Raw genomic sequence first — 57,671 nt, forward strand, 5'->3', positions numbered from 1 at the left:
TGCCACTTACATTCAAGCGAAAGGAGATCCTATCGCAGATTTATACGAGGATATTGCAGCTGAAGAAAAAGCACGAGCGACTTATCAATGGCTAATTGATTTATCAGACGATCCCGATATAAATGATAGCTTACGCTTTTTACGCGAACGAGAAATTGTCCATTCTCAACGTTTCCGAGAGGCTGTAGAAATTTTAAAAGAAGAACGTGATAGGCAAATTTATTTTTAATACACATATCCTAGCGATATGTGTTTTTTTACGTTATAAGTGAAATTCTTCCTGCATTAACATATAAATAGTATATTTATTCAATTTTACGCATTATTTTAAAATATTTTTAAAATTCCCTCTTGCTTTCTAGTCATCAGACCTTTAAAATAATAACAGTTACTCGACAAATTATTTGAATTTTCGACAAAAACACTCATTAGGAGGATTTTCTTTATATGCGTACAACTTTAAAACCAGCGCAAATACTTTCGATTAGTTTACTACTATTCGCAGTTTTCTTCGGTGCTGGTAATATGATTTTCCCGCCCCTTCTTGGTCTTTCTTCCGGAGAAAATATGTGGGTTTCCATTACAGGATTTATTATTACGGACGTCGGTTTATCTTTACTAGCTATCGTGGCTGTTGCCCTTGCTGGTGGTAGTTTTAATACTTTAGCAAGCCGTGTTCATCCAAAATTCGCAGCAGTATTCGCTATCATTATTTATCTTTCAATCGGCCCACTATTTGTTATTCCACGAACTGGAACTGTATCTTACGAAATTGGAATCGCACCACTCTTCCCGGATCAATGGTACTCTATGTTAGTCTTTAGTGCGATTTTCTTTACAGTCGTCTACTTCTTATCATTAAATCCATCCAAACTAGTAGATCATATCGGAAAAATATTAACGCCAATTTTACTTGGAATTATTGCAATTATGGCAACAAAGGCGATTCTTTCACCAGGATCGTTCGCAGAACCTGTTGGTGACTATAAAGAAATCCCATTTTTCAAAGGATTTCTCGAAGGCTTTTTAACATTAGATGCAATCGGAGCTCTCGTATTATCAACAATTGTTGTAAATGCAATTCGCCAAAACGGTATACAAGATAAGAAATCGATTGCGAAATATACAATTATTTGCGGAAGCATTGCTGCCCTTTTCTTAACAATTGTTTATTTCTTACTCGGTTATATTGGCGCTTCAAACGGAAACTTAGGACAATTTGAAAACGGCGGTCAGCTATTAGCTACTGTTATGTATCAATTCTTTGGGACAAGCGGGAATGTTTTATTAAGTATCGCAATTATCTTTGCTTGTTTAACGACTGCAATCGGTGTTGTAAGTGCATTCGCAAACTATTTCGCAACAGTGTTAACGAATGTTTCATACAAGAAACTGGTACTATACGTTTGTATCTTTAGCTTCATCATTTCAAACTTAGGCTTAAGCTTATTAATTAAAATTACATTACCTGTATTAATTATTTTATATCCAATTACCATCATTTTAATTTTCGTATCATTTATTGATAAATATACGAAACGTAAACCTTCTGTCTATATCGGAGCGATGATCGCGGCATTCATTATTAGCTGTATTCATGCACTTGATAATGTGGGAATGATTCCAAACTTTATCGCTAATATCGTACACACTATTCCTTTTTATAACTTAGGAATCGGCTGGATCGTTCCGGCAATAATCGGTGGTATAATCGGATACTTTATTCCGCAAACAGAAGCTGAAGGTGAAGTTTCTGCAAAATAGAAAGAAGCAAGCATTGATTATGCTTGCTTCTTTTTTATTTTCACATCGTATGTTTAAACGTAAATAGCTCTTCTTTTGACTGCACAGCAGGTTGTTCCTTTTCTACATCTGTCTTCTTTATCTCACCGCCTAACCTTACTTTCATCATCGCTTCTTCTATGCTTTTCACAATCATATTTCCTGAAAAGATAGTAAGTCCAAAAAATGTAATTGGAACGAGAGGAATCCACGGATGCACTGTTAATGATCTAAAATAAACTCCAATTAAACCTGACCATTCATGTGTGTAAGAGTCTATTTCTTCTACCGGTCCTAAAAACTTAACAGTTCCGCCAAAGAATACTTCCAGTAACCCTAAGTGCAGTAAAATAGTAAGAGTCTGCGTAAACTGCTGAAGAAATACAAGTATAAACGTCATATATAGGTGCGGAAAAAGATGCTTTATAACAATATGTCTTCTTGATCCACCTAATATGCGCGCGGCATCAATAAATTCTTCCGTTTGTAATTTACGAACTTCCTTCGCAACATACAGTGCAATAACTGGCATCACAAGCATTACAAGTAATACAACTTGAAACGAAGCCCTTTCAAAAAAAGTTGTTGTTTCCTCTCCACTTCCAAATCTATTCACAGATTGAAGAAAGAAATACGCAATCATAACCGTCGGAATAACTGTGAAACTATCAAAAAAAGCCTCAATCTTTGAAAAGCCTCTTTTTATATATGTTCCGAGTACAACACCGAAAAACACACCTATTACCATTCTAAGTGCCGCAATTAAAATAGATATACCAATCGTCCACTTCGCGCCTTCAATGACTAAATGTAAAAGGTCATATCCTTTCCGGTCTGTCCCGAGTAAAAATTGTAATGAAGGTGAAAATGGTGGCACTTCTGGGTTTCCTGACGCATCATATTGCAGTGTAACTTTTTTAATCTGTCCATCATTCCATATCATATTTCCGATGCTCAAAAGAACTAATATGAGAAGAAACCCAATGCTTATCCAAAACCTTTTATCGCGTTTTATATACGTCCACATATTATAATCTCTCCTTCATCGCAGCTGGAATGAGATAATGAAACAATTTGAATAAAATAAAAATCGGAATATAAATAAGCAGCACACTAACGATGAAAACCTCAACCCTAATACCCTCATACGATTTCAAAAACATAAAAATACCACCCGTATTAAAAATCCATTCTATAATATATAAATTAGATAACATAAAAAAAACATTCGTTTTCGCAAAGAAAAGTGTACTAAGCAACACATTTCGTAAAATATGACGATTTAAAATATGAAAACGATCCAGCCCTTTCGCCTTAGCAAATAGTACATAATCTTTTTCCAGCTCATTTTCAAAACGAAGCACTAACATTTTTACAAACATAATCGTAGTCGGTATACTCAAACAAAATATTGGCAATCCTCTAATCGACTCGCCTCCGATTGACGCAATTTGAAAAGGTAAAAAACCTGTTTGTTTAAAAAACCATATAACTAAAATTTGTGATCCTAAAATAAGAAGAATGTCTGGAATGGATTCTAGGAAGATGAGAAATGATTTAATTCGGTGTTGTATACGCGGTGAACTACTCATAATCATATAAACGATACAAAATGCTACAAATAACGAAATGCAAAATGCAGCTAAAAAAATAACAATCGTTTCTTTATAATGGACAAACAACTGTGGAAATAAAAATTTATCTCTCACATATTGCAAATTGGAGATATCCATTAAGTTCGCAAATACTTCTTTTAAACTCTTTATGTACTTTGATACATGCAGCTCAAATCCATAAAATAATTTCGGCAGTGCCCCTAAACAAATAATACCCAAAATCGAAATAATAAATTGAATCGTCACTTCCATCCCATTCAGAAAAACTTTTTTGACCACATTTTCCCTTCTCTCTATATATAATTTACCCTCTAATTTTATTCTTAATTTTCTGAATTGTAAATATTTTAAACGTAAAAAAATCGCTAGGTTATGATCCTAGCGATTCTTTATGCACATGCTCTTCTCTTTTCGCAAACGGCATATACAAAATGAAACATCCAATAAGCGCTGCAATTTCTAATGAAATAATATAATAAGGATACGGCCCTAGCATATCGAGTAATGAAGCAGTTTCTGGCTTATGAGCTAAAAACATATAATTACCGCCCGTTTTATAATTCACGAATGAAACGATTGGAATTACTATGTTTAAAAATATCATCGTACGCTTAATCGATTGCAAGGTCGGTCTATATCCTTCTACCCACGTCATAAAGAGCGGTGCCCAAATGAGTAATACATGTGCAATGAAGAATTCTATAAAGCGAAAATGTGGAAAAGCGTATTGCAAGTTTGGCGTTAAAATAGCTTGTGATGCACCGATAATTCCTGTAAAAAACACAATCTCATATATTCTATAACTTTTCGTTACAATCATAATCGATGCTAACAATAAACTTATCGTACATAACTCAAATGGTAATGAAGTGCCTAGCTCAAAAATACCCGCTTTCCATTCCCACATATGAAGTCCAATCTCACTTCCTACAAATAGAAATGCAATCGCATATCGAACCGTTATATTCCACTCACTTTGACGTAATACATCTTGGTATTGATACAGAAAAATTATCCCCACCAACACAATAAATAATATAATGGCATGTTGTCTTGAGTATGGAATAAATGGTTTTAATGGATACGCACTAAAATAAGCTTCCATCTTCCTTCCTCCTCTCCTTCATACAATATTATTGTAAGAAAGAAACAACGAGTCAATTCATCTGCTTAAAGCATAAGTTTCACTAGGACAACCTCTACCTTACATTTGCATATCCATACCTTACAAAACTGTAAGGTTATTGTAAGCTAAAACGATTTGTCAGATTCTTCACCTCTTCTATACTTAATGTAGATACTAAAACGAACGAAAAGGTGATAAATAGATGAAGAAGAAAAATAAAGTGTTAATTACTAGTGTAGTAGCAATCGGAATTGCAGCTGGATCATATTTTGCTTTAGCTGGCGGTAGTTCAGAAGTAGCAATGGCATATGGCGGTTATAAAGTTACGGAAAAACAAATTGAAAATGCACAAAAATTTGGCGGCGAAGTTATTCCAAATGGAATTGAAACAATTTCATTCGATCCAACAAAAGGTACGTATGAATTAGCTGTTAAAAAAGGTGATGAAGTAAAAAAAGGTCAGCTTCTGTTTAAATATAATGACCCTACCGCTAAACAAGGTGTAACGGAAGCAGAAATGCAAAAGAAACTTGCTAACAAAGAAGTTGACTTACTAAACAAACAACTAAATGCAGCAAAACAAAAATTACAAAAAGATAAAAATGCAGGCCTTCCTCAGGAAGCATTAAAAGCATCGGAAATCGAAGTGCAACAATTAGAATCACAACTTGAAATGAAGAAGTTTGAAGTAGAAAAAGCTGATGAAATGATTAAAGTAGCAAAAGAGAAAGTAAACACACTTTCTGTAACGAGCCCTGTTGATGGCGTAATTGATGATATCGTGAAAACTGCTGATGAAAAAACAGGTATGAGTGGCATTACTCTTCGTCACGCTGGTCCATTTAAAGTAAAAGGTCAACTTTCTGAATACGAGCTTGCTAGTATGAAAGTTGGGCAAGAAGTAACTGTTTCATCAAAAACGGTCGCTGGTAAGACTTGGACAGGAAAAGTAACGGAAATCGGTTCTACACCATTAAAGAGCATGGACGAAAATAAAACTGTTTCTAACTATCAATTCACTGTCACATTAGATAATAGTGAAGAATTACAAAACGGCTTCCACGTTTACGTAACAAGTAAATCTGGCGAAGCAACTGGTACGATTGTTCCGAAAAGCAGTATTGTGAAAAAAGGTGACAAAAATGTTGTCTTCGTTGTAAAAGATGGTAAAGCGAAAGAACAAGCGGTTACTGTTGAATTCGAGACAGATAGCGAAGCAAAAGTTTCTGGAGTGAAAAAAGGAGAGCAAATTATCTCTAAACCTGAAAAAGACTTAAAAGATGGTATGGAGGTTGTCGTTGAATGATTAACTTAAAAAGCATCACGAAATCCTTCCAAAACGGTGCAGAATCAGTTCAAATATTACATGGAATTGATGTAACACTGAACCAAGGAGAATTCACTTCTATTATGGGACCATCTGGTTCTGGTAAATCAACATTAATGAACATTATCGGTTGCTTAGATAAACCAACGACAGGTACGTACGAACTAGCTGGTCAAAACATTTCAAACATGTCTGAGACAGAACTTGCACACGTTCGTAATAAAGAGATCGGATTCATATTCCAAAACTTTATGTTACTACCAAGACTTACAGCACTACAAAATGTTGAATTACCTCTTATTTATGCAGGTGTTGATAAAAAAGAGCGACGTGAACGTTCACTAGCAGCTTTAACAAAAGTAGGTTTAGCTGATCGTGCTACTCACTTACCAAATGAATTGTCAGGTGGACAAAAGCAGCGTGTCGCAGTCGCACGTGCAATCGTAAATAACCCGAAATTTCTCTTAGCAGATGAACCGACGGGTGCACTTGATACGAAAACAAGCACACAAATTATGGACCTCTTTTACGAACTAAACGAACAAGGCTCAACAATCATTATGATTACCCATGACCGTGAAATCGGGGAAGCAGCAGCGCGCCAAATTGTAATTCGTGACGGAAATATCGTCCAAGATTGGAGAGGTTAATTTTGAACACGAGTGAAAATATACGCATGGCCCTTTCCTCTATCTTTGCTCATAAAATGCGTTCTATCTTAACGATGTTAGGTATTATTATTGGTATTAGTGCCATTATTACTATCATTTCAATGGGTGATGGTACAAACGCAAAGTTTAAAAAAGAGTTAGGCCAAGGAAAAGATACTGAAGTAACGATTTACTACAACAACCCTGATTATGGAACTGATAGTGCCAAAATCACACCTGATATGCTAAAACGTCTTCAAACTGTACCAGGCGTTAAAGATGTTTATCCAGATGTAAGTATGAAAGTAAAAGCATCTTCTGGTTCAAAGGATGTCTCTCTTGATTTAAAAGGTGGAACAGGCGCCTTCATGACAGATGCGAAAATAAAATTAGTTCACGGTCGTGAATTAAATGATAGTGAATTAAAGCAAGCAATCCCTGCTGTTATTTTAAATGAAGAAGCTTTCAATAAATTATTTAACGGCTGGGAATCAAATTTATACACTGACATAAAAGGAAAGCCATATAAAGTAGTCGGTGTGTATGAAACGAAAAATGATTTCGGAATGGCGATGTCAGAAGGCTATACATCACTTGAAAACGCTCCTGTAATCTCAGGAGTAACTGAGTATGACTCTGTAAGATTAATATTAACTTCGCCAGCAGAACGTAAAAGTGTAGAAAAACAAGCCGCTTCTGTTCTAAACGAAATGAAAGCTCCTAAATTTGAGCATAAATTCGAAGCTCAAGATATGGGTGAATTTACGAAGCAACTAGATGAATCAATCGGTATGATGAAAATGGTATTCGGTGGTATCGCTGCTATCTCCTTACTTGTTGGTGGTATCGGTGTAATGAATATCATGCTTGTATCTGTAACAGAACGTACACGTGAGATTGGTATTCGTAAAGCACTTGGTGCAACGCGCGGTAAAGTATTAACGCAATTCTTAATTGAATCTTGTATTTTAACAGGACTCGGTGGTTTCATCGGATTCATGCTTGGTATTTTCTTCGCTTGGATCGTCTCAATCTTTGCCGGATGGCCACTCGTTATCTCAAAAGAACTTGGACTTCTTTCAGTAGGTATCTCAATGCTAATCGGTATTGCATTCGGTTTACTACCAGCAAACAAAGCTGCTAAACTTGATCCAATTGAATGTTTACGATATGAGTAAATAAAAACGTAGGAGTTTACACTCCTACGTTTTTTATTTGATTGAAGGCAAATGTAATTTTATCGACGTTTTGACACAAATAAGAACCTCTAGCTTCTATTATATAATTCTACTGCAATTCGTGAACCAATTCATAACGATATCGTCCCTTTAAATCATGTTTCTTCTATTATATATGTTTCATGTTACGAATATCTTTTTATCATTTAAACTTTCATTTCTTGCGAAAGCCATCAAGCAATCCTATTATTGCAAAAATAATATGTAAAAGAACAAATTCAAGGCGTAATTTTTTCCATACTACAACTTATTTTGTAACAATTATATCTCTATTTCATTAAAATTAACCCTATATATATGACTTCACACACAAAAAAATTATATTTTTATAACTAAATTGCAATTTAAACAGTTAAATACCCCTATTTCGTAACGTTACAGAAATACCAGCGTAATTCTACTGAAACATTATTAATCTATTAGTAATTAAAATAGTATTGATTTTATGAATACTATGTTCTAATCCCCTAAAAAACGAGAAGAAAACGCTATCAGGATATTAATGGAATTATTACAGAATATTAATGCCTCGTTACGAATGCTTTGTAGTTTTGTGTTTTCCGCAAATAAGAAAATAATGGTTGCTATAATGAGGTCAACGAAAACAAATGCAATGGAGGCTATTATGAAAAAATTTATGGGTATAGCAACAGCAGCGGTTTTTGGTCTTGGGATTTTCACAACATCTGCTAAAGCAGAAACAATCGTAACGACTGATGTACTAAATGTACGAGAAAACCCAACTACTGAATCACAAGTTGTCGGAAAGTTATTAGATGGATATAAAGTTAACGTTTTACATACAGAAAACGGATGGTCAAAAGTTAAATTAAATAGTGGTAAAGAGGCTTTCATAAGCGCTGACTACACAAAAGATACTTACTACGTAACAGCAAACGTATTAAACGTACGTGCTGGTGCAAACACAGACTCAGAAATTCTTGGTAAGTTGAAACAAGATGATGTAATCGAAACAACACACGAAGTGCAAAATGACTGGATTCAATTTGAATATAACGGAAAAACAGCTTATGTTCATGTTCCTTACTTAACAGGTAAAGCACCAGTTAAAGTTCAACCAGCAGTTAAAGTTGAAAAAGCAATTAAAGTTCAAGACACAGCTAAAGTTCGTGAAGCAGTTAAAGCTGGAGAAGTAGCTGAAACTCAAGCAAAAGCTAAAGCTCAAGAAGCAACTAAAGCTCGTGAAGCAGCTGAAGCTCAAGCAGAAGTTAAAGCTCAGGAAGCAGCTAAAGCTCGTGAAGCAGCTAAGGCTCAAGCAGAAACTAAAGCTCAGGCAGATGCTGAAGCTCAGGCAGAAGCTAAAGCTCAAGAAGCAGCTAAAGCTCGTGAAGCAGCTAAAGCTCAGGAAGCAGCTGAAGCTCAAGCAGCGGCTAAAGCTCAAGAAGCAGCTAAAGCTCGTGAAGCGGCTAAAGCTCAGGCAGATGCTGAAGCTCGTGAAGCAGCTAAGGCTCAAGAGGCAGCAGCTGAAGCTCGTAAAGAAGCTAAAGCTCAAGAGGCAGCTAAAGCTCGTGAAGCGGCTAAAGCTCAAAAACCAGCTACACAACAACCTGTTGCGAAAGAAACTGAAACAAGTGCACCATCTTCTTCTCGTGAATTAAGAGTTGAAGCAACAGCTTACACAGCAGATCCACTTGAAAATGGTTATAAAGCAGGCGACCAAGTAAAATCAGCTTTAGGCCATAACTTAACAGCTAATCCAAACATGAAACTTATTGCAGTTGATCCAAGTGTCATTCCATTAGGTTCAAAAGTATGGGTTGAAGGTTACGGAGTAGCAATCGCTGGTGATACTGGTGGAGCTATTAAAGGAAATAAAATTGACGTTTTAATGCCAGATAAAGGTACATCAAGTAACTGGGGACGTAAAACAGTTACAGTAAAAGTTTTAAACTAATTACTATATAAAAAAGAGTCAGTCTCAACGTTGAGGCTGACTCTTTTTTATGACTCTTACATTCTTTCTCCTTCTCTCCCGTCCAAGTTAAATCTATCCCTTTGAATTCTATATACGATAGACTACTATTTCAACAGAAAAAAGAGGATGCCATAGCATCCCCCTCCTTGTCTTCCCTATTCCACACAAGTAAACTGCGTCCAAGCCCCTACATAATCTAGTAAAAACAGTTCTTCTTCAGCAATTGTACCGACAATATTTTTCCGTTCATCTATCGGCATTTCTTTTAGAATGATTTGCAGTTCACCTTTATACTTTCCGAATGAGTTATTACCAATTACAACTTGGCCTCTTTCCTGCGGTACACTTTCTCGCATTGGGAAATCATCGTCTTTATACTTTTTACGTACTTCTGTAGAACGTACCATATATTCTGTTATGTCGCCGCGTCTTACGTGTAATTCTTGCAGTGTCGCTCTCTTCTCTACTTCAGTCGATTCGTCTACAAATTGTACTTTCAGCTGTAACATGTAACGATTTAAGTTTCCTAGTTTCTCTAATTCTTCTTCGCTCGCATAAGCATTTCCGATAATAACATCATCAATAAGCCCTGTTGCCCATAAATGTTTCGCTTGTACTTCAATTGGTAAATTACGATGTTGTTCTAATGTACATAATCCATCATTAATATCCCATGGACCGATGTCAGCTGCATGCGATGTAATAAAGGCTGCACTGCGAATACCATGCTTTTTGAAGCGTTCACTACAGCGAATGAAATAATCATACGGAAGACCAGTGAATTTTTGCGGATAAAAATTGTGACAACCAATTAAAGCTGATTTATTCGCTTGATGCGAAAGGATATTTTCTAAATAGGCAATATCATTACTTACATTCAGCTCAATTTTTAAGCCATATGGATTATTCGTCATTTTCGCTTCTGTTAACCCGTCAAACCCTACATCTAAACGAATTCCATCTGCACCTAACTCTGCAAAGAATGATAGATCACTATAACTAATACTAAGTTGATCGAATACAGCCGGAGCTACATCTAAAATAACTTCCATATTGTACTCTTTTGCATGCGCAATAATTTCTTTAAATTCAGCTACAATTTCCTCTTTCGGACGATTAACAGATAGTAAACAAGTGAATATTCTTGAAAAACCGTGACGTGCCGCTGCTGAAATGTATGCCATATCTTTTTCTTTCGTTGAATGCTCTGGATAAAGTGAAATTCCTAATTTACGCTCCATGCTTTTGCATCTCCTTCACACGTTGTATTAATGCCATACTCGTAAATCTATATTTTGCAGATAAACATGTTGCACATAAAATCGTTGGTACGATGATAAAGAATGGTGATTGTAAGCTAAATGCTACATAAGCTCCCATTGAACATCCGATAAACAATATCGACACAAGTAGTAAAACTAATAACGATTTACTTTGTACCCACTTTGAATAATGCGCAATGCACTGCCCCGCTACGAATGTAATTAAGATGATAATTGCTCCGAGCATTCTGATTTCTCCTCTCCTGCTAATTGTTGTTTCTCATACATTTTGAAGAATGGGTAGTAAATAACGAATGAGATAACAAAGTTAACAAGTACAAGTACACCAGCCATAATTGTCCAGTCCGTACTAATAATAGCTGCAATTGGCGCTAACATCGTAAATGGCAGCTTCGCCATCATGAGCGGAATCATACCTGAAACAACTGCGAAATATGATACTGTCGTTGTAACTAACGGTGTAATAACGAATGGAATAATTAAGATCGGGTTCATTACAATTGGTGCCCCGAAAATAATTGGTTCGTTAATATTGAATAAACCTGGTACAAATGATAATCTACCTAACTCTTTTAGGAACTTAGATTTAGAGAACATAAACATAATTACTAAAGCTAAAGTTGAGCCTGATCCACCAATCCATACGAACCATTGAATAAATTGCTCTGTAAATAAGTTTGGTAATTGATGTGCATTTCCTGTAGCCGTGAAAACTTCCATATTTTCAAGAATTGCTGAATCCCACATCGGACGAATGATTGGTCCTAAAATCGCTGGGCCATGTATACCGAATGACCAGAAGAACACGATTAAGAATACTGTTAATAAACCGCCGAATAAATTATTTCCTACTAATACTGATTTTAGTGGTGCGATTAAATATGTAATTGTTGTATTCACATCAAATTTCAAACCGTAACGAATGCCCCAGAATAAAAGAATAACTACTAAAGTTGGAATTAATGCTGCAAATGAATTTGCAACTGCTGGTGGTACACTATCTGGTAATTTAATCGAGATATTATGCTTAATCATGAAATGATAAATTTCAACTGCAATTAATGCTGTCACAATAGCTCCAAATAAAGACGTAGCACTTAATGTCCCTACTGAAATATATCTTCCTGCATCAATAACACCTGGTACAGCTTTTGTTATTTGAATTGGTTCAACTGATGCTAGTAAAAAGGCGAGTACAGATAATAATCCTGCACTTAACTGATTGAGCTGATAAAAGTTCGCGAGTGAGGCCCCTACCCCAAATGCTGCGTATAAAGCCATTAAACCTACTGTAAATCGGAATGGAATATCTAAAATATGGCGAAACGGTGCAATCCACTCCATATATGCATCAATTGGTAAATTTAAAAAGATAACGAAAAATGACCCGACAATCGTTAACGGTAATGTAGAAATAACTCCATTCCGAATTGCTAATAAATGTCGTTGCCCCGCAATCTTTTGCGTTGTCGGCATAATCTTCTGTTCCATAAAACTCATAAAACCATTCATCGATAACCCTCCCTATGTTCAATCTGTCGAAAACAAAAGTTATAACATTATAATGTTTATATTTAAAAAAATATAATTACGCTAAAACTAACTGTTCAGCTTGCTTAAGTACTTTCAAACCATCACACATGCCATAATCTCGTTGTTCTATAATTGCAACTGGTATATCATATGACTTCGCAAGAAACTCTACCGCTGGAAACAAATACTTCACCTGTGGTCCAATTAAAACAACATCAGCATTTTTTATTTCCAGTTTCACAAGTTCCGAATCGACTGCTTTAATTTTATAATCCTTCCCTTGTTTCTTTGCCTCTTCTTGCATTTTTCTTACAACCATACTCGTTGACATGCCTGCTGCACAACATAATAAAATGTACATATTATACTGTCACTTTCTCTTCCACTCGTTTATGAAGAGTAATAAATTCCTCAGCAAGTTCTTTCACTGTAATGGCATTCATTAAATGATCTTGTGCATGCACTAATAATAAACTTATTTCTGCATGGTTTCCTCTTGCTTCCTCTTGAATTAAATCCGTTTGAATACGATGAGCGGATGATATTTCCTCACTAGCAAGTTCCATCTTTTCACTCGCATTCTCAAAATCTCCTTGTCTTGCAAAAGCGATCGCTTCAAGTGCCGCGCTTCTAGCGTTGCCACCATGTAAAATTAATGCAAATGGAGTTTGCATATCAGTCATTTAAAATTCCTCCAAGCTATGTTTTTTCTATATTCTTATCTTATTATGAAAACGCATACAATTAAACATAAAAAACTTCCGTTATGTAACGGAAGTTTTTATATACTTTTCTTATAAAGATAATAATATCTCTTGGAAATCTTCAATTACTTCAGCCTGAGTTAATTTCTCTATCGTATTCTGGCTAGACATAATATCATATAAAAAATCATAAAGCTTTTGTAAATCTTCATTATTATTGCGCTTCACACTAAATAAAATAATGACTTGTACTTTCTTATCTCCCCAGTCAACAGCCTTTTCAAGTGTACAAAACATCAAAAATGTTTGCTCACTTAATAACTGCATCGGGTGTGGAATCGCAACTAAATTCCCAACCGCTGTAGGAGATGTGTTCTCTCTCTCCATAACAGAAGCATAAAAGTTTGCGGGTACATAATTTTTCGCAGCAGCTTTCTCACATAAAAACTGGATAACCTCTTCTTTCGTAGAAGCACTACGATTTAAGAAGATCAAATCTTCCTTAATATATTGCTTCACACTATTATCCACATGCGTAAATAACTGCTGACCAATCGATTTAATCTCTTTATCATCAAATATTGAGTTCACTTTTATAACTGGCACAGGCAAACCACTCGGTATATGAATCGTACTAATAATACAATCTATTTTATCTTTATAAAGGTCTTCTACCTTCAATTGATAATAGCCTGTAATACCTACAATCTCTAATTTATCTCGGAACTGTGATAGAATTTTATATTTCAGTAGCTGTGCACTCCCTTGGCCAGTCGCACAAACTAATAAACATCTTTTCTTTTGATTATTTTCTTGTAAACGGCTCATCGCCCCTCCAAAGTGAATGGCAATATAACCAATTTCACTCTCTGGAATGGATTCACCCGTATATTCACCAATTATATCTCCAACGAGAACTGCAATTTCAAAAGCATATGGATAATTTTTTTTCACTTCTGCCAAAAGAGGATTTCTCGTATTTAATTTATATTTCAAACGATTTAATAACGTTTTTAAATGAACACCAAACCCAAATAATAATTCTTCATCATAATAAAAAGTAAGATTCCGTTCTTCCGCCACTTTGAAAAGAATATGCTGCATGAATGCATATACGTCTTTCCCTAATAGCTCTTCCACATTTTCATAGCGATCTCTTGCTGTAACAGCAGTACTTAATAAATGCATCGTCACATATAAAATTTCTTCTTCTGGAAATTGAAGTTTTAGCTCTTCCCCTAAATTCCCTAAAATCTGTTTCGCAATTTTATATTCTTTCTTTATTATAAGTTCAGATTCCTCTACATGCAGTACTTGAATGTAATGATCATCCCTGCATCTCTTTAAAGCAATCGCAATATGAATTGATAAATTATCAATTTCTATATCTGATAAATATATCGTTCCTCCCTCGATATACTTTAGTATAACTGAGCGGATGAGAGAAATATGGGGTAACGATAAATACGTGTCCGTCTGCTCATAGTTCTCATGAAACGGAGTATGGTCATACCGCGGTAAACCATATTGTGATAAACAAGAACGAATATTAAATTCTTCTCCCACAATACGTATACCATAATATGGTCTTTTTTCAATTTGTAACTCATAGCGACTACAAATATCCGTAACATCTTTCATAATTAAGTTTACAGTAGATTTGCTCACATAAATCTCTTCCGCTAGCTGTGAAAGCTTCATATACCCATCTGTCGTTAAAATACGTTGTAAAATATAAGCTACTCTTTCTTCATAAGAAGTTGGAATCTTTTCCGTCTGTTTTTGAAATACATTTAAGCAAAAATCTTCAAACTTCTTAGTTTGTATAATTTCTAGTTCGTACCCATTTCCCCTTTGTGATTCAATTTTCGCTCCGTGTTCTTCCAATATATCATTTAATAATTTTATATCCTTTTGAATCGTCTTCGTTGATACATGTAAACGGCTCGCTAAAAAAGCTCGATTTAACATCGATTTCTCTTCTAAAAACTCCTCTAAAATGGAAATTAATCGCTGATGCACTTTTGTCATAGCTCTTCCTCTCGCTCTATATATAAAAAGGAAAAAGCTGCTGAAGTCAGTAGTTTTTTCCTTTTTCATTTTCTCTATTTCTTTAATGTAAATCCAAACTTATCCCAAGCTTGTAAATAATCTAATAAGAAGGTTTCTTCCTCTACCACTCGGCCAACTACATTTGTTTTTCCTGTATTCACCATATCTTTTAAAGCAATTTGCAATTCACCTTTATATTGACCATACTGTTCATTATCAATTAAAAGATCCCCGCGCTTAATTTCGCGCGTATTATGCGGTTTGAACTCTTCTTTTTTATATTTCACACGACTCTGTGTAGAACGAATCATATATTCAGATACATCTCCGCGATAAAAATGCGGTTCGTCTAACACAATAATTCTCTCTAATTCTGTTGTTGTATCATATAGTCCTATATCAAATGTTTGTTTCTCTTTATTTAATGCACCTAGTGCTTGTAATTCTTCTTCTGAAGCATAAGCGTTCGCAATAATAACATCATCAATTAATTCTGTCGCAAATAAATGCTTCGCCTGTGTTGTCATCGGTAATTCACGATGCTGCTCTAACGTACATAAGCCTTCCGTTACTGGCCAAGGCCCATATGTTGCATCGAATGATGAAATAAAAGCAGCGGTTCTCATACCGTAATCTTTAAATTGTTTCGAGCATTTAATGAAATGATCGTATGATAATCCTGAATAACGATGTGGATAGAAATTATGACAGCCAATTAAATTTTCACGATTTGGTCTATGGCTCATAATGTTATCTACATACTTCGTACCGTTACTCATATTAATTTCAATTTTTAAGCCGTATGGATTGTACGTCATAATTGATTCTTCTAAACCTGAGAAACCGACATCTAAACGAATACCATAAGCACCTAGTTCATGGAAGAACGATAAATCATTATACGAAATACCTAGTTGTTCAAAAACAGATGGACTAATATCAACTAATACTTGAAACCCTAACGCATTCGCATGAGAGATCGTTTCCTTAAACTCTTCTATAATCGTCTCTTTTTCGCCATCTACAGATAATAAACATGTGAATACACGTGTAAATCCGTATTTACTTGCTAATGTTACATACTCTTTATCTTCCTCTACTGTCGAATGTTCTGGATAAATAGAAATACCTAATCGTCTCATATGTACACGCCTCTTTCTTCATCATATTGTAAACCTTTTCAAATATATGTAGTGAAAAAGTATGTATCCCCTTCTCATCCACTACCATTTGAATCCGCTTTCTTTAAAGAAAAAACAATTTCTATCATTCATAACAACTACTAGTCTATACATCTATACTTTACATCTTTTTTTCAAAATTGTGTAGTCTTTCCACAAATTTGTCAGTTTTTTCGCCTTGAAAATTGTTATACGTTTTCAAGGCACCTTCCTTGACTGTTACGTTGACCACTACATATACTCGAAAGAACAGAGATAAAGTGAAACTTTAATCAGTGGGGGTTTTGTTCATCCCCCACTGATTATTAGCCTTCACCAATCGGGCGTTTACGGGCAGCCCGACTCCCACCTAACTTCTTTGCTCCAGCCGGATTTTAAGGTGGGAGTTTTACTGCCCGCAAATAGCAGGAAAAAATTTATATAGGGGATGAATATATGGGAGAGGCAGTACTCGTAAAACGAGAACCGTTATGGACAAAAGAGTTTATTGCGCTAATTCTAGCAAACTTATGTATGTTTTTAGGATTTCAAATGTTAATTCCAACTTTACCTGTTTATGTGAAAGAAATTGGGGGCACAAGTTCAAATATCGGATTCGTTGTCGGCATGTTTACCGTTGCAGCACTTTTTATTAGGCCGCTAACTGGAAATGCCTTGCAAAAATTCAACAAAAAAATCATTTTAATGATCGGTACCGCTATTTGTTTACTCGCTATGGGCAGTTATCTTTTCGCTTCAACCGTTTTCCTATTGCTTGCCGTTCGAATTTTACACGGAGCTGGTTTTGGTATTACAACGACTACATACGGAACTGTCGTTTCAGATTTAATTCCGCAAGCTCGCCGCGGTGAAGGCATGGGGTATTTCGGTCTTTCTGGAACTATTGCCATGGCGCTCGGTCCGCTTATTGGACTTTGGCTTATGCAAGCATATAACTTCACGATTCTTTTTTTATGTGCACTTTCATGCACAATAGTTTCATTAATATTAACGAAACTACTTCAAATCAAAAAATCGCCGCAACCACCACAGCAAACATCTGGTACCTTTCTCGATGGGTTTATTGAGCGTAAAGCTTTACTACCTTCATTATTAATATTATGTATTACGTTAATGTACGGGGGAATTGGGAGCTTTATCACATTATTTGCTACGGAAGTCGGGATTGCTGATATTAGTCTCTTCTTTTTATTTAACGCACTTGCAATCGCTGTAACTCGTCCGTTTTCTGGAAGATTATATGATACGAAAGGCCATACATTTGTCATCATTCCAGGAGTTATTATTACGTTTACAGGTATTATCTTGCTGTCGTATACAACTACAATTCCGAGTTTAATTATTGCCGCAGCATGCTACGGCAGTGGTTTCGGAGCAATTCAACCAGCACTACAAGCATGGATGATCGACCGAGTAGCACCGCACCGGAGAGGAGTAGCAACAGCTACATTCTTCTCAGCATTTGATCTTGGAATTGGTGCTGGAGCGATTATTTTTGGATTCATTGCACACTTTACCAACTATGCAACTGTATATCGTTATTCCTCTCTATTACTTATTGCTTTCCTGTTCATTTACATTACAAGCTTACGGAAACAAAAACAGAAAGATAAAATAAACGAAAAAGCCGTTGGGTAATGTTAACTCGCTCCATTTCAAAGTACTTACACTAAAAAAATTATATATACACAAATGCAAAAAAGCAGTGGATTCCAAAAAAATCGCACTGCTTTTTGCATTGTATTGAAAGGTGAACCGCTGTTCTATTTATTCATGTTGTTCGTATGATATTAATATATAGAACGAATTGGAGGAAACATTAATGAAAGCAATATTGTATACAAAATATGGTCCCCCCGACGTACTTCAATTGAAAGAAGTTGAAAAACCTACACCTAAAGACAATGAAATACTAATAAAAATTAATGCGACAACCGTAACAGCAGGAGATATTCGTTCAAGAAGTTTTACAGTTCCCTCTTCTGTTTGGCTACCCGCTCGAATCGCACTTGGCTTTAAGCAACCGAAAAAACAAATACTAGGAATGGAATTGGCTGGTGAAGTTGAATCGGTAGGAAAAGGCGTCACACGATTTAAAAAAGGAGACCAAGTTTTTGCTGCTACCCAAGCAAATTTCGGTTCTTATGCTGAGTACATTTGTATACCTGAAGATGGAGCAGTGTGCATGAAGCCCTCCAATATATCCTATGAAGAAGCCGCAGCCATCCCAATTGGAGCACGTACAGCCTTGTTTTTCCTTAGGAAAGCTAACGTTCGAAGCGGTCAAAACATTCTTATTTACGGAGCTTCTGGAAGTGTCGGAAGTTATGCAGTGCAAATTTCCAAGTATTTCGGCGCAAAAGTTACAGGGGTGTGCAGTAGCTCAAATTTAGAATTAGTAAAGTCCCTAGGGGCTGACGAAGTAATTGATTACACCGCAAGCGATTTTTCTACTATAGACGGAGCTTATGATGTTATCTTTGAAGCCGTAAATAAGAGTACCTTTGCAGAGTGTATTAAAATGTTAAAGGAAGATGGTACCTATATAAATATCGTTGAACCGTTACCAAGTGCTCAAATGCTCTGGACTAAATTGACAAGTCACATGAAACTCATATTAAGTCAAAACGCACCTGAAACTTCCGAAGCATTAAATTTCCTTAAAGAACTAGTTGAGAACGGTAAAATAAAAGTGATCATTGATAGGCAATACACTTTTGAGGAAATTGTTGAGGCTCACATATATGTTGAAAAAGGACACAAAAAGGGAAATGTCGTCATAAACTTGAAACATAACGACAACTCCTAATAAAGTGAAACTTTAATCAGTGGGTAGCTTTATCTCCCACAAATAGCAGGATAAACAAGCACACTGCACACAGTTTTTACAATACGAAGTACTCAAACTTTTTTAACATAAAAAACCAGGGCAAATTCATATGCGAATTGCTCTTTTTTAATGTTGCAAGCACTCCAAAGAAGTGGATTAATATACTTCAATCATTTTTTCACTTTCATCAGTACACTCATTTCAAACCTCCCCATTTCCCCTACATATTTTTCTAACTTTGATCAAAAAATATGCAAAGAACCATTATAAATAAAGTGAAACTTTACTTAGCACACCCAATTTGGATAGTTTATCTCTCCTATTTTTACTATTAATAAATAGTGTGATAAATGTGACTTCTTTACGAAATAGTGAGATACCATGCATGAAAACCAATTAAATCCAGGAGTTTCTTTAAAGAATTGTAAACTTTTTAGTACTTTGTAAATTTAGTGTAAAATTTATAGACAAACCGTTTACAGTGCCTCAAGGTTTAGTTAATAATTACATCGTACATGAAATTTAAGGAGTGGAATGCGTGGAATACAATATTCAAGATATGATCTTCCAGTTCATTGGTGGATTAGGTATTTTCTTATTCGGGATTAAATACATGGGCGATGGACTGCAACAAGCAGCCGGAGATCGTCTTCGCGATATTCTAGATCGTTTTACTACAAACCCTCTTATGGGTGTACTAGCAGGTATGTTAGTTACAGTATTAATTCAATCAAGTTCAGGAACAACCGCTTTAACAGTCGGACTTGTAAGTGCCGGATTTATGACATTAAGACAAGCAATTGGTGTTATTATGGGTGCAAACATCGGAACGACAGTTACTGCATTTATTATCGGAATTAAAATCGGAGAATATGCTCTTCCAATTATGGCAGTCGGAGCAATCTTATTATTCTTCTTTAAAAATAAAAAAGTACAGTCTTTAGGTCAAGTCGTATTCGGATTTGGTATGTTATTCTTTGGTTTAGAATTGATGAGCGCAGGTATGAAACCTCTTCGTTCTTTAGAATCATTCCAAGAATTAATGGTTAGCATGAGTGATAACCCAATCTTAGGAATCGTTGTTGGTACAGTCTTCACTTTAATCGTACAAAGTTCAAGTGCGACAATCGGTATTTTGCAAGAACTATTCGGCCAGGGTGCAATCGATTTACAAGCTTCCCTTCCTGTATTATTCGGTGATAACATCGGTACAACAATTACAGCTGTATTAGCAGCAATCGGTACTTCTATTGCAGCAAGACGTGCAGCATTAGTTCACGTTATCTTTAATATCGTCGGTACAATTATCTTTACGATTTTATTAGTACCATTTACAAGTTTAATTCAATATTTCCAAACATCATTAAACTTAAATCCAGAAATGACAATCGCATTTGCCCACGGAACATTTAACGTAACAAATGCACTTATTCAATTCCCATTCATCGCTGTATTAGCATGGATTGTAACAAAACTTATTCGCGGCGAAGATTCTGCTATTGATTTCAAACCGCAACATTTAAATCCAATCTTTATTGAACAATCTCCTGCTATCGCACTAACAGAAGCGCAAAAAGAAATTGTTCGCATGGCTGAGTTTTCTTTACAAGGATTAAAAGAAGCAAACCAATTTTTAAATACACAAGAAAAGAAACACGCTGATATGGCTACGCAATTAGAAGCAGCTATTAACAATTTAGATAAAAAAATTACCGAGTATTTAGTTTTACTATCAGAAAAACCACTTTCACATACAGACTCTGAAAAGCATTCAGTTCTAGCAGGTGTTGTTGGAGATATTGAACGTGTTGGTGATCATGTAGAAAACTTAGTAGAACTTGTAGATTTCCAAATTTCAAACCGCGTTTCACTATCAGATGAAGCACTAACTGAATTAAATGAAATGCTTGAATTAACAATTTCGACATTACAAGATGCAATCAATGCTTTAACAAACTTCGACACTGAACTAGCCCAAACGGTTATTGCAAAAGAACGTAAAATTGACCAAATGGAACGTGTTCTTCGTAAACGTCATGTGTTACGTCTGAACGAACGTAGCTGTTCAGGTGATGCAAGCATCATTTTCGTTGATATGGTAAGTAACTTAGAGCGTATCGGTGATCACGCTGTAAATATTGCTGATGGCGTTTTAGGTGAACAAGGAAAAGTAAATTTAAAACAATCATTATAATAGGAAAAGAGACGCTCAAATGAGCGTCTCTCTTTTTCATTTCATCTTTACAACCGTTCTCCCTTTTAACTTTCCTTGCAGTATAAGTGCAAACTTCTCATCTAATTCTTTTAATGTACATTCTTCTGTATAAGATAATAGCTCTGAATTTTTCCACTCATCTGCTAGCAATGCCCATACTTCTCTTCTCACATCTACTGGACATTGAACTGAATCTATTCCTAAAAGGCTAATCCCTCGTAATATGAATGGGTATACAGTTGTATTTAATTCATGCCCTGCTACGTTACCACACGTTGTTACACAGCCTCCATACTTAACTACCTTTAAAGAACTTTCTAACATGTTTCCGCCTACAGTATCGACAACCCCAGCGTATATTCCTTTAAGCATCGGTCTTCCTGATTCATCACTCAACTCCGCGCGGCGAATCATCTTTTTTGCCCCTAAACGTAGCAGCATCTCTTTCTCTTCCATTTTCCCTGTTGCCACTACTACGCTATATCCTAGCTTTCCTAAAATACTAACTGCTACACTGCCTACTCCGCCCGTAGCACCCGTTACTAAAACATCTCCCGTACTAGGCGTAATTCCCGCTCTAATGAGCTTATATACCGATAAGGCAGCTGTAAAACCTGCTGTCCCGTACATCATACTTTCCTTCAAAGACATTTCTTTTGGTAAAGGAACGACCCAAGAGGATGGCACGCGAATATATTCTCCGAAACCACCAGAAGTATTCATACCTAAATCATATCCAGTTACAATAACTTGATCGCCTTCCTGAAAGGCGTTATTTCCACTACTAACTACCTCTCCCGCTGCATCGATGCCTGGTGTATGAGGGTATGTTCTCGTTACACCTTTATTACCAGTAGCTGAAAGGGCATCTTTATAATTTAATGAAGAATAATGAACACGTATTAATACGTCTCCTTCAGGTAAACTATTTACTTCTCTCTCAACAAGCGTTCTTTCAAATAGATTATTTTCCTTTTCTTTCACGACAATTGCTCGGAATGATGTATGATTCATTACGCTCTCTCCTTCATCCGTAGAATACTTCTTTATTATATAAAAAATGAATGTAAAGCTAATCGCTTCTTCTTGGCTATATTTCAACAAATCTTACTTCTCTATCACTTTCTCACAATACATATTTTCATTTCTACTAAAACACATTATACTTGTTCTACATCTTAAAAATAAAATATAGAAAATCTGACTTTTTATAAATAAATTGAATTTTTACGAAATGTAAATGATTTGTAATGTTTTTTTTCGCTAAATTTCATTATAATAAGTGGATATGAGTGTCGTATTTCAATCCAAATGAAGGAGTACAATCAATGGAGCAAAACCCATCTTTGCAAGAAAATACACGAAGTAAACCGAAAAAAAGTAAGAAAAAAACAAAAATTATTATAAGCGCTATTTTATTCTTTTTAATAGTAGGTGGCGGTTATACTTGGTTTTTAGTAAATAAAGCATCTTCTGCTATTCGAAATGCCGCTCACGATTTAGCGCGCGGTGATAAATCTGATTTACGTGATAAGGCTGTAAAACCTATTACAAACAATGTCTCTGTCTTAATCATGGGTGTTGATGAAAGCGATGTCCGCGGGAAAGAATATGGTGAAGCTATAAGAACGGATGCATTATTACTTGCAACGTTTAATAAAGATAGCAAAACGGTAAAACTATTAAGTATTCCACGAGACACATATACTTATATTCCAGTAGAAAAGAAAAAAGATAAAATTACACACGCTCATGCATTCGGTTCTACCAAAAATGGAAAAGATGGTGGACCACAAGCAAGTATTGATGCAGTTGAAAAATTAACGAATGTTCCTGTCGATTACTTTGTAAAATTTAACTTTAAATCATTTATAAAAATCGTCGATGATTTGGGCGGAATTGAAGTTGATGTACCAGTTGAATTTACTGAGCAAGATAGCAATGATACTGCTGAGGCAATTCATCTGCAAAAAGGTGTTCAAAAGTTAAATGGCGAAGAAGCTCTTGCTCTTGCTAGAACAAGGCACATCGATAGTGATGCGATGCGTGGTCAACGTCAGCAACTCGTTATTGAAGCCATTTTAAAGAAACTAACGAGCGTTGGATCAGTAACAAAAGTTGGTAACATCATTGATGACATTAATGGCCAATTCGTTACGAACTTAACATTCGATGATATGCTTTCATTCTATAAATACGGAGCAGATTCTTCAATTGAGAAATTACAAATTCAAGGTGAAGACTGTTACATGGCAAAAGGTGATGATACATGTAGTCAATCTCCTGGTGGTGGCCGAACTTACTACTACAATCCAGATAAAAAAGAATTAGCTAATGTTACAAACGAACTTCGTAGTCACCTTGGACTACCTGCCTATACAAAATCTGATTCTGATTCTGATTCGAAAAAAACAAGCTCAGAGAAAACAAAAGAATCTAAGTCTGAAAATACGAGTGAACGCGAATCAAGTAACAATGAAACTAAAGATAAGAATAAAAATAACAGTGAAGATACAGAAACATCGTCTAATGACAATGAATAAAGTGAAGCAGTGCTCTATGGAGGTAGAGCACTGCTTCTTTTTAATGCTTTTAAAATAAAAAATCAGAACTTTCCAACTATCTTTTTTAATATTTTTAAATTATAATAAATAATAGTAATCTATTCCAATTATCAGGGGGCTCACACATATGAAAGCTGCAGTAAAACATAACATTTCAGATTTTAAAGAGTACTTAAAATCAAACGATATATACATGGAAGAAAATATAGATGAAAATGATGGTTCGGTACATTTTTCAGTAGGGTTAGAAACAGAAGCTGGCGCAAAGATTCAACTTATCGCTGCTTTCCAAAGCGAACATCCTGCTGTGGATATATACTGCTTCAATGTTGCTCTTGTACCTGATTCAACATCAAAAAATGACATTTTACATGTCATCAATGAATTAAACACATCTTATCGATTTGCAAAATTCACGCTAAACAAACAAAATGCAATTGATATTTCAACATCTCTTGCATTCTCAGAACCAAACTTTAATCCCGCACTTGTCTTTGAACATACGAGAATGCTATATAAACTGGCAAACGATGAATATAAGAACTTAATGAAAGTTATTTGGGCGTAAATAAAAAGATGGTGCTACAAGAGCACCATCTTTTTATTTCGATATCATATCAACCCACATCTTTATCGCAGTTCCTACAATTAAAGTAGACAATACATACTGCAAAACTTTTTGATTCACTCTCTTCCCTACTCTCACTCCAAGAGGAGCGGCAAATAAACTTGCTATCGCAACGATAAGAGCCGGAATAACAACTATTTGTCCAGTAATCACTTTCCCAGTAGTAATTCCTATCGAGGAAATAAAAGTAATAGCGATAGATGTTGCTATTGTTGTACGTATCGGTAGTTTTAAAACAACTAGCATAATCGGGACTAAAAGAAACGCACCACCAGCCCCAATAATGCCGGAAACACTTCCTACAATAAAGGCTAGCAAACTAGCGAGCCACTTATTGTACGTAACTCCTTCTGTCCCCTTACGATTGCTTCGCTTTGGTATAAACATCATAATAGCCGCAATAGTAGCTAGTAATGTGTAAACAACATTTACAGCATGCTCATTTAATAAATTCGCACTAAAGCTACCTACAAAGCTTCCTATTAATATACTAGCTCCCATATACACAACTAACGTTTTATCCATATCGTTACTTTTCCTATACGCCCACGCGCCTGCAAAAGTTGCAAAGAATACTTGAATCGCTGTAATACCACTCACTTCATGTGATGTATATCCAGCAAATCCTAGCAATACTGGCATGTATAAGATCATCGGATAATTAATAATTGCCCCGCCAATCCCAACCATTCCTGAAATAAACGACCCTATAAACCCAATAATAAAAAGTAGCACTGTTAAACTCATATTGTATCCCCCGCCTTCTAAAAAGAAGGTGATTTAAATAAATAAATTCACATTCCCATCCGAAGCATCTGCTAAATATACACCTACTCCTGCAAACTCTACCCCTTCCATAATCTCTTCCTCTTTTAACCCTAATAAATCTACTGTCATTTGACAAGCTACAAGCTTAACTCCCTGTTCTTTCGCCATATCAATTAAATCAGGCAAAGGCATCGCATTATGCTTCTTCATAATACCTTTAATCATCTTTGGCCCCATACCAGCAAAATTCATTTTTGATAATCCCATCTTATCAGCGCCGCGCGGCATCATTTTTCCAAACACTTTCTCTATAAACGTTTTCTTTACTTTCACATGCTCATCTTTCCTAAGGGCATTTAAGCCCCAGAAAGTATGAAAAATAGTCACCTCTTGATCGTACGCCGCTGCACCATTTGCAATAATATAAGCTGCCATCGCTTTATCATAATCTCCACTAAATAAAACAATCGTCGTTTTATTCTGATGTTCCATGTTGTCCTCCTTTTAATTACCCATAGGGGTATTTTAAAAATTGTAAAAAGGCTCCAATTATCTAGCTACACCCGATACTACTTTCCCTTTACAAAGCGTTCATACCGCCTGAAACATTTATAACGCGCTGAAATCCTAATTTCTTTAATACTTTTGCTGCTTGCTTACTTCTCATCCCGCTCTGACAAATAACAATTACTTCCTTATTTTCATCTAACTGATTTACTTTACTAACTAACTCATTTAGCGGGATATTCTGAAATCCCTTCATATGATTTCCTCTATATTCACCTACTGTACGAACATCGATAAACTGTTTTCCCTTTTTTCCCACTATACTCTTTAATTCTTTTCCATTTATATTTTGAACACCTTTCACCGGTAAAAAACGTGAAATAACAAACCATGCAGCAAGTACAATGAAAAGCGTACTTAATATTGTATTCATATAACCACCCTCTCCGCATTTACAAAACTAGTTCTTCACTACGCCTTCTTAATCCAAAACTTCAGCACATCGTCTTCTATATTATGCTTTACTATTTCATGACCACCTGTTTTTGACCATGCTGGAATATCCTTAACTGATCCTTTATCCGTTACATGTACTTCTAACACTTCTCCAGATTGTAAAGTATCCATCGCTCTCTTCGTTCTTACAATCGGCATCGGACATGCTAAACCTTTCGCATCTAATACTTGTTTTATATTCATCATCTATACCTCCATTTTTTGTTTATCCCGCTATTTGCGGGCAGTAAAATCCCCACTGATTAAAGTTTCACTTTATATCCTTATTCATGAACTGCACAACGATTTGGACCAATCTCCATTTCACGCTCTTCTTCCACACTCGGATGGATTTTCCCCATATTCGTTTGACGAATTTCTTCATAAGCATTCGGCTGAGGTGGTAAATTCTCTGCCACAGTTTTACGAAACTCTATCTCATCGACAATATTTAATCCTATATTCTCCTTAAATAGATCTTGTAAATTCGCACTCACAATGCCTCGTTCATCCATTTCACTTACTTTTGAATAATGAGCTGGTAAAACAATTAACTCTTGAGATAATTGTTTATAGCGCTTATATAATGTATTTCGTAAATCACTCACCCAATCTTCAGCCTTACCAGCAAGATCTGGACGCCCGATTGAATCTACAAATAAAATGTCACCTGATAATAAATAGGAATCATCTACAATAAATGATGTACTTCCAATCGTATGCCCCGGTGAGTATAATGCGTCAATTTCAATTTTGGTACCCCCCACCGTAATAACAGATCCTTCAACAAGCGGTTTATATGAGAAAACGACTTCCTCCGCATCTTTTGGAGGTAACCAATACGTACCACCTACTTTTTCAGCTAACTTACGTCCTCCAGAAATATGGTCTGCATGTAGATGTGTATCCATGACATTCGTAATAGTAACGCCATGCTCTTCCGCAAAATCTTCATATGCTTCAACCGTTCTGACTGCATCAATAACTGCTGCTTCACCGTTTGAGACGATCATATAAGATAAACAGCCTTTTCCAAGACGGTTAAATTGATATACACTTCCTCCGCCCTGTACATCCCCTACTTTTAACGGCTTTACATATTCACTCCAAGCTTTCATACCGCCAGCTAAATAATAAATATTATTGAAACCCTCATCTAACAATTGCTCTGCAACAAACTGAGAAGAACCCTCTTTCGCACATACAACTAAAATCTCTTTCTCCCTCGGTAATTCATCTACAATATGTTCTATACCATCTAATAAATCAAAATACGGTTTATTCAATGAAGAAATTTGTTTCCCTTCAATTTTCCATTCTTCATAATCCGCTTCATTCCGAACATCTAAAATAAATAACTCTCCGAATAAAACTTTCTCTGCGACATCTTTTGCTTGTAACATCTTAGCGATCATACAATTACCCCCGTAGGTATATTTTCATTTAAAAAATTTTATTTCCCCATATTTCCTTGCCACTCTAACATACCTGGAATGACATTTTTCACGTTTGAAAAACCTTTTTCTTTCAACGTTTGACACGCTATATCACTACGATTACCAGTTCGGCAAACAACATAAATAGGTTTCGCACGGTCTAACATAGCACTATCTAATTCACCTAACGGTACCGAAATTGCGGATGGAATATGACCAAAGGCGAATTCCGCTTCTTCACGAACATCTAATACAGTGCACTCTTCACCACTTAATAATATATTTTGCAATTCCCCATTCGTAATTGTATGAGGATATTTCACAACTTCATTCACTTCATGTTCGTGTGATTTTCGTACATAATGCTTTAATACTTTTCCCTCTTGTTTCGTTCCGATATATTGATGCCCTACTTTACTTGACCAACTTTGTATATCTAACGTCGATCCCTTATCCGTCGCCTCTATTTCAATAACTTTCCCTGCTGCCAACCCTTCCATCGCCTTTTTCGTCTTCACAATTGGCATCGGACAAGCCAATCCTTTACAGTCTAAACTCGTATCAACTTTTATACTCATAATCATTTCCTCCCTAATCATTACACTTATACCTGTAGGGGTATATTAAAATGTTTTTGAAAATCTGTCAACACATATGTTTGACAGATTATCGGCTTTTTACAAGTAATTGAACAGCTTCTTTAATTAACTCTTCATTTGAGCCATTACCTTTTTCAAACTGCTCGCGCAAACATTGCTCTAAATTTGTTCCCACAACGAGTCCAATTGTACGATCTAGCGCAGAACGGGATGCAGTTAACTGTGTAATAACATCTCTGCAATCTTTTCCCTCTTCCATCATGCGAAGCACACCACGAACTTGACCTTCAATACGTTTCAATCTATTTTTCATATCTTGATTATATTCCACTGTAGACCACCTCCGTAATTATAACTATATTATACATTACTTTTTAACTTTGTATAATATCATATACCCTTGAGGGTATATTGTAAAGCGGTTTGTTTTTTTGTCAAACCTTCTAGGGTATAGTAAAAATGCACTGCATTGTAGTCCATCTAATTTATTCTCTTTACCCTTTTCTAACTCTTAATCGACAGCCTTTACTGACTAATAATAAAGTTGTTTAATTTTGAGGGCGTGAATCCGCATTGCTACGCTGTTAAACTGTTCCATTTCAATAACAAAGTTGTTTAAAAATACGGTAGTGTATAGTTTATAATGAAGTGTAGACAAATACTGTTCGACTTATTAAATTATTTAAACTTTGAAATAGAAGATATAAGAATAGCCTACATTTTAAGGAATATAGGCTAAGCAATATAAGTTAATCTGTTATTAATTTTGAATAAATACTTAGATCAATAAACTTTTCATTAGATTTTTCACACATTCTCATTGTCCCTTCGAATGTAAAGTTTAACTTTTGTAAGACTTTTATTGAATTAATGTTTTCAGATTCAACTTTTGCTTCTATTCTATTGAATTCTAAAGTACTAAACGCATAATCCATTAAAGAGAGAATGGCTTCTGGCGCATATCCCTTACCCCAAAAAGCTTTACTAATATCGTAACCAATTTCTGCTTTGGCGTTTTTGAAATCAAATGAATTATAACCACAAGAACCGATAATTTCATTTGATTCTAATTCAATTATCGAATAACGAATAGCTCTGTTTTCCCGAGATAGCTTATCAATCATTTCAATCATATCTACCGCTTGGCTTTCATCAGTAAAACTATTGATATTCATAAATTTTGTAACTTCTGGATCAGACCAAATTGTAAACATGCTAGCTGAGTCTGATGCTTTCATTTTTCTTAAAACTAATCTTTCGGTTTGTAGTTCTGTAATCAATATTTTTACCTCCATTATGTTTTTATTTTGGGGTCAAGATATTGATATCTGCGCATAGTTCAGTCCCTTCGTGTTTCAAGATAATATTATTATAAAAGTTATAAAGGATGAAACAATAACTTTTATAAATTTGGTTATGTCACAGTTTATGATAACTGCATAATAAAGAAAAATGAAACGACCGTATTGTGATTTTTTAAACATCTTTAATTTTATTCTTATTTTCCGTTCGTTGAGAGCAATTATTTTTTAGTTGCTGTATTTCCCATTGCAATAGAAATTCTATTCCAACTGTTGATTTGATTGATTACCAAAACAAGGTCAACATATTGTTTCTCGTCATAGTGTTCACGTACTCGCTTATATAGGTCTTCAGGAACTCTTTTAGTAGGAATTAGAGTAATATGCTCAGATAGTTCAAGAGCAACTTTCTCTTCAGGTGTATAAAAATCACATTCATTCCAAGCATTCAAACAATAAATTCGTTGTTCGGTTTCACCCATCTTACGAGCATCGGATGTATGCATATCTATGCAGAAAGCACAACCGTTAATTTGAGAGACTCTAATCTTTATAAGTTCTCTAGTAATTCGATTAATTGTAGACTTCTTAGTGTACTTCTCCATATCCATCATAATTTTCATGCCATCAGGTGCAACATCATAGTAGGAAATTCTTTGACTCATAAGGCAAGACCTCCTTTAATTTTAAGATACTTATAATTATACCGTCACACGAACATTTGTGCTAATATTTTGTTTGTAAGGCATTCGAAATCAAAGAGAATTTCAGTTGTAGACTGTGTAATTAGTTGTTTCATGGTACGTAAATATCGCAAATGAGTATACGGACGCGATAAACGAGGTAATTTCATTTCTATTCCTACTTTTTTAGCAGTAGAATGAATGAACGAGCTCCAAGCTTCTATCACATAAGGCAATGTCCATGGATTAACTTTAGGATGCGGGATAGGGCGTAATTCAAGTGGCATCCATTCTATTTCTACATCTTTTTCCTTTGCACCCCCATCTAAAGGGGCAGTAGCTAAAAAACAAAATGGACAAATAAAATCAGAATAAACTCTAATTTTCACTGTCATATACATTCCTCACATTTCTTTTTATCCCATATTTGTAACTATACGAGCTTCAAACATGGGGATAATATGACTAATACAATATATCTACTACAAAAAATTCATTTCATTCACGAATGAAGTAACCCATCGTTCCATTGTCATACTTCCTATAATCTCTTTGTAAAACTATAATCCATCTCTCTACCTAACGCTTCAGCTGTATCACCAGTTTTTCTAAAATCATGTGTATAAATTTGTTCAAATGAACCGAAATCTACTTGCTTATAAAATTCGAAACAAGGGAATCCATCATGTTCTCCTTGAATATCGATACTGCCATCCTTTTTCACACATACAGTTAATAAATAGTCCACAGGAGGGGCATACACATTTAACGGATTACTAGCACTTGCACTCATTTTGAATTGCACACCCTCAGAATTCCACATAATATCGGAACACACAATATTTTCAGTACTCGCTTTTCCTGTTCTTTTATTCACCGAACCATCTGGATTTGTAACCTTCTCTGTCGTAATACCCGTGTTCGCATATGAAAACACTTCTTCTTTATAAAAATCCACTACTACCTCTTGCTCAACTCTAGAGCGCATAGTATTTACCGCATGTGGTGTAAATTCACGTGAATCACCTTCGAATTGTATTACTCTCCCTGTTTGTACATCCTTATTCGGTTCCGTCCAAGACATTGGAATAAATACACTGGCTCTAATTTTAACGATATTCGTCATAAGAAACACCCCTATAATTCTAATTTTATATACTGCATACTATTGAATAAAATAGACCACAATTTCAATCCTAGAACCAATAGCTTTCTCTTTTATGTTTGCTACTTCCTTCTAAAAAATAGCGCTATATTTATATCTAGATTGTCGTTTTAAAGCTATATTCCATTTCTCCAGCTAGTGCTGCTGGGGTATCATCCGTTTCTCTGAAATCATGTGTATATATTAATTCAAATGAACCAAAGTCTATTTGTTTATAAAATTCATAGCAAGGGAAACCATCATGTACACCTTCAACATGCACAGTACCACTTTCATTAACTCGTATAGTCAAAAAATAATCAGCTGCAGGTGCTGCCGCGTTTAACGGATTACTTGCACTTGCTCTCATCTCAAATGAAACTTCATCTTCACTCCATACAATATTTGTACATGTAATGTTCTCTGTACTTGTTTCTCCTTTTTGATACTCAATTGAGCCATCTGGATTTGTAATCTTCACAGTGACGATACAAGCATCTGCATATGTGAAAATTTCTCTTTTATAAAAATCAATATTCACTTCTTGTTCTAATCTTGAACGCTTTGTGTTCACAGCGTATGGTGTAAACTCACGTGCATCTCCGGCATATTCAAACACTCTTCCTGTTGCAGGATCCTTAATAGGTTCCAGCGATGCATATGGTGCAAATACACTTCCTCTAATTTTAACGATATTAACCATGTGAAACCTCCATTGATTCTATTTATATAAATCATTATTTGTTCTACCAACATAATATAGTCAATTTGATTGACTATATTATGCATAGTACAATAGACCTTACCAGTAGTCAACTTAATTGACTACAAGTGCGGAGGTTATATACATGGATCATCAAACATTTAACGAATTAGATCTCACTTCACTTTTATCATTATCGTTCAGCACACTAATTACTGAACTACATGACAAATTAAGTGAATTGGGATTTGAAGATATTAGGCCAGCTCATGGTTTTATGTTCAAACGCATCCTTCCTAATGGAGCAACAGGTATAGAACTCGCTGAATATTTAGGGGTTTCAAAACAAGCCATAAGTAAAATGGTAGATTCTCTTGAGAACAGTGGTTATGTCACGCGCCAAACGCATCCTACTGATAAAAGAGGTAAAATTATTGTTTTAACCGAACGTGGTTTAGCAGTAATGAAAGCAAAAGAAGAAATAGTAGCTGAAATAGAACAACGATGGATTGCAAACATAGGTGCAGAACGAATGCAAATGCTTAAAGAGGATTTAACAACATTCGTTACTAAAGAAAATACAGGAAAATTATCATCAAGCATACGACCTGTTTGGTGAACAAAAACTCCATATAAAAAACGAATCCACTTTGATTATTCTTTTTCAAAATGGATTCGTTTTTTACAGCTTTATTAAAATCATTGATTCCTTTAAATTTTGTTTTAAATATATGGGATATCCATATATTATACATTATATAATTCCGTAACTCTCTGCACGATCAGCTCTGCCGTATTCTCCTCTGGCGGCATCAACAAGTTTGTAACTGGACCATACACAACAGGATTTAATTCCACTTCATATCCACCATATGCATACTCCTCTTTTGTCGGTAAGTAACCAATATATCCATTCGTATAGCCACCAAAGAAAGCTAGTTCATTTTGAAGACTCTCTTTCATTTCTAAAGCAGTTTCTGAAAAAGGTTCCATCGGTATTCCAGAGAATATACCATCATTAATTTGAAACAATTGAATTTCTAAATCGATACTTAACTGCCGCATGTTTTCCCTATATTTCTCTAATACGATAGTAAGCCATTCATCAGTATTCACGCTCCACTGCTTCTCAGCTAATTGAGCCATGCTTCGTATCTCATCAATTTCAGGAATATCCTTCAACTTCATTTGCATCGAGCTCGAAATTGTTCTTAAATTTAAAATTGGTTTATATGTAACTGTTGGCAACATCGTTAATACATGTCCACTAAGTATGTAAGCCATTTGTTTTAATGCTTCTCTTGAACCGCGATATTTCGCATTCACATTTCCGGCGGCACCTTGAACAATAATAACAGGACAGTTTACTATTTCCTCAAGAATCTCTCTCGTCATCCCTGGATAATCCGCTGATAATACATCACTATCACCTTTTAAAACATTCGGATGCGCAGTACAAAATACTACAATCCCAGATAGCTCCTTCGTTTCAGCATTTCTTATTGCTAACATACCAATTCGTTTATCTACAACACCCTCTATATTTGTTCCCATCGTTGCTCTTCCATCAGATGTTCTCTCTCTTCTGTTTACCCCAATATCACCTGTCGTAACAACCCAGCCAACTTCACATAGCTTCAAGTTGTTATTCGCAGTAACAGCACCGTGCACTACATTATTTACTAAAATCGTTTTATACGACCGTACTAGTGGATCATCACCGACAGTTTCCGGACCAGAGTGCGTATGAGTATACACAACCGTTATTCGCTCAACTGGCACATGAAGCTCACTAGCAACTCGTTCACGAATCATCGTCGTATCTTCTACTAACATCCCAATATTATCAATGCTTATAAACACAGTCTTCATTTCATCTTTTTCAAACACAAAGACCGTCCCGTAAATACGCTCTTCAATATTATTAATTCCTGTATCTCTATGATATCCGATAAAATCAATACCTAAAGGCGGCGTAATATCCACCTTGCTTACCCCTACTTTACTCATTTAAATCGCTCCATTTCTCTATGTAACTCCCTCTCTTCAAGAATAGCATATTTAATTCTGTTCCAAATTAAAAAGAACGGGCATAGAATTCTATGTCCGTTCTTTTCTTCACACATACTTCCGATGCACCATCTTCCCATCATAAGAAAACACAACGCCCTTACTCTCCACAATCGACTCCATATGCACTGTTCTTCCCCATAACTGATGAAGATACGGTAATACCTTTTCTAAGTATTTTAAATCAAGCTCAATTCCTTCATAGCTATGTTTAATGTACAATTCCCCATTCTTTAAGTAATCTCCATCTTCTACCACTAAGTACGGGAAACCTCCATTTGTACGCATATTTACGAGTTGATCACGTACTTGTTCCCACTCTTTGTCAATTACTTTATATTCCTTACCTTGGCGCTGGAATAAGTACATATCTTCTCGCATGACGAGTTCTTTATTTAAGTAGTTTCTTAGGAACGATACGTCCCATTCAATTTCCCGTACTTCAAACATTTTCTCACGACCAGAACCAGGCTTCACACCGCGCCTTTTCATTTCTTCTGTCGGATTGTTGTAGCGTTCTTCAATATCTTCAAACATTTTAATACCGAGGTAGTATGGATTAATACTTGTTTTTGATGGCTGTACGACACCTGCATTTAATTTCGCAAATTCGATTGCTTCTCCAGATGTTAAGTCCATTTCACGAAGTATACGTTGATGCCAGTACGAAGCCCAGCCTTCATTCATGATCTTCGTTTCAAGCTGTGGCCAGAAATATAACATTTCCTCGCGCATCATCGTTAATATGTCGCGCTGCCAATCTTCTAACTCACGGCTATATTCTTCGATAAATAGAAGTAAATCTTTCTCTGGTTGCGGAGGGATTTTCTTCTTTTTATGCATATTAGGTCTTTCCCTCTTTTTGTTTCGATCATCTAAATTCCATAAATCATCGTACTGTGATATCTTTTTCTTCTCTACATCCTCTTCTAAATCTTCAATACTCCAAGCAAGTTTTGGTCGCATAAGTGACGGGTCAATATGTTCTTGAATGGCAAGTACGGCATCTAAAAATGTTTCTACCTCTGCCTTTCCGTACTTATGCTCATATGCTTTCACACGATCCGCTGTTGCAGCCATACTTTCTACCATGTCTCGCTTCGTATTCGAAAAACGAATATTATTTTTAAAGAAATCACAGTGCGCTAAAACGTGCGCTACGATTAGTTTATTTTGAATTAAAGAATTCGTATCTAATAAAAAGGCGTAACATGGATCAGAGTTAATAACGAGTTCATAAATTTTACTAAGTCCCAAATCGTATTGTAATTTCATTCTGAAAAATTGCTTTCCAAAACTCCAATGTGAAAACCTCGTCGGCATCCCATATGCACCAAATGTATAAATAATTTCCGCTGGACATACTTCATAACGCATCGGATAAAAATCAAGCCCAAATCCAGTCGCAATTTCCGTAATTTCCGCAATCGCATATTGCAGTGCTTTATCGTCACTTGTTCTCATTATTTTCCCTCCTTACACTTTCCCTTAAGAAAGTGTATGATGGGGAACAAGCTTTCATGAGGATTGATTGCATAATAAAAAGACACCCCCGAAAAAACGAGAATGCCTCATCTATTAACCCTCAATAATCTCCATCTTCTCCGTAATCGGCGTACGAGCTTTTCCTTCTGGTGCTTTATCAAAATAGCCGATATGAAGAATTCCAACGATGCGTTGGCCTCTTGTTAAACCGATTCCTTCTATAAATAGTGGATTGTAGTTTAATCCACCTGATTTCCAAACACATCCTAAGCCGCGTTCCCAAGCAAGTAATTGGAAGTTTTGCATAAATGCACATGTTGCAGCGTAATCTTCGTCACGTGGAATTTGACGCGGATCTTCATTCATATATACAACGATTTGTGCAGGTGTGCTTAAGAAACGGTCAGATAAAATTTTGCCGCGTTTCACTCTTTCTTCTTCTGTGAAAGAGTTTAATACTGCGTCTACTAATTTCTGACGGCCTTCTCCAATGTATAATTTACAATTCCATGGTTCACGGTTTTTATGATTCGGTGCCCATGTTGCGTCGTTTAATAGTTCAATTAATAGCTCTTTGTCTACTGCTTTATCTGTAAATGTACGAACAGAACGTCTTTCTTTAATCACATTTGCGATGGAAGTATATGTAGTCATATTTTTCTCTCCCTTATTTTTATCTATATGTATAAGTTTGTTATTGATATTGATTTTCAATTTCGATTATAACCTAGTTTTTCACTATTAATCAATGTTTTATGTTGGAAAACCAAGAAAAACTTCTTTTTATACTGTGAATAAAAAAACTTAACTTGTTCACAAGTTTTTCACATTTTATGGAAATGATATGTGTAAGTTTTCCACATTACCCATCTAGGAGGAGTTTACATGTATAAGAAAATCGCAGTAAGTATGACTATGGCAGCATTATTATGCGGAGTGTCTGTTTTCCCTGCTTCCGCTGCCCCGCCAAAAGAAGTAACAATGCACCATCATAAGCTAATCTCAGAGGAAGAAATGCAGTCTCTCGAAAAACTCGGCTATAACAAACATGAAATTTGGAAAGCTGCCCACATTGCAAGAATTAGCAAAAAAGAAATTAAGGACGTTTTAGCTTACTATAAGCAAAATAAATCTTGGGAGAAAACAGCACAGCATTTCGGTGTAGATCCAAGTAAATTGAAAAAGCATCATATGAATAAGGAAACGAAAAAAGCACTACTGCAAAAATTAGCAAATATGCAAAAGTCCACACCAGATGGACTAAAACAAAAAATGAAAGAGTATAACATAGGCTTACGTCAGCTCACGGTATTAACAATCATCGCTCAAAAAAGTAATACTTCCCTCGATGATGTACTGAAAATGAAAAAAGATGGGATGGATATTAAACAAATTGCGGAAAAATTAAATGTTAAAAAAGAAGATATACGGACAGAAATGATTAAATTAGTGAAGTCTATTAAAGAAAAGAAAACAAATTAGCCTGCCAAAAAGGAAGAGATATTCAATACTCTTCCTTTTCTTTATCCCGCTATTTGTGGGTAGTAAAACTCCCACCTCAAAATTCGGCTGGAGCAAAGAAGTTAGGTGGGAGATCAACTGCCCGTAAACGCCCGATTGGTGAGGGCTAATAATCAGTGGGGGATGAACAAAACCCCCACTGATTGAAGTTTCACTTTATGAACTTTCAATTTTCAAGTATAAATTCCCGTCTTTCCCAAAAACTAACACGAGTAAATGATGTAGGTAAGGGGTGAGAAAATGTTTCTTTCGTCTAAAAAGAATACAAAAACAATCTGTTCCATTCCAGAATTTATCCAAACTATGAAAGGGTCTAGTGATTTCGTTTCTTATAACATCGTAGAAGATGGGACGTTATGTTTGTTTTATTATAAATCTACAGCCGAATCACTCCTCATTAATCGATTCATTTTAACACCTATAAAAAGAGAATTAGATCACATTAAAAATATAAGTGATATAGCAAATATCGTCACACTCGAGGAGATCATCACCGATCCTTCTATTGATGATATTCGTGAAAAATTATTAAGTGGGTATGTACTTGTACAGTTGAAAAATGATTCTCACTCAGCAGAATATGCACTTATTCGTGCTGAAAGTTCAGTTTTAGGTACACGGTTATATAACGATACAGAGAATGAATATAGTGTCATCGGTCCAAAAGTCGGGTTCGTTGAGAATATCGATACAAATATACACTTACTTCGGCGAAATATCGTAACAGAACAATTAGTTTTCAAAGAAGTTATAGTTGGTTCTATATCAAAAACAAAAGTCGTAGTTGCTTACATCGAAGGCATTACGAATGAGCAGCACGTTAATACTGCGATGCAGCGCCTACAAGACATTGACTTTGATGTTCCTTTTGATGCAACTATGATTGAGCAGTTTATTAGCGATAACAGTAACTCGCCCTTCCCTGTCTTATTACCTACAGAGCGCTTAGATCGTTCTGTTTATGCACTCATTAATGGAGGCGTTGTTATTTTAACAGACGGTTCGCCTTATGCATTAGCCGGCCCGGCGACGTTACTAGATTTCTTTGTCTCTCCAGAAGATTATTATTTACCATGGGTAGCGGGCTCATTTCTTCGGATGGTTCGTTTTTTTGGAGCCGCATTCTCTTTATTTTCGTCAGCCATTTATACAGCTGTATTAACATATCACTATCAAATGATTCCAGCTGATTTACTTGGCCCTATTATTTATTCTAGAGCTAATGTACCTTTCCCACCTGTTTTAGAGGCACTTTTTTTAGAAATTACAATTGAATTACTTCGCGAAGCTGGGGCACGATTACCGACAAAAGTTGGACAAACAATCGGTATCGTTGGTGGGATTGTAATTGGCCAAGCATCTGTTCAAGCTGCTTTAACAAGTACAATTTTATTAATTGCGGTCGCTTTATCAGCACTCGCTTCTTTTACAACACCAACTGTAAAAATGTCTTCTACTATCCGGATACTACGATTTCCGCTTATTCTTTTAGCTGGTGCATTTGGGGGCTTAGGTCTCATTGTAGGATTCGTATTCATATTAGCTCATTTAATTCGTTTAAAATCACTTGGATCGCCTTATTTATTACCTTTATATCCATTTCGCGGTTTAGGGACAGCGGAAGGCTTTCTACGCTTACCATTTAGCCAAACTGCACAGCGTGCTTCTGTTCTAAGACCAAAAAAGAAATGGCGCTATGATCCAAACAAAGCGAAAGAAAAACATGATGGTGAGGAGAAATGAAAAATATTTTATTATGCTTTTCCATTATCATTTTAATTTTCCAATCAGGCTGTACACAACCAAATATAGTAGACACACAGCGAATTATTCATGTAAGTGGATTTGATATAACGAAAGACAATAAATTTCGCGGGACAATTCTCTATCCAGATTATACAAAGGACGTACAATCAAAACCAGAAACTCAATCAACTACTGCAAATACAATTGAAACAATCTCTTCACAGCTAAACGCCAAATCACCACATACTATCGCCATAGGTCAAATGCGTGTTGCCCTATTCGGAAAATCATTTGGTGAACGCGGGCTTGGTAATGTTATTAACAACTTACAACGTGACCCTAACATCGGCCGAGATGTACAGCTAGCACTTGTAGATGGATCAACAGAAGAACTTCTCAAGCATGTTAAAACAAATGGATCGCTCTATCTTGCTGATTTACTTGAGCAAAATATAGAAACTGAAACGATTCCTCGGACCGCTTTAAATATTTTTTTGTATAACTTTTATTCATCAGGGTGCGATCCATTTCTTCCCTATATTGAAATTGACGAAGACAAATCAGCTTCTATTAAAGGAATCGCTTTTTTTAAAAAAGATAAAGTGGCTATGTATACAGATAAAAAAGGCTCTTTTTTATTAAAATTACTCATTAATCCAACTAAAAATGGACGTTACGAAGTTCCGATACGTCAAGGTAAACATAAAGGATTAATCGCCACTCAAAACTTATCTGGAAAAAGTGTTTGTGACGTTTCTCAAAATGGTAGTATTCCGAAAGTTCACATCCACTTAAAACTAAATGGACTCATAAAAAATACTCCTGATTGGCTTGATTTATCTAAAAAGGAGAATATAACTTACGTAAAAAAACATGTAGAAAAAACACTTGAAAGACATTTAAACGAATTAATAAAACAATTCCAAGAAAAAGATATTGATCCAGTAGGTATACGTGAAGAAATTCGTAGTCACTCAAGAAAATGGAGTATGAAACAAATTCAAGAAATGTACCCTAGCGTAGACGTTGCTGTTAATGTGCAAGTTAATATCGTACAATCTGGTATCGGAGAATAATGAGGTGCTAAAATGGCTGAGCAAAATAAAAAGAATACTGTTTCTCCTTATTTCGTATTTCTTTTATTACACTCCCTACAAATCGGAGTAGGTGTGTTAGGATATCAACGAATTATTGCGCAATATGCTGGCTATGATGCTTGGATTTCCCTTATTGTTGCAGGTATTGCAACTCATATCGTATTATTTTGTATGCTTAAAATGTTAGAAAAAGATAATGATTTAATTAATATTCATATGACATGTTTCGGAAAGTGGCTTGGTACCTTTCTTTCCGTTTGTTTCACCTTATACCTTCTATTATTTTGTCTTACAGTTCTTCGTACATATATTGAGATCATTCAAGTGTGGGTCTTTCCTACCATTAAACCATGGAAATTAACTTTATTATTTTTACTCGTGACTTACTATGTTATAAAAGGCGGATTCCGCTCTGTAACAGGAATATGTTTTTGGGGCACTGTATTACCGTTTTTTGTAGTACTATTTTTAGCCTTCCCGATGAAATACGCACATTTCCGCAACATTTTACCTATTCTCACTCATTCACCCATAGACATTCTAACTTCGGCCAAATCTTCTGCATTAGAATTTCTTGGGTTCGAAGCAATCCTTATCTTTTATCCTTTTATTGAAAAAGGAAAATCTCTAAAGAAATGGGCGCATGGTGGCATAGCCTTCTCAACCATTCTATATGTACTCTTGGCAATCATTTCTTTTATGTACTATAGCCAAGGGCAATTGCATCATACCATTTGGCCTACATTAACGATGTTAAAAATTATTAAAATTCCCTTTATTCAGCGATTTGAATACATAATTATTTTCTTATGGTTCCTTATTATTTTACCTAACCTTTGTGTAACGATTTGGTCTTCTTGCCGTACTATTAAATGTTCTTTTCGCATACCATTTAAAATTACATTGCCACTTTTTATCACAATTATATTTATTTCATCCCTATTTTTTACAAACCGTGAGAGTATCAATACATTAAATACAGTACTGTCTCAAGCAGGTTTATATATTGTATACGCTTATATCCCAATTTTATTTCTATTCCATTCACTAAGATGGCGCTTCAAAAATCAGTCGAAAAAATCTTCAACCGATACACCATAATCTTTGATACAATTTGATTAATACATTTGTAAAGGGGACAAGCGAATGAAAAAGTATGTATTTTCTTTACTTGTAGTACTGAGCTTAATTCTTACTGGATGCGGGAGTACTGGTACAAATGAAAAAAAATCTTCTGAATCAAAAGAAGAGCATGACCATGCATCACATACTCAGCAAGCTGACATTCAAGAAAAGACAAAAGGAGTCGACACACTTCCGGCCTTCCTAGACAAGCTTGATCCACAAATGAAAGACATCTATACTGTCGCGGGACAAAATGCTGAACTATTAGATTGGATTCCTTGTTACTGCGGCTGTGGTGAAAGTGTAGGACATAAAAATAATAAAAATTGCTTTATTCGTGAAATCAAAAAGAATGGTGAAGTTGTTTGGGATTCCCATGCAACAACTTGTGTAAATTGCTTAGAAATCGCAGTTGAATCTGCTTCGATGAAACAAAAAGGAAAATCAACGCTTGAAATTCGTAATTATATTGATAATAAATACAAAGAAGGATATGGGAAACCAACACCTACGCCAATGCCAAAAGCTTAAAAAACGAGGAGACTCCTCGTTTTTTTTCTTTTCATTCACTTTTTTTCTTAACAAATTCTTTCAAGTGTATTTCTCCTCGCTTGTCACACACTATATATAACTCTTCGGTAAGGAGGGTAACACAGTGCAAACATATAACGACTATGACAAAGCTCTCTATTACACGTATTGCTGTAATTGGGATAAACTACTCGTTTTAATGGTTCAAACGAATGACCAACTATTTTCTAAGCGTATTGAACACTTTTTACACGCTTATCAATACAGTAAAGAATTACCAGAAGTTGACAAACAATTGCAGCTCCTATTTCAATATATTGACCATGCATCCCAGAAGTCACATGTAGAAGAAGTAGTAGAGCAAATTCAAATGTAAAATATAGCGCTATTCTCTCTTAGAGAATGGCGCTTTTTTGAACATTTTTATATCAATAAAAGTTTCCTTTTACAAAACTTTTATTGATAAACATATTTTCTCTTTCTTTTCTGTACTACTTCATACTATAATTTAGTATGTAACTATTATAAGTGAGGTATAAAATATGGGACGAGAAAAAAAGCAAGAGTATGCTTTATTTACTGCATGGGGAGCTTCTTTTATTGCTACGCTAGGTAGCCTATACTTTTCCGAAATCATGAAATTTGAGCCTTGTGTCCTTTGCTGGTATCAACGTATCTTTATGTATCCATTCGTTTTATGGCTCGGCATTGCTGTAGTAAAAAAAGATTATCGCATTGCAAGTTATTCCTTACCAATTGCAAGTATTGGTGCTTGTATTTCTTTATATCATTATGCAATTCAAAAACTTTCAGCACTATCAGCTGCAGGAGCAGCTTGCGGACGCGTACCTTGTACGGGAGAATACATAAACTGGTTCGGCTTTGTGACAATCCCGTTTTTAGCTCTTATTGGCTTTATCACAATCGCTATTTGCAGCTTTATTGTAATTAAAAACAAATAAGGAGATGAAAGAATGAAAAAAATGCTTATATTTGGTGGTATTATTATCGCCTTGTTTGCAGCAATTTTCGCTGTAACACAAATGGAAGAAAAAAATGCTTCAACAAGCCAAAAAATTGATAATGCTACTAGTCAATCAGATGGTCCTGACTACTACACAAACAAAATTTCTCTTTCAGATCTCCAAAAGAATTTAAAAGAGAAAAAAGAACAAACAGTATACTTTTATCAAACATCTTGTGTTCATTGCCAAAAATTATCTCCTATCTTAGTACCAATGGCTAAAGACTTGAATGTTGATATGAAAGTTATGGATATTGAAAAATTAGATGCTCCTTGGGATGAATATAAAATTAAAGGTACTCCAACAATCATTCATTTTAAAGATGGTAAAGAAGTGAGCCGTATTAGCGGCGAACAACCGGAAGACAAATTAAAAGAGTGGCTTGAGCAAACGAAAAAATAATAAGAAAAGGAAACTCCTTCTATACATGAAATGCGTGTAAAATCCCACACTAATGTATAAGGAGGGGATTTTATGCCAGAAGTGAAATGCTCTGTTTCCAATTGCTCATTTTGGGGACAAGGTAACCTTTGTCAAGCAAGTGCAATCGTTGTTCAACCTGATGCACAAGAAGCAGGTCAAATTGAAAACAGTTCGTATACAAGCGCTGCTTTAACAAACGAGACGCTAGAAAGCTCTGTAACAACGAGTGTAGAGACTTGTTGTCATACATTTAAACCGAAATATTAAACGTAAAAGCATACGATTAGTCGTATGCTTTTTTACATTCCCCTCCAAAAATCATGCATCATAAAGAAGTACAAAATAACGAGAAGGACCGTCCCGCATAAAGTAATGCGTCGATATACACTCTTCTCCCCTTCCCTCGCTTTAACAAATGCCCAAATAAATCCGACGAACAATATTAAATCAACATATGGAACATAAAAAGAAAAGACGAGAAACGCATACAAATACACGATAAATAAACAGGTCGTTACTAAGAAAATTTTAAATGCAAATTCACTTTTCATAATGTAACCGCCTCCCCAATCTGTACTGTATTATATTCAGCAAAACATAATAGTTGCTGTTTCAATTTTTTCATCTCACTATTTGTAGGCACGCGATTGATATGAAATCATTAAAAACAACTAAACTTCATCACAAATAAGCTACCGCCTATACACGGTAGCTATTATGGAACATTATATTTCCTTTTATATATGTTACTTAAAATCGAATAAGGTAATTGCTCATAACGAATTTTTTCTCCCGTTTCCTCTACAATATACAAATTGTTTCCTATATAATAGGTTCCATCTTTTCGTTTGGAATACACTGCGTATTTTTCATTTGGCAATACCGTTTTTACTTTCGTTAATTGTCCATTTGGTTCTTGCCAATATATATTTACACGATCTACTAACGTAAGCATTCCAATTTGTTCTTCTTCTACTTTACGACCATTCCAACTCACAACACGATAACCAAGCTTATAAGCTTCATATTCGGGACTCGTATGAAAACGAGAAATAATTACTTTTGTCTGTAATTGTACCCGGTCGTATAACCACTGTATATCGCGATCATGCATTCGAATACAACCATTTGATTCCCGACTTCCAATCGTTCCTTCACGATTTGTCCCGTGAATGGCATATTCCTTTTTATCCAGACCTAGCCATCTCGTACCGAGAGGATTATTCGGTGCACCCCCAGGTATTTTTTTACGATGGTATTCTTTATTTTTATATTTAGTTATAATACAAAAATCACCCTCAGGCGTGGGGGTCCTGTCTCTTCCTGTCGTTATCGGAAATGTTCTCGTATAGTTTCCCTCTTCAAAAAAAGACAGCTGATTCGTCGTAAGGTTAACTAATATTAAATGATCTGTATTAGCAAAAGCGCTAGCTGGCAGGCAGAAAAATAGGATTACGATAAACCATACTTTCTTCATCTAAATCCTCCCTAGCAAATAACATCATAATAAAGTGAAACTCTACTCGGTGGGAGGGTTTGTCCATCCCCACTGAGTATTAGCCTTCACCAATCGGGCATTTACGGGCAGTTATCTCCCACCTAATTTCCTTGCATTCGCCGAATTTTAAGGTAGGAGTCTTACTGCCCGCAAATAGCGGGATAAATGCAATTAGCTTTACTTTGCTCTTATAAATGAAAACTATCCATTCACAATTACTCCACCATTTACATGCATCATTTGCCCTGTCACATATGCCGAATCACTAGACGCCAAATATACATATGCAGGCGCTAATTCATACGGCTGACCAGGCCTTTGCATAGGAACATTGCTCCCAAACTGTGATACTTTTTTCTCATCAAAACTGGATGGAATAAGCGGTGTCCAAATTGGGCCTGGTGCAACCCCATTTACACGAATTCCTTTTTGTACTAACGACTGAGATAGCGATCTTGTAAAAGCGACAATTGCTCCTTTCGTTGCAGAATAATCGATTAACGTTTCATTTCCTTCATACGCAACGATAGATGCTGTGTTTATAATTACATCCCCTTGCTTTAAATAAGAAAGTGCTGCTTTTGTAACATGAAAATAAGAAAAAATATTAATACGGAACGTTTTTTCTAGCTGTTCCGCTGTAATATACTCTAGCCCTTGCTGCGGATATTGCTGTGCGACGTTATTCACAAGAACATTTAAACTCCCCAGTTGCCGGGCGGTCTCTTCCACAATATCTTTACAATGTTGTTCACTACTCAAATCCCCCGGCAGTAATACACAATTCACGCCTTCTTTTTCAACAAGTTGTTTCGTCTCACTTGCATCTTCGTCCTCATCTAAATAAGCAATCGCAATATTTGCTCCCTCTTTTGCAAAAGCGATGGACACAGCTCTCCCAATCCCACTATCTCCCCCTGTAATTAATACATTCTTTCCTTTTAACTTTTCGCTTCCTTTATAATTAGGATCTTCAAACTTTGGACGAGGATTCATTAATGATTCAATACCAGGCTGTTTATTTTGATGTTGCGCTGGCATCGTTAAAAAGTTTTTTTGCTGTGGCATAACTTCCTTCAACTCCTTTTCCCTTATAATGTGCACAATATTAAAAACTACTTACACATAAAAAACCGCAATTCATGCTCATTTTCATGGTTAATATTCGAATTTAAGACATAAAATATGAATTGTTCTAAAGTTTTTATGCAAAACTATTGCAAAATAGTTAAAAAGCGAATATTATATATAACTGTTGTGAAAATTATTCGTAAAAAGAAAGGATGTTTATATGTTTAACCTTTCAAAACATAAAACTTCTATTAAAACTGAAATTATGGCAGGTATTATTACCTTTTTAACAATGGCATATATCATTGTCGTAAACCCTGTCATCCTTGGGGATGCAGGTGTTCCGTTTGAACAAGCATTTACAGCGACAATCATTGCAGCTGTTGTCGGAACATTATTTATAGCGATCTTTACTAATTTACCAATCGCAATTGCACCAGGTATGGGATTAAATGCTTACTTCTCTTATTCTGTTGTAAAAGCTCATGAAGGCATGACTTTCGCAATTGCATTCTCTGCTGTATTCGTAGCAGGTATGATTTTAATTTTGCTATCATTCACATCTTTCCGTACAAAATTAATGGAAGTAATTCCTGAAAACTTAAAACATGCACTTACTGCTGGTATTGGTCTTTTTATCGCTTTTATCGGTTTACGCTTAACAGGAATTGTAACAAAGCATGACTCTAACTTAGTTGGACTTGGTGATCTTCATTCTCCTCCTGTTTTACTAGCATTAGCTGGCCTTGGAATTACAATTGTCCTTATGTCTTTAAATATAAACGGGGCACTATTTATCGGAATGTTATTAACTGGTAGTATCGCTTACTTCACAGGTCAATTAACATTTTCAAATGGCGTTACATCAATGCCTGGATTACCAGAAGGAATTATCGTTTCAAATCCAATTACTGCTGTATCTGATGTAATTAACTACGGATTATACGGCGTTGTGTTCTCATTCTTCCTTGTTACACTATTTGATACAACCGGAACATTACTTGGTGTAGCACAACAAGGTGGATTTATGAAAGACGGAAAGCTTCCAAAAGCAGGACGAGCTCTTCTATCTGACTCATTCTCAGCAACAATTGGAGCTATGTTCGGAACAACACCATCAACAGCTTACATTGAATCATCTGCTGGTGTTGCAGCTGGTGGCCGTACTGGTTTAACAACAATTACAGTAGCTGTACTATTTGCAGTAGCAGCATTCTTCGGACCGTTAGTGAGCGCTGTTTCTGGCGTTTCAGCTATTACAGCACCATCATTAATTATCGTTGGTAGCCTTATGATGGGTTCAGTTCGATATATCGATTGGGATACGTTCGATGAAGCATTCCCAGCATTTTTAGTAATCTTAAGCATGCCACTTACATCAAGTATCTCAACAGGTATCGCACTTGGATTTATTTCATACCCACTTATGAAAGTGGCAAAAGGACAATTCCGTGCTGTTCACCCACTTGTGTATTTATTCGGGATCTTGTTCGCTTATCAATTAGTTTTCTTACCACATTAAAATCCCTCATAAAGAGGGATTTTTTCATAAATAAAAAAGCCCCCTCCAAATATAAAGGGAGCTCACAATTTCTAATACCTCTCAGCTACCTGTAATTCTTTACTATACTTTTGAATGAAAACTGATGAAATAACCATCATCATTCCTACACTAAACCCAATAAGCTGATCTAGTAGCATTTCATCATAAATCAACCAGCGCAGCAGAAATGCACCACCAAAAATAAGCATTGCAGTAAATCCAGTATGTCTAAGCCCTTTATATACATTTTCCATATGTATCATCACATACTTTTATCCACATTACACCATAACGTTTATTGAATATTGCCATCAAGTAAACGTATCGTCCTCTGGCAATATTCAGCCACCTTTTGATCGTGTGTTACAACTAGTACCGTTTTTCCTTGTTTATTAATTTCTTTTAAAATGCTCATAATTTTTTCCCCGTTTTCTTGATCGAGAGCACCAGTCGGTTCATCAGCAAGTATAATTTTTGTATCTTGTGCTAAAGCCCTTGCTATTGCTGTTCTTTGCTGTTCTCCACCTGATAACTCGTAAGGATATTTGTTAATATGCCTCTCAAGCCCTACCATTTCCAGCATTTCTTTTGATATTTGTATACGTTTCTTATGAGAAATTCTTCTATATATAAGTGGAAGCATTACATTTTCAATAACTGTATAATCATCTAGTAGCGAAAAGTTCTGAAACACAAATCCAACTTCCTTATTTCTATACTTATGATAGTTTGACTTTAATGTACTCGTATCCATGCCATCTAAAAAATACTTTCCAGTAGAGGGGCTATCAATTAAGCCAATAATGTTAAGTAAGGTTGATTTCCCCGAACCAGATGGCCCCATAATAGCTATCATTTCGCCTTTTTCTATTGTAAGATTAATATCTTTTAAAGCACTAAAATTACTCTTTCCGTATCCCTTAGCCACATTTGCGAGCTGAATCATCTATAACACCTCTTTCATATATGTATTTTTTATTTTTAGTACATTGAAGTAAATGATTGCATATATAATGAGGATCATTACAATTGATAGAGCACCTATAACAATCAATGATTCTATAGAGACTTGTAACGTTCCAAAGAAAGATACTGTACTATTTTCTAGCCCTTTCTGAATTTCAATTACTCCGCTATTCTCCCATTGAAAATACATAATTCCTATACATATAGATAAAATGAATAACAACATATACTCAATAACAAACGTAAGACATAGTTGAAAAGTACTTGCTCCTAATGCTGATTTAATAGAAATATTTTTACGCTCCATATAAAGCGCTGCCATTGATGTTAATAAAATAGATATAAATGAAAAAAATAAAACTGTACCGCTTAATAATAAGGGGTATGACATATTATCAATGCCTTGCTTTTCATTTTCTAACAATTTATTCGGATTTGTAATATAATACGAATACCCCTTGCCTTCTGTTACCTTTAATACTTTCTTTTGAAATTCATTTATATCCACTTTTCCATTTGTTTCTATAATCAGCCCATTGTATAAAAGTTCTACACTATAAAATTCTATTTCTTCTGTTCCAATTGGTAAAATAGCCATGTCATCTAATAATGTAATACGATTATCCGATATTTCACCGCTTCGAGGATATGTAAATGGTGAATTTTTTTCTAAAAAACCGATTACTTTTAGCTTCATTTTTCCAGATGGTATGACATCACCAATAGATACCTTTTCTTTATAATTAGCACCTAATATAACAGGTCTAATATCAAATACTGATTTATGAAATTCCGATTCCTCAAAATATCTTCCTTGTGAAAGTCGTATATGAAAGTATTTATTAATATCTTTATCAATAATAAGAGTCTTTATCGTTCCATTTTCTTTTTTTAAGCTAAGTGAATAGTTACGGAACAAATAATTTGTTGTATTTGTTATTGATATCGTATTAGATAACGCTTGAATGAAATGTTGATAATCACTTTTCGCTTTTTCTTCGCTAAACAACGTTATATCTTGCGTCGCATAAAGTTCATAGAAATTTTTATGAGTCGATAAATTATTTGCTACTGTCATCATTTTTCGATATCCCGAAAGATTACTAATAAATTCTATTGCTGAAGAAAATGCAATAATTAAAGAAATTACTATAATCAAACTTGGTAACAACCGTTTTTTCACAGACCGTATAGAATCAAATATAAAAAACATGACGACCTCCTACGTTCTTAAATGTTTTCCGGGATATATATTTATAATGTGCTTGATTGGAATTATAGTAACAAACATTGTAAGAAAAATTATAAAAACAACATTACATATCAATACATATAGTGTTAATGGTTTTAATAAGTATGTCTGAAAATACGTATGAATTGTTCCAGAAAATATTTCTAACGTAAGAAAAACCAACAACATCGCTGCTAGAGAAATAAACAAAATTTGAATATATAGTTCGCAGTAAATAGACATATTAGAAGCACCTACTGATTTTTTTAATGCAATCTCTCTTTCTTTTTTATAAATCCAAAATAAAACCGCAGAAATGCCAGAAGCAATTGCAACAAGAATGAATTTATAATAATACTTATTTGCTGGATCTATATATGTTACATTTAGTTCCTGAAGATCTCTTTCATTCAGTATTTGAACCTCACCCGAAATTACTTCTTTGCTCTTATTCATAAAAGTTTTTATTTCGTTATGGATAGATGATGTAGGGTTAACAACTGTTAATTGTAATTGTTTACTCGCGATAATACCTTTTTTAGATATAGTAGGTAAGTTTTGAAGTGGAACGTATATGCCTGCTACGCCGACGTCACTGTCTTTTCTCGATATAGTTCCTATTTTTTTATATGTATCATCAAATTCATATAATTCCTCTACATTCGTTTGATCACCAACAACCATATCATTTACATTTTCACGATGAAAATATTGCCCTTCAGAAATATATGGCGTCCAATAATACTCATCTTTTAAGTTCACAGCTATGATCTTTGTTGCCCCTGAACTATTTAATGCTTTTAAATGCTCTACGTAAATATCACTTTTCACAAAAGTATCTTGTATGAAAGGAATTATCGCTTCCAATTCAGTTGCATTCGCTATCGGAACAGTTAAAATTTGATTTTTTTCTGGGAAACCGATTTGAAAAGCAGATATAAAATTTCGTTTAGACTCTGTTAAAAGCGCGGCAACTGATATAGAAAGAAAAGAAATAAAAAATGACATAAGAAGAATTACGGAAAATAGTTTGTTGCTTTTTATATTTTTAAAAGCTAAATACATGTCTCTGCTCCTTTTAGATAAGAAGGAGACGATGAACATCCCCTTCTCCTTATCCAAATATTTATAAAGACAACTATTTAATATTTTTTATTACTGTAATCGTAAGTTCCTATTACTATTAAAGGTACCTTTGTAATCGTAAGTTTCCATTACTATCAAAATTACCTTTGCGAATCTCTTCTTGATAGTCATTATCCTCATTAGCATAATGCTCAGAGTATAGTCCTTTTGCACCAAAGGCGTTATATGCACCATTACTCACAGTAGCATTTAATGCTCTTCCAGATTCATGGGATCCTAATTTATCCGAAGCGCTTTCAATATATGAATTATTTCCATTTGAATTAATAAAAGAAATTGCTACTGAACAGCGAGATGCATTTTGATTCGTAGTCGTTTGAGCTCTGTAAGATAGTAGATTACCGCTTTTGTGACCACTTAAAGTTGGATAGAATGCACTTGTTGAGATTGATGTTGCTAATAATACTAAAGTCGTAATTGAAAAAACCTTTCCTTTCATTAACAATCACCTCATAAATTAAATAGTTTAGTAGCGCTACATCGTCATAATACCCTTCAAGCCAATTTTTCTCAATAATAAACCCATATGTTTTACAAACTCTTTAAACACTTAAACATTAATACATTTTTAAAAAGTAACGTATAAGTAGCAATACAAAAAAGGCTGCAGAGAACTCCTTCTCCACAGCCTAATTATTATTTTTGCAAAAACGCCTGTAAATCTGCAAACTGTCTCTTCGCATCTTCATAGCCTTGCTCATATAGATTTTGTAATTTAGCCGTATCCTTTTCCATACGATCTACTTGAAGCGGCACTTCCGGGCGAATAACAAATAAATTACCAGCTTGTTCTTCTTTTTCAATGTAGTGAAGTGTTTCATTATACACTTCATAACGAGCTAGCATCGTGTTAACAAGGTTCGGGTATTTTTTATAAGCTTTCGTTGCAACCCAGCCAAATTTTGATTTTTTCTTTGCGTAACCATGGTTTCTCGTCAAAATAACGACTGATTTTTTAAATCCATCCTCCTGTGCTTTACGAACTGGAATCGGATCAGAAATCCCGCCATCTAACAATTGCTTACCACGGTAATTTACTACTGGTGCAATGAAAGGTAATGAACTAGACGCTTGTAATAAATTTAGCGCATCATCATTCGTTCCCTCTTTTTCAAAATAAACAGACTGTCCTGTTTCACAATCCGTTGTTCCTACAAGAAAGCGTTCGGGACTATTAAAGTATGTTTCAAAATCAAACGGCACATGCTTTTCTGGTATTTCATGAAAAATGAAATCCATATCAAATAACTGACGTTTTCTCCATAAGTTTTTATACGATAAATACTTCGGATGTGATACATAATCAATATTGACCGTTTTGTTTCTATTTCTTTGTCTGGAAAGATACGACGCTGCATGACAAGCACCAGCTGATACACCGACTACATATGGAAAATATAAATCTTGTTCCATAAAGTATTCTAGTATCCCACCAGTATATACACCACGCATACCGCCTCCTTCTAATACTAACCCCGTATTTTCAAGCATGTTATTCTCTCCTCTTTATATACATTGACTCTTTAATTATTCACTATGTTAAGTATCTTTTTCTATTATATATGAGTTCTTTCAGAAATTATATTCAAAAGGCTTGAAAAAAGAAAAATAGAGACTCCTCAACAATCCAGTCTCTATTTTAAGCTCTTTGATCCGCAACGATATGAATATCAATATACTTCGTTTGTCTCATAATTTCATTTACAATAGAACCTTTTCGTATTTCTTCCCACCGTGTTCTCGCCGATTGCCCAAGTAAAACTTGTGTCACCTGTAGTCTTTTCGCAACTTCAATAATAACGTCAGCTGGCTTTCTTCCTTTCGCTTCTTCTAATACAAAGCTCGCCTCAAATTGATTCGTTAGCGATTTCCACTCTTCAATTGTTTGCTTTTTCCCTGCTGAAAGGGAATCTATATTTTCCCTTTCTACATTTAAGACATACAATTCAGCGTTTAACCGATCAGCCATGCGCCAACCTCGCCGTATTAATTTCTCCGCTGTCGAACTATATTGCACACAAACGAGAATTTTTTCCTTCACGCCAATCGGTTCTATAACTGTTTGGCTAATTTTCTCATCCATATCATCTGCAACTTCTCGAAGTGATAATTCCCTTAGTGCCCCTAAATTATTAAGTGTAAAGAAATTTTGTAAGCTTTGTTGAATTTTTTCTTCCTTATATATCTTTCCATCTATTAATCTCTTCCTTAATACTTCCGGTGTTGCATCAACGAGTTGAATTTCATTTGCTTTTTGCAAAATAAAGTCTGGAATACGCTCTCTTACTTTTATATTCGTAATTTGAGCTACAATGTCATGAACACTTTCTAAATGTTGAATATTAAATGCTGATAATACGGATATGCCTGCTTCTAATAATTCTTGTACATCCATATAACGTTTCTTATTTTTAGATCCAGGAATATTACTATGCGCGAGTTCATCCACTACAACTACTTGCGGTGCACGCTTTATAATTCCTTCCACATCAAGCTCATAAAATCCCTTTCCTTTATAATCTATTTCTTTTAAAGGGACTTTTTCTAAATCAGCAATCGCTTCTTCTGTCTCTTCCCTCCCATGTGTTTCAATTAAACCAATTACAATATCAATACCATCCTTTTTCATTTCTCTAGCATCATAGAGCATCTTATAACTTTTCCCTACTCCTGGAGCAGCACCTACGTACAACTTTAACTTCCCTCGATTTTGCTGACGAATATATTCTAAATACTCTTCTGGCGTTCGCCTTTGAAACGTCGGTTTATAGTCATCCGCATACAAAATACTCACACCCTTTCTTTTGAAACAACGCTACCTCAATCCTTTAGATTGAGGTAGCGTTGTTTCTATTTCATTAGTTTCTGTAATTCTAAATTTAACTTTAAGACATTCACGCGATCTTCTCCAAACAAGCCGAGGGCAGCGCCTTCCGTTTGATCCTTAATCAATTGATCAAGCTTTTCTTTCGGAATATTCGTTAATTTCGAGATGCGATCTACCTGTACGGAAGCCGCCTTCGGACTAATGTCAGGATCAAGCCCTGAACCTGAATTCGTCACTAAATCTATCGGTACTTCTGTAACTGGAACAGTTGGATTTTTTTCCTTCCAATCTGTAATACTTTTCTCTACTCGTTTCTCTAAATCTGGATTAGACGGTGCATAGTTATTTGAACCAGATGCTTCTGCTTTATATTCTATACTAGAGACACGTCCATGAAAATAACGTGGGTCTGTGAAATTTTGACCGATTAATTTCGAACCAATTACTTCATCTTTATCATTATATATAAGACTTCCATCCGCATTATCCTTCATTACCGCTTGCGCAATACCAGTTACAATAAGCGGGTATACGAGGCCACACAAAACTAAAAATGTAAAAGTAATACGAATAATTGGTGATAGTATACTTTGTTTCTTCGCCATCTTTTTCCCCTCTTCCTTATATGAACAAGCCGACGATCATATCAATTACTTTAATTCCAATGAACGGAACGATAACCCCGCCAAGCCCGTAAATGAGTAAGTTTCGGCTAAGCAGCGCATTCGAACTCATCGGCTTATATGCAATACCTTTCATCGCTAGCGGAATGAGTAATGGAATAATAACCGCATTAAATATTAATGCTGATAAGATTGCTGAAAGCGGTGATGTTAATTTCATAATGTTTAATGCTTCCATTTGCGGAATTGCAAGTGTAAACATTGCTGGAATGATTGCAAAATATTTTGCAATATCATTCGCAATACTAAACGTCGTTAACGCACCACGTGTCATTAACAATTGCTTACCGATTCCTACAACCTCAATAATTTTAGTTGGATTCGAATCTAAATCGATCATATTGGCCGCTTCTTTTGCAGCTGTGGTACCACTATTCATCGCTAATCCAACGTCAGCTTGCGCTAACGCCGGGGCATCATTTGTACCATCACCTGTCATTGCTACAAGTTTCCCTTTATCTTGCTCTGCTTTAATAACCGCAATTTTATCTTCTGGCTTACACTCAGCAACGAATTCATCTACTCCTGCTTCTTTGGCAATTGTTGCTGCTGTTAATGGGTTATCTCCTGTACACATAACCGTTTTAATCCCCATTTGGCGCAATTGTTCAAAACGCTCACGCATACCAGGTTTTACTGTATCCTTTAAATAAATTAAACCGTAAATACGATCATTTACTGCAACTACAAGCGGTGTTCCGCCCTCTTTTGAAATTAAATCTGCTTTTTGATTCACATCTTTCGGAATCGTTCCGCCTTGTGATTGAACCCATTCAATCACGCTACCTACAGCACCTTTTCTTACTTTCGTTCCATCCTGTAAATCAACGCCACTCATTCTCGTTTCTGCTTTAAACGGAACAAATTCACCTTGTTCTGCAAGTTCTCTATTATATGATATAGATTTCGTTTGTACATATTCTATAACTGATCGACCTTCTGGTGTTTCGTCTAAAACTGAGCTAATGGCAGCCCATTTTCCTACTTGCTCAATCGTTTCATTTCCTACAGGGAGCAGTGTATGTGCCATCCGGTTCCCGAAAGTAATCGTACCTGTTTTATCTAAAATAATTGTATTAATATCACCCGCAGCTTCTACTGCTTTCCCTGACATTGCTAGCACATTAAATTTTGTCACACGGTCCATCCCAGCAATACCAATCGCTGATAATAACCCACCAATTGTCGTTGGAATTAAACAAACTAACAACGCTACAAGTACAGCTGTATCAATTTGAAACCCTAAATAATTTGTGAAAATCGGCAACGTCACAACAACGATTAAGAAAATAAGAGTTAAACTCGTTAATACTGTATTTAAAGCAATCTCATTCGGCGTTTTTTGCCGAGCAGCTCCTTCTACTAAAGAAATCATTTTATCAATAAATGATTCACCAGGATTGCTCGTAATTATAATTGTAATCTCATCACTTACGACCATCGTTCCGCCTGTTACGGAACAAAAATCACCGCCCGCCTCTTTTATTACAGGAGCTGATTCCCCTGTAATTGCAGATTCATCTACAGACGCTAATCCTTTAATTACTTCACCATCATTCGGAATCATTTCTCCTTGTTTTACAATAACAACGTCACCTTTTCTCAGATCAGTTGCTGAAACTTGAACAATATCTCCATTTTCTTTTACAACATTTGCAAACACATCTTTCTTCGATTGTTTTAAAGAATCGGCTTGCGCTTTACCACGACCTTCAGCTAACGCTTCTGCAAAGTTAGCAAATAAAACTGTAAATAATAGAATAAGAGAAACTGTTATATTAAACCATCCTGGTACACTATTAGAACTACTTGGAAGAAAGGATAAAATGAACGTAATTATAAAGCCAATTTCCACAATGAACATAATCGGATTCTTTATCATTACTTTCGGATTCAATTTCGCAAAGGATTGTTTCATCGCATGCGTCACGATATCACGATCCAACGTTTTCGCTTGTCTAACCTCATCTTCTACAGCATGTATTTGTGACTGATTTACTTGTTTTTCTTTTACTACTACCGGTCTCATCATTTACCCTCCATTACTTCAATGTAAGAAATTCTGCAATTGGGCCGAGTACTAACATCGGGAAAAATGTTAACGCACCAACAATTACAATCGTTCCGATAAAAATCCCTCCAAATAAACCATTATCTGTACGGAACGTTCCGACTGTTTCTGGTACGACCGTCTTCTCTTTCAACGAAGCTGCCACAGCTAGCATCGTAATTAAACTGAAATAGCGTCCTAAAAACATAACTAAACCAGTCGTAATATTCCAAAACGGTGTATTATCTGCTAATCCTTCAAATCCAGATCCGTTATTCGCAGCTGACGATGTATACTCATATACAACTTGCGTTAAACCGTGGAAACCTGAATGAGAAATTGCATCCGTTCCTAAACTTGTTGAAAGAGCTAATGCTGAAAATCCTAAAATAAGCAATGGATGAAATAAAATCGTTACCGCAATTAATTTCATTTCCTTCCCTTCAATTTTCTTACCTAAAAACTCTGGTGTCCGTCCAACCATTAACCCAGATATGAAGACTGCAATAATTGCATACATAATAATGTTAACAAAGCCTGCTCCAACACCACCGTATACTGTATTTAACATCATATTTACGAGTGGTACTAAACCACCAATTGGTGTTAATGTATCATGCATCGTATTAACTGCTCCTGTTTCAGCAGCTGTCGTTACTGTTGCGTATAGTGAAGAAAATACTGTTCCAAATCGTACTTCTTTTCCTTCTGTACTTCCTTGTACATGTTCAATACCCATTCCATTTAACGCTGGATTCCCATTTAATTCCGCTGTAGTAATCGTTATAAACCCTAGTAAAAACACCATAAATAGTGAAACGAAAAGGATACGTCCTTGTTTTTTATTTCCTACCATTCGTCCGTACGTAAATGGTAGTGCTGTTGGCAATAACATCATAAGCATCATTTGCAAAATATTACTCATTTGTCCTGGATTTTCGAAAGGATGTGTAGAGTTTGCCCCGAAAAATCCACCGCCGTTATTTCCAAGTTCCTTAATGGAAACGAATGATGCAACTGGACCACGTAAAATACTTTGCTTCGCACCATCAATTGTTTGTGCTGTAACTGCCCCGTCTAACGTTTGTGGTACACCAAGTGCGACAAAGACTAGCGCCGCAATAAATGCGATAGGAAGAAAAACTCTCGTTAATGCTCTCGTAAAATCAACGAAAAAGTTACCGAGTTCTTTTCCAGCGAGTCCTCTTATAAAAGCCATAACGAGCGCTAACGTCGTTGCTGGTGCCGCAAACATTAAAAATGTAATCCCGATTAATTGTGATAAATAAGATAAGCCATTTTCACCGCTATAATGCTGTAAGTTTGTATCAG

General features: G+C 35.4%; 60 protein-coding genes and 1 pseudogene (2 of these 61 cut by a window edge). 22 read left to right on the forward strand and 39 right to left on the reverse strand.

Annotated elements, in window-relative coordinates:
* A protein-coding gene (gene cotJC, locus JTF23_RS17805) for a spore coat protein CotJC (RefSeq protein ID WP_002140479.1) crosses the window boundary here: on the forward strand, positions 1-229 show its 3' end. The gene continues 341 nt to the left of window position 1, outside the view; the window shows 229 of its 570 coding nt (coding positions 342-570); its start codon lies off the left edge, out of view; the stop codon is at positions 227-229.
* A 218-nt stretch (positions 230-447) separates the two neighbouring features.
* Positions 448-1,764: a branched-chain amino acid transport system II carrier protein BrnQ2 gene (gene brnQ2 / locus JTF23_RS17810; RefSeq protein ID WP_002159172.1), complete on the forward strand. Its 1,317-nt coding sequence runs from the start codon at positions 448-450 to the stop codon at positions 1,762-1,764.
* A 40-nt stretch (positions 1,765-1,804) separates the two neighbouring features.
* Here brnQ2 and JTF23_RS17815 read toward each other — a convergent pair whose 3' ends face one another.
* The 3 genes from JTF23_RS17815 to JTF23_RS17825 all read right to left on the reverse strand — a co-directional run bounded on the left by JTF23_RS17815 (position 1,805) and on the right by JTF23_RS17825 (position 4,503).
* Positions 1,805-2,809 (reverse strand): ABC transporter permease, encoded by a 1,005-nt coding sequence (locus tag JTF23_RS17815; protein ID WP_016103806.1) that lies wholly within the window; start codon positions 2,807-2,809, stop codon positions 1,805-1,807.
* A gap of 1 nt (position 2,810) precedes the next feature.
* Positions 2,811-3,677 (reverse strand): ABC transporter permease subunit, encoded by an 867-nt coding sequence (locus JTF23_RS17820; RefSeq protein ID WP_078174039.1) that lies wholly within the window; start codon positions 3,675-3,677, stop codon positions 2,811-2,813.
* Positions 3,678-3,768: 91 nt separating this feature from the next.
* Positions 3,769-4,503 (reverse strand): YwaF family protein, encoded by a 735-nt coding sequence (locus tag JTF23_RS17825; protein WP_078174040.1) that lies wholly within the window; start codon positions 4,501-4,503, stop codon positions 3,769-3,771.
* 223 nt (positions 4,504-4,726) lie between these two features.
* Between JTF23_RS17825 and JTF23_RS17830 the strand changes: the two genes are divergently transcribed.
* The 4 genes from JTF23_RS17830 to entC all read left to right on the forward strand — a co-directional run bounded on the left by JTF23_RS17830 (position 4,727) and on the right by entC (position 9,654).
* Positions 4,727-5,830, forward strand: a complete 1,104-nt coding sequence (locus JTF23_RS17830; RefSeq protein ID WP_204209313.1) for an efflux RND transporter periplasmic adaptor subunit — start codon at positions 4,727-4,729, stop codon at positions 5,828-5,830.
* On the forward strand, positions 5,827-6,501 hold the full coding sequence (locus JTF23_RS17835) for an ABC transporter ATP-binding protein (RefSeq protein WP_016103803.1): 675 nt from the start codon (positions 5,827-5,829) through the stop codon (positions 6,499-6,501). Before JTF23_RS17830 ends, JTF23_RS17835 begins: the two co-directional genes overlap by 4 nt.
* Before the next feature lie 26 nt (positions 6,502-6,527).
* Positions 6,528-7,679: an ABC transporter permease gene (locus tag JTF23_RS17840; protein WP_418883982.1), complete on the forward strand. Its 1,152-nt coding sequence runs from the start codon at positions 6,528-6,530 to the stop codon at positions 7,677-7,679.
* A gap of 562 nt (positions 7,680-8,241) precedes the next feature.
* Positions 8,242-9,654, forward strand: a complete 1,413-nt coding sequence (gene entC, locus JTF23_RS17845) for a cell wall-binding protein EntC (protein WP_204209314.1) — start codon at positions 8,242-8,244, stop codon at positions 9,652-9,654.
* 176 nt (positions 9,655-9,830) lie between these two features.
* Here the strand turns inward: entC and JTF23_RS17850 are convergent, their stop codons facing one another.
* From JTF23_RS17850 to JTF23_RS17880, 7 genes are all read right to left on the reverse strand, one after another.
* Entirely contained in the window at positions 9,831-10,916 is a 1,086-nt protein-coding gene (locus JTF23_RS17850) for a DUF871 domain-containing protein (protein WP_204209315.1), read from the reverse strand.
* Positions 10,906-11,184, reverse strand: coding sequence for a hypothetical protein (locus JTF23_RS17855; RefSeq protein ID WP_002150399.1), 279 nt, complete (start codon positions 11,182-11,184; stop codon positions 10,906-10,908). Before JTF23_RS17855 ends, JTF23_RS17850 begins: the two co-directional genes overlap by 11 nt.
* Entirely contained in the window at positions 11,160-12,470 is a 1,311-nt protein-coding gene (locus JTF23_RS17860; protein ID WP_002201677.1) for a PTS sugar transporter subunit IIC, read from the reverse strand. The genes JTF23_RS17855 and JTF23_RS17860 overlap by 25 nt, the downstream gene beginning before the upstream one ends.
* A 76-nt stretch (positions 12,471-12,546) precedes the next feature.
* Positions 12,547-12,852 (reverse strand): PTS sugar transporter subunit IIB, encoded by a 306-nt coding sequence (locus tag JTF23_RS17865; RefSeq protein ID WP_002087440.1) that lies wholly within the window; start codon positions 12,850-12,852, stop codon positions 12,547-12,549.
* 1 nt (position 12,853) lies between these two features.
* On the reverse strand, positions 12,854-13,174 hold the full coding sequence (locus JTF23_RS17870) for a PTS lactose/cellobiose transporter subunit IIA (RefSeq protein WP_204209316.1): 321 nt from the start codon (positions 13,172-13,174) through the stop codon (positions 12,854-12,856).
* Positions 13,175-13,285: 111 nt separating this feature from the next.
* On the reverse strand, positions 13,286-15,226 hold the full coding sequence (locus JTF23_RS17875) for a BglG family transcription antiterminator (RefSeq protein ID WP_204209317.1): 1,941 nt from the start codon (positions 15,224-15,226) through the stop codon (positions 13,286-13,288).
* Positions 15,227-15,300: 74 nt separating this feature from the next.
* Positions 15,301-16,389 (reverse strand): DUF871 domain-containing protein, encoded by a 1,089-nt coding sequence (locus JTF23_RS17880; RefSeq protein WP_204209318.1) that lies wholly within the window; start codon positions 16,387-16,389, stop codon positions 15,301-15,303.
* Between the two features lie 474 nt (positions 16,390-16,863).
* Between JTF23_RS17880 and JTF23_RS17885 the strand changes: the two genes are divergently transcribed.
* The 3 genes from JTF23_RS17885 (at position 16,864) to JTF23_RS17895 (ending at position 21,452) form a co-directional block, all read left to right on the forward strand.
* Positions 16,864-18,066 carry an MFS transporter gene (locus tag JTF23_RS17885; RefSeq protein WP_016103796.1) on the forward strand — a complete coding sequence of 401 codons (1,203 nt, stop codon included), beginning with the start codon at positions 16,864-16,866 and terminating at the stop codon, positions 18,064-18,066.
* A 184-nt stretch (positions 18,067-18,250) separates the two neighbouring features.
* Entirely contained in the window at positions 18,251-19,237 is a 987-nt protein-coding gene (locus JTF23_RS17890; RefSeq protein WP_204209319.1) for an NAD(P)-dependent alcohol dehydrogenase, read from the forward strand.
* Positions 19,238-19,796: 559 nt separating this feature from the next.
* Complete coding sequence (locus tag JTF23_RS17895; protein WP_002159186.1) at positions 19,797-21,452, forward strand: Na/Pi cotransporter family protein; 1,656 nt, start codon at positions 19,797-19,799, stop codon at positions 21,450-21,452.
* A gap of 36 nt (positions 21,453-21,488) precedes the next feature.
* Here JTF23_RS17895 and JTF23_RS17900 read toward each other — a convergent pair whose 3' ends face one another.
* Positions 21,489-22,487 (reverse strand): YhdH/YhfP family quinone oxidoreductase, encoded by a 999-nt coding sequence (locus tag JTF23_RS17900; RefSeq protein WP_204209320.1) that lies wholly within the window; start codon positions 22,485-22,487, stop codon positions 21,489-21,491.
* 314 nt (positions 22,488-22,801) lie between these two features.
* On the opposite strand from JTF23_RS17900, the gene JTF23_RS17905 reads away from it, so the two are divergent.
* Together JTF23_RS17905 and JTF23_RS17910 are read left to right on the forward strand one after the other, a co-directional pair.
* Positions 22,802-24,016 (forward strand): LCP family protein, encoded by a 1,215-nt coding sequence (locus JTF23_RS17905; protein ID WP_204209321.1) that lies wholly within the window; start codon positions 22,802-22,804, stop codon positions 24,014-24,016.
* Between the two features lie 148 nt (positions 24,017-24,164).
* Positions 24,165-24,605, forward strand: a complete 441-nt coding sequence (locus JTF23_RS17910) for a hypothetical protein (protein ID WP_002010734.1) — start codon at positions 24,165-24,167, stop codon at positions 24,603-24,605.
* Positions 24,606-24,638: 33 nt separating this feature from the next.
* On the opposite strand, the gene JTF23_RS17915 is transcribed toward JTF23_RS17910, so the two are convergent.
* From JTF23_RS17915 to JTF23_RS17970, 12 genes and pseudogenes are all read right to left on the reverse strand, one after another.
* Positions 24,639-25,412: a sulfite exporter TauE/SafE family protein gene (locus tag JTF23_RS17915; protein WP_204209322.1), complete on the reverse strand. Its 774-nt coding sequence runs from the start codon at positions 25,410-25,412 to the stop codon at positions 24,639-24,641.
* A 33-nt stretch (positions 25,413-25,445) separates the two neighbouring features.
* Positions 25,446-25,925 carry a DsrE/DsrF/DrsH-like family protein gene (locus tag JTF23_RS17920; RefSeq protein WP_204209323.1) on the reverse strand — a complete coding sequence of 160 codons (480 nt, stop codon included), beginning with the start codon at positions 25,923-25,925 and terminating at the stop codon, positions 25,446-25,448.
* A gap of 88 nt (positions 25,926-26,013) precedes the next feature.
* Positions 26,014-26,373 (reverse strand): rhodanese-like domain-containing protein, encoded by a 360-nt coding sequence (locus JTF23_RS17925; protein WP_204209324.1) that lies wholly within the window; start codon positions 26,371-26,373, stop codon positions 26,014-26,016.
* A 38-nt stretch (positions 26,374-26,411) separates the two neighbouring features.
* Positions 26,412-26,642, reverse strand: coding sequence for a sulfurtransferase TusA family protein (locus JTF23_RS17930; protein ID WP_002150428.1), 231 nt, complete (start codon positions 26,640-26,642; stop codon positions 26,412-26,414).
* A gap of 77 nt (positions 26,643-26,719) precedes the next feature.
* The gene (locus JTF23_RS17935) at positions 26,720-27,850 is read right to left on the reverse strand and encodes an MBL fold metallo-hydrolase (protein ID WP_204209325.1); all 1,131 of its coding nucleotides are present in this window, start codon (positions 27,848-27,850) and stop codon (positions 26,720-26,722) included.
* 38 nt (positions 27,851-27,888) lie between these two features.
* Positions 27,889-28,449 carry a sulfurtransferase TusA family protein gene (locus JTF23_RS17940; RefSeq protein WP_204209326.1) on the reverse strand — a complete coding sequence of 187 codons (561 nt, stop codon included), beginning with the start codon at positions 28,447-28,449 and terminating at the stop codon, positions 27,889-27,891.
* Positions 28,450-28,537: 88 nt separating this feature from the next.
* Positions 28,538-28,801, reverse strand: a complete 264-nt coding sequence (locus tag JTF23_RS17945; protein ID WP_002159198.1) for a metal-sensitive transcriptional regulator — start codon at positions 28,799-28,801, stop codon at positions 28,538-28,540.
* A 418-nt stretch (positions 28,802-29,219) separates the two neighbouring features.
* Positions 29,220-29,750: a GNAT family N-acetyltransferase gene (locus JTF23_RS17950; protein WP_204209327.1), complete on the reverse strand. Its 531-nt coding sequence runs from the start codon at positions 29,748-29,750 to the stop codon at positions 29,220-29,222.
* Between the two features lie 242 nt (positions 29,751-29,992).
* Positions 29,993-30,436, reverse strand: a complete 444-nt coding sequence (locus JTF23_RS17955; protein ID WP_002010721.1) for a carboxymuconolactone decarboxylase family protein — start codon at positions 30,434-30,436, stop codon at positions 29,993-29,995.
* Positions 30,437-30,579: 143 nt separating this feature from the next.
* Positions 30,580-30,849 (reverse strand): annotated as a pseudogene (locus tag JTF23_RS17960) (DsbA family oxidoreductase); the annotation flags it as partial.
* Positions 30,850-30,995: 146 nt separating this feature from the next.
* On the reverse strand, positions 30,996-31,580 hold the full coding sequence (locus tag JTF23_RS17965; RefSeq protein WP_204209329.1) for a DUF3238 domain-containing protein: 585 nt from the start codon (positions 31,578-31,580) through the stop codon (positions 30,996-30,998).
* Positions 31,581-31,716: 136 nt separating this feature from the next.
* Positions 31,717-32,301: a DUF3238 domain-containing protein gene (locus JTF23_RS17970; RefSeq protein ID WP_204209330.1), complete on the reverse strand. Its 585-nt coding sequence runs from the start codon at positions 32,299-32,301 to the stop codon at positions 31,717-31,719.
* Between the two features lie 145 nt (positions 32,302-32,446).
* On the opposite strand from JTF23_RS17970, the gene JTF23_RS17975 reads away from it, so the two are divergent.
* Entirely contained in the window at positions 32,447-32,920 is a 474-nt protein-coding gene (locus JTF23_RS17975; protein WP_078179826.1) for a MarR family winged helix-turn-helix transcriptional regulator, read from the forward strand.
* 128 nt (positions 32,921-33,048) lie between these two features.
* On the opposite strand, the gene JTF23_RS17980 is transcribed toward JTF23_RS17975, so the two are convergent.
* The 3 genes from JTF23_RS17980 to JTF23_RS17990 form a co-directional block, all read right to left on the reverse strand.
* On the reverse strand, positions 33,049-34,311 hold the full coding sequence (locus JTF23_RS17980) for a neutral/alkaline non-lysosomal ceramidase N-terminal domain-containing protein (protein WP_204209331.1): 1,263 nt from the start codon (positions 34,309-34,311) through the stop codon (positions 33,049-33,051).
* A gap of 108 nt (positions 34,312-34,419) precedes the next feature.
* On the reverse strand, positions 34,420-35,835 hold the full coding sequence (gene spoVR / locus JTF23_RS17985; protein WP_204209332.1) for a SpoVR family protein: 1,416 nt from the start codon (positions 35,833-35,835) through the stop codon (positions 34,420-34,422).
* Between the two features lie 114 nt (positions 35,836-35,949).
* On the reverse strand, positions 35,950-36,510 hold the full coding sequence (locus JTF23_RS17990) for a nitroreductase family protein (protein WP_002159207.1): 561 nt from the start codon (positions 36,508-36,510) through the stop codon (positions 35,950-35,952).
* A gap of 231 nt (positions 36,511-36,741) precedes the next feature.
* Here JTF23_RS17990 and JTF23_RS17995 point away from each other — a divergent pair, with 231 nt between their 5' ends.
* From JTF23_RS17995 to JTF23_RS18035, 9 genes are all read left to right on the forward strand, one after another.
* A complete protein-coding gene (locus JTF23_RS17995) occupies positions 36,742-37,338 on the forward strand; it encodes a hypothetical protein (RefSeq protein ID WP_131232358.1) in 597 nt (198 codons plus the stop codon).
* Positions 37,339-37,617: 279 nt separating this feature from the next.
* On the forward strand, positions 37,618-39,120 hold the full coding sequence (locus JTF23_RS18000) for a spore germination protein (protein WP_204209333.1): 1,503 nt from the start codon (positions 37,618-37,620) through the stop codon (positions 39,118-39,120).
* A complete protein-coding gene (gene gerYC, locus JTF23_RS18005) occupies positions 39,117-40,199 on the forward strand; it encodes a spore germination protein GerYC (RefSeq protein WP_204209334.1) in 1,083 nt (360 codons plus the stop codon). The genes JTF23_RS18000 and gerYC overlap by 4 nt, the downstream gene beginning before the upstream one ends.
* Before the next feature lie 12 nt (positions 40,200-40,211).
* The gene (locus tag JTF23_RS18010; protein WP_204209335.1) at positions 40,212-41,321 is read left to right on the forward strand and encodes a GerAB/ArcD/ProY family transporter; all 1,110 of its coding nucleotides are present in this window, start codon (positions 40,212-40,214) and stop codon (positions 41,319-41,321) included.
* Positions 41,322-41,366: 45 nt separating this feature from the next.
* The gene (locus tag JTF23_RS18015; protein WP_002186740.1) at positions 41,367-41,876 is read left to right on the forward strand and encodes a PCYCGC motif-containing (lipo)protein; all 510 of its coding nucleotides are present in this window, start codon (positions 41,367-41,369) and stop codon (positions 41,874-41,876) included.
* Positions 41,877-42,000: 124 nt separating this feature from the next.
* Positions 42,001-42,252, forward strand: a complete 252-nt coding sequence (locus JTF23_RS18020; RefSeq protein WP_002150460.1) for a YhdB family protein — start codon at positions 42,001-42,003, stop codon at positions 42,250-42,252.
* 166 nt (positions 42,253-42,418) lie between these two features.
* Positions 42,419-42,838, forward strand: a complete 420-nt coding sequence (locus tag JTF23_RS18025; protein WP_002159213.1) for a disulfide formation protein C — start codon at positions 42,419-42,421, stop codon at positions 42,836-42,838.
* Positions 42,839-42,850: 12 nt separating this feature from the next.
* Positions 42,851-43,303, forward strand: a complete 453-nt coding sequence (locus tag JTF23_RS18030) for a thioredoxin family protein (protein WP_204209336.1) — start codon at positions 42,851-42,853, stop codon at positions 43,301-43,303.
* Between the two features lie 72 nt (positions 43,304-43,375).
* Positions 43,376-43,591, forward strand: coding sequence for a DUF1540 domain-containing protein (locus JTF23_RS18035; RefSeq protein WP_002150465.1), 216 nt, complete (start codon positions 43,376-43,378; stop codon positions 43,589-43,591).
* A gap of 32 nt (positions 43,592-43,623) precedes the next feature.
* On the opposite strand, the gene JTF23_RS18040 is transcribed toward JTF23_RS18035, so the two are convergent.
* From JTF23_RS18040 to JTF23_RS18050, 3 genes are all read right to left on the reverse strand, one after another.
* Positions 43,624-43,875 carry a hypothetical protein gene (locus tag JTF23_RS18040; protein WP_016103774.1) on the reverse strand — a complete coding sequence of 84 codons (252 nt, stop codon included), beginning with the start codon at positions 43,873-43,875 and terminating at the stop codon, positions 43,624-43,626.
* 164 nt (positions 43,876-44,039) lie between these two features.
* Positions 44,040-44,801, reverse strand: coding sequence for a L,D-transpeptidase (locus tag JTF23_RS18045; protein WP_204209337.1), 762 nt, complete (start codon positions 44,799-44,801; stop codon positions 44,040-44,042).
* A 222-nt stretch (positions 44,802-45,023) separates the two neighbouring features.
* Positions 45,024-45,890 (reverse strand): SDR family oxidoreductase, encoded by an 867-nt coding sequence (locus JTF23_RS18050; protein WP_204209338.1) that lies wholly within the window; start codon positions 45,888-45,890, stop codon positions 45,024-45,026.
* Positions 45,891-46,113: 223 nt separating this feature from the next.
* Here JTF23_RS18050 and JTF23_RS18055 point away from each other — a divergent pair, with 223 nt between their 5' ends.
* Positions 46,114-47,415, forward strand: a complete 1,302-nt coding sequence (locus JTF23_RS18055) for an NCS2 family permease (RefSeq protein ID WP_204209339.1) — start codon at positions 46,114-46,116, stop codon at positions 47,413-47,415.
* Between the two features lie 71 nt (positions 47,416-47,486).
* Here JTF23_RS18055 and JTF23_RS18060 read toward each other — a convergent pair whose 3' ends face one another.
* The 10 genes from JTF23_RS18060 to kdpA form a co-directional block, all read right to left on the reverse strand.
* Positions 47,487-47,699, reverse strand: coding sequence for a hypothetical protein (locus JTF23_RS18060; RefSeq protein WP_199673172.1), 213 nt, complete (start codon positions 47,697-47,699; stop codon positions 47,487-47,489).
* Between the two features lie 32 nt (positions 47,700-47,731).
* A complete protein-coding gene (locus tag JTF23_RS18065; protein ID WP_002159221.1) occupies positions 47,732-48,382 on the reverse strand; it encodes an ABC transporter ATP-binding protein in 651 nt (216 codons plus the stop codon).
* A complete protein-coding gene (locus JTF23_RS18070; RefSeq protein WP_002203378.1) occupies positions 48,383-49,615 on the reverse strand; it encodes an ABC transporter permease in 1,233 nt (410 codons plus the stop codon). It lies immediately after the preceding gene.
* 9 nt (positions 49,616-49,624) lie between these two features.
* The gene (locus JTF23_RS18075; RefSeq protein ID WP_204209340.1) at positions 49,625-50,698 is read right to left on the reverse strand and encodes an ABC transporter permease; all 1,074 of its coding nucleotides are present in this window, start codon (positions 50,696-50,698) and stop codon (positions 49,625-49,627) included.
* A gap of 118 nt (positions 50,699-50,816) precedes the next feature.
* On the reverse strand, positions 50,817-51,218 hold the full coding sequence (locus JTF23_RS18080; protein WP_002159224.1) for a hypothetical protein: 402 nt from the start codon (positions 51,216-51,218) through the stop codon (positions 50,817-50,819).
* Between the two features lie 197 nt (positions 51,219-51,415).
* Positions 51,416-52,270: a patatin-like phospholipase family protein gene (locus tag JTF23_RS18085; protein ID WP_078179816.1), complete on the reverse strand. Its 855-nt coding sequence runs from the start codon at positions 52,268-52,270 to the stop codon at positions 51,416-51,418.
* Between the two features lie 148 nt (positions 52,271-52,418).
* On the reverse strand, positions 52,419-53,573 hold the full coding sequence (kdpDN, locus tag JTF23_RS18090) for a KdpD-like non-kinase potassium sensor (RefSeq protein WP_204209341.1): 1,155 nt from the start codon (positions 53,571-53,573) through the stop codon (positions 52,419-52,421).
* Between the two features lie 56 nt (positions 53,574-53,629).
* Positions 53,630-54,211, reverse strand: a complete 582-nt coding sequence (kdpC, locus tag JTF23_RS18095; RefSeq protein ID WP_002203384.1) for a K(+)-transporting ATPase subunit C — start codon at positions 54,209-54,211, stop codon at positions 53,630-53,632.
* Between the two features lie 16 nt (positions 54,212-54,227).
* Positions 54,228-56,318 carry a potassium-transporting ATPase subunit KdpB gene (kdpB, locus tag JTF23_RS18100; protein WP_204209342.1) on the reverse strand — a complete coding sequence of 697 codons (2,091 nt, stop codon included), beginning with the start codon at positions 56,316-56,318 and terminating at the stop codon, positions 54,228-54,230.
* Between the two features lie 13 nt (positions 56,319-56,331).
* On the reverse strand, positions 56,332-57,671 hold the 3' portion of the coding sequence (kdpA, locus tag JTF23_RS18105) for a potassium-transporting ATPase subunit KdpA (RefSeq protein ID WP_204209343.1). Its footprint extends 328 nt past the window's final position; the window shows 1,340 of its 1,668 coding nt (coding positions 329-1,668); the start codon falls outside the window, past its right edge — the gene reads right to left on this strand; the stop codon is at positions 56,332-56,334.

This window comes from Bacillus sp. RIT 809 (genome assembly GCF_016892495.1).
GTDB classification, from domain to species: Bacteria; Bacillota; Bacilli; order Bacillales; family Bacillaceae_G; genus Bacillus_A; species Bacillus_A cereus_U.

What these genes read in the sequence shown, in the direction of transcription:
- JTF23_RS18070 (WP_002203378.1), bottom strand. Translation starts at nt 49,615, where the DNA reads ATGTTTTTTATATTTGATTCTATACGGTCTGTGAAAAAACGGTTGTTA.
- JTF23_RS17920 (WP_204209323.1), bottom strand. Translation starts at nt 25,925, where the DNA reads ATGGAACATCAGAATAAAACGACGATTGTTTTATTTAGTGGAGATTAT.
- JTF23_RS17995 (WP_131232358.1), top strand. Translation starts at nt 36,742, where the DNA reads ATGTATAAGAAAATCGCAGTAAGTATGACTATGGCAGCATTATTATGC.
- JTF23_RS18060 (WP_199673172.1), bottom strand. Translation starts at nt 47,699, where the DNA reads ATGATACATATGGAAAATGTATATAAAGGGCTTAGACATACTGGATTT.
- JTF23_RS18000 (WP_204209333.1), top strand. Translation starts at nt 37,618, where the DNA reads ATGTTTCTTTCGTCTAAAAAGAATACAAAAACAATCTGTTCCATTCCA.
- JTF23_RS18055 (WP_204209339.1), top strand. Translation starts at nt 46,114, where the DNA reads ATGTTTAACCTTTCAAAACATAAAACTTCTATTAAAACTGAAATTATG.
- JTF23_RS17860 (WP_002201677.1), bottom strand. Translation starts at nt 12,470, where the DNA reads ATGAATGGTTTTATGAGTTTTATGGAACAGAAGATTATGCCGACAACG.
- JTF23_RS17905 (WP_204209321.1), top strand. Translation starts at nt 22,802, where the DNA reads ATGGAGCAAAACCCATCTTTGCAAGAAAATACACGAAGTAAACCGAAA.
- gerYC (WP_204209334.1), top strand. Translation starts at nt 39,117, where the DNA reads ATGAAAAATATTTTATTATGCTTTTCCATTATCATTTTAATTTTCCAA.
- JTF23_RS18080 (WP_002159224.1), bottom strand. Translation starts at nt 51,218, where the DNA reads ATGAAAGGAAAGGTTTTTTCAATTACGACTTTAGTATTATTAGCAACA.
- JTF23_RS18030 (WP_204209336.1), top strand. Translation starts at nt 42,851, where the DNA reads ATGAAAAAAATGCTTATATTTGGTGGTATTATTATCGCCTTGTTTGCA.
- JTF23_RS18040 (WP_016103774.1), bottom strand. Translation starts at nt 43,875, where the DNA reads ATGAAAAGTGAATTTGCATTTAAAATTTTCTTAGTAACGACCTGTTTA.
- JTF23_RS17935 (WP_204209325.1), bottom strand. Translation starts at nt 27,850, where the DNA reads ATGATCGCTAAGATGTTACAAGCAAAAGATGTCGCAGAGAAAGTTTTA.
- JTF23_RS17885 (WP_016103796.1), top strand. Translation starts at nt 16,864, where the DNA reads ATGGGAGAGGCAGTACTCGTAAAACGAGAACCGTTATGGACAAAAGAG.
- JTF23_RS18065 (WP_002159221.1), bottom strand. Translation starts at nt 48,382, where the DNA reads ATGATTCAGCTCGCAAATGTGGCTAAGGGATACGGAAAGAGTAATTTT.
- JTF23_RS17940 (WP_204209326.1), bottom strand. Translation starts at nt 28,449, where the DNA reads ATGAGTATAAAAGTTGATACGAGTTTAGACTGTAAAGGATTGGCTTGT.
- JTF23_RS17870 (WP_204209316.1), bottom strand. Translation starts at nt 13,174, where the DNA reads ATGACTGATATGCAAACTCCATTTGCATTAATTTTACATGGTGGCAAC.
- JTF23_RS17830 (WP_204209313.1), top strand. Translation starts at nt 4,727, where the DNA reads ATGAAGAAGAAAAATAAAGTGTTAATTACTAGTGTAGTAGCAATCGGA.
- JTF23_RS18035 (WP_002150465.1), top strand. Translation starts at nt 43,376, where the DNA reads ATGCCAGAAGTGAAATGCTCTGTTTCCAATTGCTCATTTTGGGGACAA.
- JTF23_RS17975 (WP_078179826.1), top strand. Translation starts at nt 32,447, where the DNA reads ATGGATCATCAAACATTTAACGAATTAGATCTCACTTCACTTTTATCA.
- JTF23_RS17850 (WP_204209315.1), bottom strand. Translation starts at nt 10,916, where the DNA reads ATGGAGCGTAAATTAGGAATTTCACTTTATCCAGAGCATTCAACGAAA.
- JTF23_RS17955 (WP_002010721.1), bottom strand. Translation starts at nt 30,436, where the DNA reads ATGAGTCAAAGAATTTCCTACTATGATGTTGCACCTGATGGCATGAAA.
- JTF23_RS18050 (WP_204209338.1), bottom strand. Translation starts at nt 45,890, where the DNA reads ATGCCACAGCAAAAAAACTTTTTAACGATGCCAGCGCAACATCAAAAT.
- JTF23_RS17915 (WP_204209322.1), bottom strand. Translation starts at nt 25,412, where the DNA reads ATGAGTTTAACAGTGCTACTTTTTATTATTGGGTTTATAGGGTCGTTT.
- JTF23_RS17855 (WP_002150399.1), bottom strand. Translation starts at nt 11,184, where the DNA reads ATGCTCGGAGCAATTATCATCTTAATTACATTCGTAGCGGGGCAGTGC.
- spoVR (WP_204209332.1), bottom strand. Translation starts at nt 35,835, where the DNA reads ATGAGAACAAGTGACGATAAAGCACTGCAATATGCGATTGCGGAAATT.
- kdpB (WP_204209342.1), bottom strand. Translation starts at nt 56,318, where the DNA reads ATGAGACCGGTAGTAGTAAAAGAAAAACAAGTAAATCAGTCACAAATA.
- JTF23_RS17825 (WP_078174040.1), bottom strand. Translation starts at nt 4,503, where the DNA reads ATGGAAGCTTATTTTAGTGCGTATCCATTAAAACCATTTATTCCATAC.
- JTF23_RS17815 (WP_016103806.1), bottom strand. Translation starts at nt 2,809, where the DNA reads ATGTGGACGTATATAAAACGCGATAAAAGGTTTTGGATAAGCATTGGG.
- JTF23_RS17890 (WP_204209319.1), top strand. Translation starts at nt 18,251, where the DNA reads ATGAAAGCAATATTGTATACAAAATATGGTCCCCCCGACGTACTTCAA.
- JTF23_RS17930 (WP_002150428.1), bottom strand. Translation starts at nt 26,642, where the DNA reads ATGATGAATATAAAACAAGTATTAGATGCGAAAGGTTTAGCATGTCCG.
- JTF23_RS17875 (WP_204209317.1), bottom strand. Translation starts at nt 15,226, where the DNA reads ATGACAAAAGTGCATCAGCGATTAATTTCCATTTTAGAGGAGTTTTTA.
- kdpC (WP_002203384.1), bottom strand. Translation starts at nt 54,211, where the DNA reads ATGGCGAAGAAACAAAGTATACTATCACCAATTATTCGTATTACTTTT.
- JTF23_RS17880 (WP_204209318.1), bottom strand. Translation starts at nt 16,389, where the DNA reads ATGAGACGATTAGGTATTTCTATTTATCCAGAACATTCGACAGTAGAG.
- JTF23_RS18025 (WP_002159213.1), top strand. Translation starts at nt 42,419, where the DNA reads ATGGGACGAGAAAAAAAGCAAGAGTATGCTTTATTTACTGCATGGGGA.
- JTF23_RS18015 (WP_002186740.1), top strand. Translation starts at nt 41,367, where the DNA reads ATGAAAAAGTATGTATTTTCTTTACTTGTAGTACTGAGCTTAATTCTT.
- JTF23_RS18010 (WP_204209335.1), top strand. Translation starts at nt 40,212, where the DNA reads ATGGCTGAGCAAAATAAAAAGAATACTGTTTCTCCTTATTTCGTATTT.
- JTF23_RS17865 (WP_002087440.1), bottom strand. Translation starts at nt 12,852, where the DNA reads ATGTACATTTTATTATGTTGTGCAGCAGGCATGTCAACGAGTATGGTT.
- JTF23_RS18085 (WP_078179816.1), bottom strand. Translation starts at nt 52,270, where the DNA reads ATGCTTGAAAATACGGGGTTAGTATTAGAAGGAGGCGGTATGCGTGGT.
- brnQ2 (WP_002159172.1), top strand. Translation starts at nt 448, where the DNA reads ATGCGTACAACTTTAAAACCAGCGCAAATACTTTCGATTAGTTTACTA.
- JTF23_RS18045 (WP_204209337.1), bottom strand. Translation starts at nt 44,801, where the DNA reads ATGAAGAAAGTATGGTTTATCGTAATCCTATTTTTCTGCCTGCCAGCT.
- JTF23_RS17835 (WP_016103803.1), top strand. Translation starts at nt 5,827, where the DNA reads ATGATTAACTTAAAAAGCATCACGAAATCCTTCCAAAACGGTGCAGAA.
- entC (WP_204209314.1), top strand. Translation starts at nt 8,242, where the DNA reads ATGGAATTATTACAGAATATTAATGCCTCGTTACGAATGCTTTGTAGT.
- JTF23_RS17840 (WP_418883982.1), top strand. Translation starts at nt 6,528, where the DNA reads ATGGCCCTTTCCTCTATCTTTGCTCATAAAATGCGTTCTATCTTAACG.
- JTF23_RS17970 (WP_204209330.1), bottom strand. Translation starts at nt 32,301, where the DNA reads ATGGTTAATATCGTTAAAATTAGAGGAAGTGTATTTGCACCATATGCA.
- JTF23_RS17990 (WP_002159207.1), bottom strand. Translation starts at nt 36,510, where the DNA reads ATGACTACATATACTTCCATCGCAAATGTGATTAAAGAAAGACGTTCT.
- JTF23_RS17965 (WP_204209329.1), bottom strand. Translation starts at nt 31,580, where the DNA reads ATGACGAATATCGTTAAAATTAGAGCCAGTGTATTTATTCCAATGTCT.
- JTF23_RS18075 (WP_204209340.1), bottom strand. Translation starts at nt 50,698, where the DNA reads ATGTATTTAGCTTTTAAAAATATAAAAAGCAACAAACTATTTTCCGTA.
- JTF23_RS17980 (WP_204209331.1), bottom strand. Translation starts at nt 34,311, where the DNA reads ATGAGTAAAGTAGGGGTAAGCAAGGTGGATATTACGCCGCCTTTAGGT.
- JTF23_RS17910 (WP_002010734.1), top strand. Translation starts at nt 24,165, where the DNA reads ATGAAAGCTGCAGTAAAACATAACATTTCAGATTTTAAAGAGTACTTA.
- JTF23_RS17925 (WP_204209324.1), bottom strand. Translation starts at nt 26,373, where the DNA reads ATGAATACAATATTAAGTACGCTTTTCATTGTACTTGCTGCATGGTTT.
- JTF23_RS17900 (WP_204209320.1), bottom strand. Translation starts at nt 22,487, where the DNA reads ATGAATCATACATCATTCCGAGCAATTGTCGTGAAAGAAAAGGAAAAT.